Source organism: Kitasatospora sp. NPDC001225, assembly GCF_053597855.1.
Map to the genome: position 1 here is coordinate 1 of NZ_JBSFJC010000072.1, position 45,030 is coordinate 45,030.

Annotated in this window: 36 protein-coding genes; 12 read left to right on the top strand and 24 right to left on the bottom strand. The window is 73.6% G+C overall.

Annotated features, from left to right (window positions below):
• Positions 1-228 precede the first annotated feature (228 nt).
• Genes ACWDCZ_RS23780 through ACWDCZ_RS23800 form a run of 5 tightly spaced genes read left to right on the top strand, consistent with a single transcriptional unit; the run spans position 229 to position 4,561 of the window.
• Positions 229-534, top strand: coding sequence for a type VII secretion target (locus ACWDCZ_RS23780; RefSeq protein WP_107418945.1), 306 nt, complete (start codon positions 229-231; stop codon positions 532-534).
• A gap of 7 nt (positions 535-541) precedes the next feature.
• Positions 542-1,792 carry a hypothetical protein gene (locus ACWDCZ_RS23785; RefSeq protein ID WP_074005664.1) on the top strand — a complete coding sequence of 417 codons (1,251 nt, stop codon included), beginning with the start codon at positions 542-544 and terminating at the stop codon, positions 1,790-1,792.
• A 12-nt stretch (positions 1,793-1,804) separates the two neighbouring features.
• Entirely contained in the window at positions 1,805-2,863 is a 1,059-nt protein-coding gene (locus ACWDCZ_RS23790) for a hypothetical protein (RefSeq protein ID WP_449816897.1), read from the top strand.
• Between the two features lie 19 nt (positions 2,864-2,882).
• The gene (locus tag ACWDCZ_RS23795) at positions 2,883-3,620 is read left to right on the top strand and encodes a hypothetical protein (RefSeq protein ID WP_375876176.1); all 738 of its coding nucleotides are present in this window, start codon (positions 2,883-2,885) and stop codon (positions 3,618-3,620) included.
• A gap of 38 nt (positions 3,621-3,658) precedes the next feature.
• Positions 3,659-4,561, top strand: a complete 903-nt coding sequence (locus ACWDCZ_RS23800) for a sucrase ferredoxin (RefSeq protein ID WP_049650779.1) — start codon at positions 3,659-3,661, stop codon at positions 4,559-4,561.
• Between the two features lie 57 nt (positions 4,562-4,618).
• On the opposite strand, the gene ACWDCZ_RS23805 is transcribed toward ACWDCZ_RS23800, so the two are convergent.
• The 3 genes from ACWDCZ_RS23805 to ACWDCZ_RS23815 are packed head-to-tail and all read right to left on the bottom strand — an operon-like array spanning position 4,619 to position 7,420.
• Positions 4,619-5,680 (bottom strand): ABC transporter substrate-binding protein, encoded by a 1,062-nt coding sequence (locus ACWDCZ_RS23805; RefSeq protein WP_074005667.1) that lies wholly within the window; start codon positions 5,678-5,680, stop codon positions 4,619-4,621.
• A 35-nt stretch (positions 5,681-5,715) separates the two neighbouring features.
• A complete protein-coding gene (locus ACWDCZ_RS23810; RefSeq protein WP_396276614.1) occupies positions 5,716-6,621 on the bottom strand; it encodes an ABC transporter permease in 906 nt (301 codons plus the stop codon).
• On the bottom strand, positions 6,611-7,420 hold the full coding sequence (locus ACWDCZ_RS23815; RefSeq protein WP_049650781.1) for an ABC transporter ATP-binding protein: 810 nt from the start codon (positions 7,418-7,420) through the stop codon (positions 6,611-6,613). The genes ACWDCZ_RS23810 and ACWDCZ_RS23815 overlap by 11 nt, the downstream gene beginning before the upstream one ends.
• Positions 7,421-7,703: 283 nt before the next feature.
• Here ACWDCZ_RS23815 and ACWDCZ_RS23820 point away from each other — a divergent pair, with 283 nt between their 5' ends.
• Positions 7,704-9,299 (top strand): sensor histidine kinase, encoded by a 1,596-nt coding sequence (locus ACWDCZ_RS23820; protein WP_117489753.1) that lies wholly within the window; start codon positions 7,704-7,706, stop codon positions 9,297-9,299.
• On the top strand, positions 9,299-9,985 hold the full coding sequence (locus tag ACWDCZ_RS23825; protein WP_449816898.1) for a response regulator: 687 nt from the start codon (positions 9,299-9,301) through the stop codon (positions 9,983-9,985). The genes ACWDCZ_RS23820 and ACWDCZ_RS23825 overlap by 1 nt, the downstream gene beginning before the upstream one ends.
• A 95-nt stretch (positions 9,986-10,080) precedes the next feature.
• On the opposite strand, the gene ACWDCZ_RS23830 is transcribed toward ACWDCZ_RS23825, so the two are convergent.
• From ACWDCZ_RS23830 to ACWDCZ_RS23855, 6 genes are all read right to left on the bottom strand, one after another.
• Positions 10,081-11,862 carry a solute symporter family protein gene (locus ACWDCZ_RS23830; protein ID WP_234348313.1) on the bottom strand — a complete coding sequence of 594 codons (1,782 nt, stop codon included), beginning with the start codon at positions 11,860-11,862 and terminating at the stop codon, positions 10,081-10,083.
• Positions 11,859-12,308 (bottom strand): DUF485 domain-containing protein, encoded by a 450-nt coding sequence (locus ACWDCZ_RS23835; RefSeq protein WP_181970691.1) that lies wholly within the window; start codon positions 12,306-12,308, stop codon positions 11,859-11,861. Before ACWDCZ_RS23835 ends, ACWDCZ_RS23830 begins: the two co-directional genes overlap by 4 nt.
• Positions 12,309-12,628: 320 nt before the next feature.
• On the bottom strand, positions 12,629-13,321 hold the full coding sequence (locus ACWDCZ_RS23840) for a response regulator (protein WP_049650785.1): 693 nt from the start codon (positions 13,319-13,321) through the stop codon (positions 12,629-12,631).
• Positions 13,318-14,484, bottom strand: a complete 1,167-nt coding sequence (locus ACWDCZ_RS23845; protein WP_449816899.1) for a sensor histidine kinase — start codon at positions 14,482-14,484, stop codon at positions 13,318-13,320. Before ACWDCZ_RS23845 ends, ACWDCZ_RS23840 begins: the two co-directional genes overlap by 4 nt.
• 30 nt (positions 14,485-14,514) lie before the next feature.
• A complete protein-coding gene (locus ACWDCZ_RS23850; RefSeq protein ID WP_049650786.1) occupies positions 14,515-15,000 on the bottom strand; it encodes a CcdC protein domain-containing protein in 486 nt (161 codons plus the stop codon).
• 156 nt (positions 15,001-15,156) lie between these two features.
• The gene (locus tag ACWDCZ_RS23855; RefSeq protein WP_049650787.1) at positions 15,157-17,268 is read right to left on the bottom strand and encodes a DNA gyrase/topoisomerase IV subunit B; all 2,112 of its coding nucleotides are present in this window, start codon (positions 17,266-17,268) and stop codon (positions 15,157-15,159) included.
• A gap of 538 nt (positions 17,269-17,806) precedes the next feature.
• Between ACWDCZ_RS23855 and ACWDCZ_RS23860 the strand changes: the two genes are divergently transcribed.
• Positions 17,807-18,040: a DUF7455 domain-containing protein gene (locus ACWDCZ_RS23860; RefSeq protein WP_049650788.1), complete on the top strand. Its 234-nt coding sequence runs from the start codon at positions 17,807-17,809 to the stop codon at positions 18,038-18,040.
• Positions 18,041-18,350: 310 nt separating this feature from the next.
• Here ACWDCZ_RS23860 and ACWDCZ_RS23865 read toward each other — a convergent pair whose 3' ends face one another.
• The 8 genes from ACWDCZ_RS23865 to ACWDCZ_RS23900 form a co-directional block, all read right to left on the bottom strand.
• Positions 18,351-19,151 (bottom strand): S1 family peptidase, encoded by an 801-nt coding sequence (locus ACWDCZ_RS23865; protein ID WP_049650795.1) that lies wholly within the window; start codon positions 19,149-19,151, stop codon positions 18,351-18,353.
• A 301-nt stretch (positions 19,152-19,452) separates the two neighbouring features.
• Positions 19,453-21,105, bottom strand: a complete 1,653-nt coding sequence (locus ACWDCZ_RS23870; RefSeq protein ID WP_380778313.1) for an RNA polymerase sigma factor — start codon at positions 21,103-21,105, stop codon at positions 19,453-19,455.
• A gap of 605 nt (positions 21,106-21,710) precedes the next feature.
• On the bottom strand, positions 21,711-22,643 hold the full coding sequence (locus ACWDCZ_RS23875; RefSeq protein WP_049650790.1) for a FadR/GntR family transcriptional regulator: 933 nt from the start codon (positions 22,641-22,643) through the stop codon (positions 21,711-21,713).
• A gap of 189 nt (positions 22,644-22,832) precedes the next feature.
• Positions 22,833-23,738, bottom strand: a complete 906-nt coding sequence (locus ACWDCZ_RS23880; RefSeq protein ID WP_449816901.1) for a hypothetical protein — start codon at positions 23,736-23,738, stop codon at positions 22,833-22,835.
• Between the two features lie 3 nt (positions 23,739-23,741).
• Positions 23,742-25,388 (bottom strand): ATP-binding cassette domain-containing protein, encoded by a 1,647-nt coding sequence (locus ACWDCZ_RS23885; RefSeq protein WP_449816902.1) that lies wholly within the window; start codon positions 25,386-25,388, stop codon positions 23,742-23,744.
• Between the two features lie 328 nt (positions 25,389-25,716).
• Positions 25,717-25,995: a hypothetical protein gene (locus ACWDCZ_RS23890; protein ID WP_117489745.1), complete on the bottom strand. Its 279-nt coding sequence runs from the start codon at positions 25,993-25,995 to the stop codon at positions 25,717-25,719.
• 207 nt (positions 25,996-26,202) lie between these two features.
• Positions 26,203-26,961, bottom strand: a complete 759-nt coding sequence (locus ACWDCZ_RS23895; RefSeq protein ID WP_074005708.1) for an NUDIX hydrolase — start codon at positions 26,959-26,961, stop codon at positions 26,203-26,205.
• A gap of 191 nt (positions 26,962-27,152) precedes the next feature.
• On the bottom strand, positions 27,153-29,279 hold the full coding sequence (locus ACWDCZ_RS23900; protein WP_449816909.1) for an amylo-alpha-1,6-glucosidase: 2,127 nt from the start codon (positions 29,277-29,279) through the stop codon (positions 27,153-27,155).
• A 762-nt stretch (positions 29,280-30,041) separates the two neighbouring features.
• On the opposite strand from ACWDCZ_RS23900, the gene ACWDCZ_RS23905 reads away from it, so the two are divergent.
• The gene (locus tag ACWDCZ_RS23905; protein WP_449816903.1) at positions 30,042-31,355 is read left to right on the top strand and encodes an alpha/beta fold hydrolase; all 1,314 of its coding nucleotides are present in this window, start codon (positions 30,042-30,044) and stop codon (positions 31,353-31,355) included.
• A gap of 34 nt (positions 31,356-31,389) precedes the next feature.
• On the opposite strand, the gene ACWDCZ_RS23910 is transcribed toward ACWDCZ_RS23905, so the two are convergent.
• Complete coding sequence (locus ACWDCZ_RS23910; protein WP_449816904.1) at positions 31,390-32,955, bottom strand: DUF4192 family protein; 1,566 nt, start codon at positions 32,953-32,955, stop codon at positions 31,390-31,392.
• Between the two features lie 229 nt (positions 32,956-33,184).
• Here ACWDCZ_RS23910 and ACWDCZ_RS23915 point away from each other — a divergent pair, with 229 nt between their 5' ends.
• On the top strand, positions 33,185-35,380 hold the full coding sequence (locus tag ACWDCZ_RS23915; protein ID WP_449816905.1) for a RecQ family ATP-dependent DNA helicase: 2,196 nt from the start codon (positions 33,185-33,187) through the stop codon (positions 35,378-35,380).
• Between the two features lie 363 nt (positions 35,381-35,743).
• The gene (locus ACWDCZ_RS23920; RefSeq protein ID WP_375876205.1) at positions 35,744-36,463 is read left to right on the top strand and encodes a hypothetical protein; all 720 of its coding nucleotides are present in this window, start codon (positions 35,744-35,746) and stop codon (positions 36,461-36,463) included.
• Between the two features lie 146 nt (positions 36,464-36,609).
• Here ACWDCZ_RS23920 and ACWDCZ_RS23925 read toward each other — a convergent pair whose 3' ends face one another.
• The 3 genes from ACWDCZ_RS23925 to ACWDCZ_RS23935 all read right to left on the bottom strand — a co-directional run bounded on the left by ACWDCZ_RS23925 (position 36,610) and on the right by ACWDCZ_RS23935 (position 38,862).
• Positions 36,610-37,263: a hypothetical protein gene (locus ACWDCZ_RS23925; protein WP_449816906.1), complete on the bottom strand. Its 654-nt coding sequence runs from the start codon at positions 37,261-37,263 to the stop codon at positions 36,610-36,612.
• A 99-nt stretch (positions 37,264-37,362) separates the two neighbouring features.
• Positions 37,363-38,061 carry a ribonuclease HII gene (locus tag ACWDCZ_RS23930; RefSeq protein ID WP_049653099.1) on the bottom strand — a complete coding sequence of 233 codons (699 nt, stop codon included), beginning with the start codon at positions 38,059-38,061 and terminating at the stop codon, positions 37,363-37,365.
• A gap of 129 nt (positions 38,062-38,190) precedes the next feature.
• Positions 38,191-38,862, bottom strand: coding sequence for a TetR/AcrR family transcriptional regulator (locus tag ACWDCZ_RS23935; protein ID WP_380782488.1), 672 nt, complete (start codon positions 38,860-38,862; stop codon positions 38,191-38,193).
• A 344-nt stretch (positions 38,863-39,206) separates the two neighbouring features.
• Between ACWDCZ_RS23935 and ACWDCZ_RS23940 the strand changes: the two genes are divergently transcribed.
• The gene (locus tag ACWDCZ_RS23940; RefSeq protein ID WP_049653101.1) at positions 39,207-40,754 is read left to right on the top strand and encodes an MFS transporter; all 1,548 of its coding nucleotides are present in this window, start codon (positions 39,207-39,209) and stop codon (positions 40,752-40,754) included.
• Positions 40,755-40,914: 160 nt separating this feature from the next.
• Here the strand turns inward: ACWDCZ_RS23940 and ACWDCZ_RS23945 are convergent, their stop codons facing one another.
• The 3 genes from ACWDCZ_RS23945 to ACWDCZ_RS23955 form a co-directional block, all read right to left on the bottom strand.
• A complete protein-coding gene (locus tag ACWDCZ_RS23945; RefSeq protein WP_449816907.1) occupies positions 40,915-42,600 on the bottom strand; it encodes a DUF4153 domain-containing protein in 1,686 nt (561 codons plus the stop codon).
• 328 nt (positions 42,601-42,928) lie between these two features.
• The gene (locus tag ACWDCZ_RS23950; RefSeq protein WP_449816908.1) at positions 42,929-43,894 is read right to left on the bottom strand and encodes a carbohydrate ABC transporter permease; all 966 of its coding nucleotides are present in this window, start codon (positions 43,892-43,894) and stop codon (positions 42,929-42,931) included.
• The gene (locus ACWDCZ_RS23955) at positions 43,891-44,943 is read right to left on the bottom strand and encodes a carbohydrate ABC transporter permease (protein ID WP_079272796.1); all 1,053 of its coding nucleotides are present in this window, start codon (positions 44,941-44,943) and stop codon (positions 43,891-43,893) included. Before ACWDCZ_RS23955 ends, ACWDCZ_RS23950 begins: the two co-directional genes overlap by 4 nt.
• Positions 44,944-45,030: the final 87 nt, after the last annotated feature.

Consider the following 45,030-nt stretch of genomic DNA (forward strand, 5'->3'; position numbering starts at 1 on the left):
TTGTTTTATTGCTTTTAGCTGTTTTGATATACTAAGCGGGGGCCCCCCCCGGGGGGGAGGGGCACCGGACATCGTCCGGTGCCCCTCCGCTCTTTCGTGCCCGCCCGGCCGGGATTGCGGAACGGCGATCTCCAATTCCCGGTCATGGCCTGAACTTTGCCCTCCCATGGGTTAGGTTCACCGAACAGATGCTCCACACCGCGTCACAATCCTTGGGGGGATGGGGAGTTGACCGATCAATTCAAGATCGACATGGACCGGATGAGAACGGTGTCCAAGCAACTCGACGAATGCGCCAAGCGCATGAAGACGGTCGCCAAGAGCCTGGAGAACGCCGGGATCGCCCGCCAGACCGGCAACGCGTGGCTCGACTCGGCATGCCTGGGCTTCGAACGCCACTGGCACGGAGCGATGGGTCGGATGGGCAAGCTGGCCCACAACCTCCACGAGGGCCTGGACGAATCACTCAAGGCCTACACGGACAACGAACAGGGCGTCGCGAAGGCCTACAGCGCAGCCGGCAGCAGGGACTGACTCCATCATGGGTGACAAGAACTGGCCGGGCCTCGGCTTCTGCCCGGCCCCGGGGGACCTGGCGGGCATCGCCAAGATGTACGCGGACGTCGACGCCGTAGCCCGGGAACTGGAAGAACTGCGGAGCGCGCTCGCCGGCATCGGCTCCGACGGCGGCGCCTGGGAGGGCGAGGCGGCCCGCAAGTTCGCCGACAAGCTGGGCCAACTGCCCAAGTACCTCACCCAGGGCCACGAGTCGATGGCCGCCTGCTCGCGGGCCCTCAAGGCCTGGCACACCCAGCTCTCCGGCATGATCACCACCGGCCGCACGATGGAGGCCGAAGCCGTCGAGCTGCGCACGCGGCTGGCCGACACGGACGGCCAGGTCACCTCCCTCGGCAACACCCTGAAGGGCTACGCGCAGAACGGCGGGCAGACCGCCGACAACGTGATCAACCGCGCCCAGGCGCAGTTCGACGCGGCCCGGGAGGCCAGCACCCGCTGCCACCACCAGCTCGACGAGGTCATCAAGCGCGCCCACAAGCAGTTGGAGGACCACCGGCACAAGGCCGAGGCCGCCGCCAAGGCGATCGTGGAGGCGTCCCGTCACCACCCGCCGGACCCGGGGCTGTTCAAGCGGATGCTGGACAACGTGAAAAAGGCCTGGAACAAGTCGTTGGACTTCCTGTCCGACCATGCCGACATCCTGTCCATGATCTCGGCCGGACTGACGATCGCCGCGCTGTTCACCCCGTTCGGTCCGGTGCTGGTCGCCGGGGCCGTGCTGACGAGCGCGGGCGCGCTGAGCGGGCACGGCATCGCCAAGCTCCGTGGCAAGGACGTGTCGTGGATGACCCTCGGACTGGACTCGTTGGGCTTGATCCCCGGCTACGGGCTGGTCAAGGGCTTCGCCACCGCCGCCAAGGGAACCCGAGCCGCGAACGCCGGCGGCAGCGCGCTCGCCATGGCCAGGCTTCCGATGTCGACCAAGGCCGTCACCACGTGGATACCCAAAGGCGCGAGCTGGCTCAGCCAGTCGGAAAGGGCGCCCAATGTCGCCCGCGTCTTCTCGGACAAGGTCGCGTCCCGCTTGTCGGCGCTCGATCCCGCGAAGGTCACGGCCAGTGCGAAGGCGGCCTCGATCGTCTACGGCGCGTACAAGCAAGTGGACAAAGCGATCGAGAGAAGGGCGGCGGCGCAGCCCGTCGTACTTCCCGGGCCGCTCGCGAGGCCCGCAGTCCGACCGGCGTCCGCCCCGTTCCTGAACGCCGTCGGCTGAGAGGAGAGACCCATGGCCAAGGACCTCCATGCCACGCTCCCCGTCGAGGGCGGACGGATCGCCTCGGTGCCCGAGGTGGCCGAGGCCGCGCGACGGGCCGAAACGCTCTACGGAATCAACCTGCTGCACGACTACGTGGCCCGCGATGTGGTGACCAAGCACCTGCGGATGCGGAACCAGCAGGACTGGTACTCCGAACTGGCCGGCCTGTTCATCATCGGGGGAATCGCGGGTGCCGTGTTCTTCGGCGCGTCGATGAGTTCGCCGGCCGAGGGACGACAGGTGGCCGGCCTGGTGGCGGCCGTCCTTGCGATCCCCGTCGGCATCTGGATCGGGATCCGCGGCATGTCCTGGGAGGCGGAGAAGAAGACCGCCTCCGTGCACTTCACCACGTACGTGGGCCTGTTGAACCGGGCACGGGGAGCCGGTCTGACGGTCACGATCCCCCCCGAGTGGGGAGTCGCCGCCGAGCGGGCCTCGTGGGAGGAAGGCGCGACCGCTCCACCACAGCCGACGGCCGCCCGGGGCACGTCCTCCACCAGTCCGGCTCCCCCGCAGCCGGCCGCGACACAGCCGACCTCGTGGTGGCCGGCCGACGCCGTGATCGACCCGAAGTTCCCGGTACTGCCGACCGCAGCACTCGCGCGCCACTGGGCCCTGGCCGGCCGGGCCCGCGAACTCAGTGCTCAGCACGGCGTCGACTTCCTGGACGAACAGGCGGTCCGGGGACTGCTCACCGCCGTGCAGCGGTCCCGCCGGTGGATCAGCCTCTGGGGCAGGACGTTCCTCCTCACCGTGGTCGCCGGCATGGTCGTCGCTCCCATGGGCATGGACCCCGCCGGTGCCGAGTACCGCCGACAGCTCGTCTCCCTGGGGACGGGCCTGATCGCCATCGGCTTGCTCGCTGCAGTCCCCGCGCTGAAGGAGCTCTGGACCTGGCGCCGCTCCGGCCTGCGCGAGCGTGCCGACGCCTACCTCGACCTGCTGATCGAGGCCCGTACGTACGGCGTCCCGGTCCCCGTCCCGCCGTCCTGGCTGGACATCCGCAACCGCATCCGCAAGCCCGCATGACCTCAGTGGAAGGCTCCCGATGTCCGGCACTCCGACAGCCGACCGCCCCGATCCCGCTGAGGACGCACCACTCCAGATCCGCTTCATCGTCCCGCCCGCCTTCCACCAGGTACCCGTGTTCGGCACCGAGGAACAGGTGGCGGAGGAGCTCTGGGAAATGGTCTGCGAGGTCCTGGCCGCCCGGTCCGAGGAGGACCGGGCCGCCTGGGCCATGATGCTGGCCGGGCTGATCCCGTCGATGGCCGAGGCCGGGGTGATCCACGCCGGGATGTGCCTGGTGGACGTGGACGGCCGTCCGAGCATGGCCACGATCACCGCCTCGCTGTGCCCGTTGGAGGGCACCGACTACCCCGGCGCGGTGGACTTCCTGCTCACCCGGCTGGCCCTGTCCCGTCCGGAGGCGGAGGTGACCGCGGTCGAGCTGCCGGCCGGGCGGGCCGTCGCGGTGATCGACGCGGTGGCGACCGCGGTGGACGACGGGTCGACCCCGCTCGACGGCTTGGCGGTCCCGCTCGTCGACGGGGTGCTGACCACCTCGGTAATCCAGGTGCACCTGCCGCTGCCGAACGAGTCGCAGCTGCTCTCGCTGGAGCTGAGCACCCCGTGCCCGGAGGACTGGGTGCTGTACTCGGAGCTGTTCGCGGACGTCGTCCGCAGCATCCACCTGGAGTTCGCCGACCTCCCGACCGTCTCCGAGCCGATGTACGACACGGTGGACGAGGAGGTCGCGCAGCGGGTGAAGGCCGCCTTCGGGTGATCGAGTGAGGGTGATCAGCTGAGGGTAGCCTTGCCGGCGTGAGCACTTGTGCGACCGTGTCGCGTGAACTTTCGGAGCCGCTGGCCGCGACGGCGGCGGTGGCGAGCACCTGGCTGCTGGTGGAGCAGAACGGGCCGTGGGGCGCGAAGGCGCTGGGCGAGAGCCATCTGGACGCGGCGGTGGGGCGGGCGCTGGAGGCGGCCGCGGCCGGGACGGGCGTGCGGGTGGCGCTGATCCGCCGGCCCGGGCGGCATGCCGACTGCCTGCCGACCCCGCGCCACGAGGTGCTCGTGGCGCACACGGTGCCGGGCCGCGACTGGGTGCGCCGGGCGGCGGTGGCGGATCCGGCGGAGCTGCTGGGCCTGGACTTCGCGGCGCTGGGCGCCGGGGACCACACCGGCTTCGGTGCGGAGCACGTCGGCGGCCCGGTGGCCCTGGTGTGCACCAACGGGCGGCGGGACCGCTGCTGCGCGCTGCTGGGCCGCCCGCTCGCGGCGGAGCTGGCGGCGGCCGGGCACAGCGAGGTGTGGGAGGTCACCCACCTGGGCGGGCACCGCTTCTCCCCCACGATGCTGGTGCTGCCGTACGGCTACGCGTACGGGCGGCTGACGCCGGAGACCGCCAAGGAGGTGCTGGCGGCGACGGCGGCCGGGCACACGGTGCCGGAGTGGTCGCGCGGCTGTTCGGGCTGGGAGCGTCCGGGTCAGGCGGCCGAGCACGCGGTGCGGCTGGCGACCGGCGAGACCGGGGTGGACGCGTTGACGCTCGTCCAGCGGCCGGACGGTGAGCGCCGCTGGCTGGTGACGGTGCTGCACCGGGACGGCCGGTCCTGGGAGGTGGACGTGATCGAGACGGTGAGCGAGCCGGCGCGTCCGGAGAGCTGCGGCAAGGCGGCGGGGACGCCGTCGCGGATGGACGTGCTGTCCGTACGAGGGCTCTGACGCACAGCGGCCCCGCGCCCGTGGGGGTGGGCGCGGGACCGCTGTCGGCGGCGGGGCTCAGCCGGCGGCCTTGGCGACGAACTCCGTGGTGTAGGTCTTCGCCAGGTCGATCGACCCCTCCTTGCCCTTCACGTCCGGGTGGAACGCGGCGAGCACCGAGAGCACCGTCTTCGGCCCGTCGGCCGGCATCACGCCGTCCGTGGTGAACATCGGCAGCGTCGCCTTGATCGCCGCCGCGTACTGCTCGGCGCCGCCCTGGGCGTAGTCGGCGGGCATCTTCGCGGCGATCTCCTCGGGGCTGTGGGTGGACATCCACGTGAGGGTCTTCACGAAGGCGTTGGCGAGCTTCTGGGTGGTGTCCTTGTTCTTCTCCACCCAGTCGGTGTTCATGTACAGCGACGAGGACGGGTAGAGCCCGCCGAGCGCCTCGCGCGAGCCCTCGGGGGTGCGCATGTCGTAGAGGACCTTGCCGAGGCCCTTGTCCAGGACGGCGGCGACGGTCGGGTCGGTGGTCATCCCGGCGTCGATGCTGCCCTGCTGGAGCGCGGCGATGAAGGTCTGGCCGGCGCCGACCGCGATCGGGCTGAACTCGCTGACGGCGGTGCCGTTCTTGACCGCGAGGTACTTGGTGAGGAAGTCGGTCGAGGAGCCGAGGCTGGTGACGCCGAGCTTCTTCCCCTTGAAGTCGGCGCCGGACCTGATCGCGTCGGCCTGCTTGCTGGAGACCACCTCGACCTCGCCGGGCGCCTGGGCGAACTGCACCACGGACTCGACCTTCTTGCCCTTGGCCTGGAGGTCGATGGTGTGGTCGTAGAAGCCGACGGCGCCCTGGACGTCCCCGGCGAGCAGCGCGGTGGTGGCGTTGACGCCGGCCGGTTCGGTCATCAGCTCGACGTTGACGCCGGCCTCGGCGAAGTAGCCGAGCCGCTGGGTGAGCATCGCGGGCAGGTAGATGACCTTGTCCAGGCCACCGACCATGATCTTGACCTTGGGCCCGTCGACCTGCTGCCCGGCGGGGGCGGCGACCGCGCCGTGTCCGGCGGTGGCGGCGTCGTTGGCGCAGGCGGAGAGCGGGAGGAGCAGGAGGGCGGCGAGGGCGGCGGCAGCCGTTCTGCGCATGGGTGGGGGCCTCTCTTCGTACGGGCGGGGGAGGTTCAGCGGCCGTCGCCCGCGTCGGCGGGCTTCCAGCGGAACAGCTTCTTCTCGGCGAAGGTCAGCAGCCCCTCGGTGAGCAGCGCGACGACGGCGAGGATGGTCATGGCCGCGTACACGCCGGCCGCGTTGAAGGTGCCCTGGGCGGCCGCGACGAGCAGGCCGAGGCCCTTGGTGGCGCCGATGTACTCGCCGACGATGGCGCCGATCAGCGCGAAGCCGAAGCTGACGTGCAGGCTGGTGAAGATCCAGGTGGTGGCGGCGGGGATGACCACCTGGAGGGTGACCCTGCGGTTGTCGGCGCCCAGGATGCGGGCGTTGGCGACGAGGTTGCGGTCGACCTCGCGGGCGCCCTGGAAGGCGTTGAAGAACACCGGGAAGAACACCAGCACCACCGCGGAGGCGACCTTGGAGGCCGGGCCGAGGCCGAACCAGATCAGGAAGATCGGCGCGAGCACGATCCGCGGGATCGCGTTGAGCACCTTGATGTACGGCCCGAACACGTCGGCCAGGAAGCGGATCCGGCCGAGCGCGATGCCCAGCAGCACGCCGCCGATGACGCCGATCACCCAGCCGGCGAGGGCCTCGTACAGGGTGTAGCCGATCTGCTCGCCGAGCGAGCCCTGCGCGGTGCCGTGGGTGACCCACTGCCAGATCTGGTCCCAGATCCTCGACGGCTGGGAGAAGTTGAACGGGTCGATGACGTCGGTGCGGGCGCAGACCTCCCAGAGCCCGAGGAAGGCGAGCAGCACCGCGACCCGGGCGCCGTAGACGACCAACCGGCGGTTGCGGGCGGCCCGTTCGCGGGCCTCGGTCCTCGTCGTGACGGCCGGGGGCTTCCCGGCGCCGGCCGGCGCGGCTCCCGACACGGACTCGGGCACGGAATCGGACGCGGTCTCAAGCGGCACGACCCGCTCCTCTCTCCCGGGTGATGCGCACCTCTTCGCCGAGCGAGGCCCAGATCTCGCGGTACAGCTCGACGAACCTCGGCTCCAGCCGGACGGCCTCCACGGTGCGCGGGCGCGGCAGGTCGACGGTGAAGACCTCCTTGACGGTGGCCGGTCCGGCCGTCATGACGACGACCCGGTCGGCGAGCGCGATGGCCTCGTCCAGGTCGTGGGTGACGAAGACGACCGACGAGCCGGTGCCGGCCCACAGCTCCAGCAGCTGGTCCGACATCAGGGCCCGGGTCTGCACGTCCAGGGCCGAGAACGGCTCGTCCATCAGCAGGATCGCCGGGTCGTTGACGAAGGTCTGGGCGAGCGCGACGCGCTTGCGCATGCCGCCGGACAGCTGGTGCGGGTAGCGGTCCTCGAAGGCGGCCAGGCCGACCCGGCCGAGCCAGTCCCGGGCCCGTTCCCTGGCCTCGGCGGCGGGCACGCCGCGGAAGCGCGGGCCGGCCATCACGTTGGACAGGACGGTGCGCCAGGGGAAGACGGCGTCCTGCTGGAAGACGAACCCGACCTTGGGGTCGATCCCGCGCACGGGCTCGCCGTACACCCGGACCTCGCCCTCGGTGGGCTCCTCCAGGCCGCTGACCAGGGTCAGCGTGGTGGACTTGCCGCAGCCGGTGGGGCCGACGACGGCGACGAACTCGCCCTGGGCGACGGTCAGATCGAGATCGCGGACGGCGGTGTGCAACGCCCCCGAGGGGGTGCGGAAGCGTTTGGTCGCGCCGGTCAGCTCGATCGCCGGGGTCTCGGTCATGCATTCCTCCCGGTTCTGTGCTTGCCCCGGAAAGGTAGGAGCGGGCCCGGCCCCGGCGGGAGCCTTCTTCGCGTAGTGCGACTTCTCCGCATAGAGGGGTGTTCTGCTCGTTTTGCTTGCGCTACAACTGCGGGGACGCGGCTGACAGAAACAGCGCGGAAACATAGGGTGTCCCGACCCACCCCACCGGAGGCGCCCCCACCCCGCCCCCCCGCTCCCAGCCCCGCTCCCATCCCCGCTCCCGGACATCCGATTCCCCCGCAGCCGCCGAGAGGAGGCCCGGATGAAGCTCGCCCGCCGGCCCCGCCGGGTCTTCGCCCAACTGCTGCTGAGCCAGACCGTCGTCACCGTCGGTGTCACCGCCGTGACCGCCGGGCTGTTCCTGGCCCCGGTCAGCAGCGAGCTGGACCACGACGCGATGCAGCGGGCGCTGTCGATCGCCCAGGCCACCGCCACCGACGAGAACATCGCCCGGGCCGCCGCCGGCCGCGACGTGGTGGCCGCGCAGCGCAACGCCGAGCAGATCCGGCTGGCCACCGGCGCCAGCTTCGTCGTGGTCACCGACCTGGACGGCATCCGGCTCTCGCACACCGACCCGGGCCGGATCGGCCAGCGGGTCAGCACCGACCCGGAGCCCGCCCTCAGCGGCCGCAGCGTCACCGCCATCCAGCAGGGCACCCTGGGCCGCACCGCCCGGGGCAAGGTGCCGCTGCGGATGGCGGACGGCCGGATCGTCGGCGAGGTCTCGGTCGGCATCAGCGACGACTCGATCCGCCGCCGGCTGCTGAAGATGCTCACGGGGATCCTGCTGTGCGCGGGCGCCGGCCTCGCCGCCGGGACGCTCGCCACCCTCCTCCTGGCCCGCCGCCTCAAGCGCCGCACCCACAACATCGCGCTGGCCGACATCTCCGCGCTGCTGGTGGAGCGGGAGGCGATGCTGCACGGCATCCGCGAGGGCATGGTGGCGCTGGACGAGCACGGCCGGATCCGGCTGGCCAACGACGAGGCGTTCCGGCTGCTCGGCCTGCCCGAGGACTGCGCCGGCCGCCCGATCGGCGCGGTGCTGCCGCCGGGCCGGCTGGCGGACGTGCTCGCCGGGCGGATCGCCGGCGCCGACCTGCCGGCCGTACGGGACGACCGGGTGCTGGTGGTCAACCGGACGGCCACGCCCGAGGGCGGCGCCGTGGTGACCCTGCGGGACCGCACCGAGCTGGAGTCGCTGGTCCGCGAGCTGGACACCACCCGCAGCCTGACCGAGGCGCTGCGGGCCCAGGACCACGAGCACGCCAACCGGATGCACACCCTGCTGGGCCTGCTGGAACTGGGCCGTCACGAGCAGGCGGTGGCGTTCATCTCGGAGCAGTCCGGCTCGCACGCGGTGGTCGCGGCGCGGATCGCCGAGCAGGTGCAGGACCCGCACGTGGCGGCGCTGCTGGCGGGCAAGAGCGCGGTGGCGGGCGAGCGCGGGGTGCGGCTGGCGCTGGCCCCGGCAGCGCACCTGCCGGACGCGGTGGTGGACGCCCGGGCGCTGGTGACGGTGCTCGGCAACCTGATCGACAACGCGGTGGACGCGCTGGCCGCGGGCGGCGGGGGCCGGGTGGAGGTGAGCCTGGCGGCGGCCGGCCCGACGCTGCTGCTGCAGGTCGCGGACAGCGGCCCGGGCGTGCCGGAGGAGCTGCGCGAGCAGGTCTTCGAAGAGGGGTGGAGCAGCAAGGACGCGCCCGCGCACCGTCCGCGCGGGCTGGGGCTGGCGATGGTGCGGCGGCTGGTCGAACGGACCGGTGGCCGGATCGTGCTCGACACCGGGCCGCTCGGCGGCGCCCGGTTCACCGTCGAGCTGCCCGAGGCCCTGCTCACCACCCAGCTCGTGGAGGCGTGATGATCGACGTACTCGTGGTGGACGACGACTTCCGGGTCGCGGACGTGCACGCCGCCTACGTGGCCAAGGTCCCCGGCTTCCGGGTGACCGGCACCGCGCACTCGGCCGGGGAGGCACTGGCCGCCCTGGAGCGCCGACCGGTGGACCTGCTGCTGCTCGACCACCACCTGCCGGACGAGACCGGCCTGGCCCTGGTGCTCCGGCTGCGGGAACGCCAGGTGGCCTGCGACGTGATGATGGTGACGGCCGCCCGGGACGTGTCGACGGTGCACGCCGCGATGCAGCACGGCGCGCTCCAGTACCTGGTCAAGCCGTTCACCTTCGCCGGGCTGCGGGAGAAGCTGGTGGCGTACGCGCAGCTGCGGCACGCGCTCGCCGCGCCGGCCCGGGAGGCCGGCCAGGACGAGGTGGACCGGCTGTTCGCGACCCTGCGCAGCGCCGCCGCCCCGGCCGGGCCGCTCCCCAAGGGCCACTCGGCGCCCACCACCGACCTGGTGATGGGCGTCCTGCGCCGGGCCGGCCGGCCGCTCTCCGCCCAGGAGGTCGCCGACGCCACCGGGCTGAGCCGCTCCACCGCGCAGCGCTACCTCAAGCAGCTGGAACGGGACAGCCGGCTGCGGCTGACCCTGCGGTACGGCGACACCGGCCGCCCGGAGCACCGCTACGGCCTGGCGGCCCGGGCGTAGCCGTTCCGGTCAGGGCCGATGACCGCCGGACCGGGCCCGGACAGGGGGGAACCCCGGCGGCCCCAGGCCCGCCGGGGTTCCCCGGGCGCGACGGCTCAGGCCGCGCCCGCACCGGTGAGAGCACGTACCTCCAGCTCGGCGAACCGGTCCGGGTCGGCGGGCTCGGACGAGGTGACCGTCCCGAGCCACCCGGCGAGGAAGCCGAGCGGGATGGAGACGAGGCCCGGGTTCTCCAGCGGGAACCAGTGGAAGTCGAGGCCGGGGAAGAGCGCCTCGTGGGAGCCGGACACCACCGGCGAGAAGAACACCAGCACGATCGCCGGGACCAGCCCGCCGTACACCGCCCAGACCGCGCCGCGGGCGGTGAACCGCGACCAGAACAGGCTGTACAGCAGCACCGGCAGGTTCGAGGAAGCGGCGACGGCGAAGGCCAGGCCGACCAGGAAGGCGACGTTCAGCTGCTGGGCGAAGAGGCTGATCACGATCGCCGTCGCACCGATCCCGGCGGCGGCGAACCGGGCGACCACCACCTCCTGCTGCTCGCTGATCCCGGACACCGACTCCTCCGACCGGGAGGCCGGGACGGTCTCGCCCCGACGACGGCGGCCGCGACCGTTCTTCGCCTGCTCGCGGGCGGGCCGGGCGCGCCAGGCGCCGGCCCAGACGTCGTGGGCGAAGGCCGCCGAGGAGGCCAGGGTGAGCCCGGCGACCACGGCGAGGATGGTGGCGAAGGCGATCGCCGAGATCAGGGCGAACAGCACCACCCCGCCGGTGCTGCCGTTGCCGCCGCCGAGCACCAGGGCGAGCAGCGGAACGGCGGTGTTCCCGGCCGAGTTGGCGTGCCGCACCTCGGCCGAGCCGATCAGCGCGGTGGCGCCGAGGCCGAGCACGATGGCCATCAGGTAGAAGCTGCCGACCAGGCCGATCGCCCACATCGTGGAGCGGCGGGCGGCCCGCGCGGTGGGCACGGTGTAGAAGCGGGACAGGATGTGCGGCAGGCCCGCGGTGCCGAGCACCAGGGCGAGGCCGAGGCTGACGAAGTCCAGCCGGCTGGTGAGGCTGCCGCCGTACTTGAGCCCGGGCTCCAGGTAACGGTGCCCGGCACCGCTGTGGTCGGCGGCCTGGCGCATCAGCTCGCCGAGGTCCCCGTGGAAGCGGACCACCAGCAGCACCGTCAGCAGCACCGAACCGCCGGTCAGCAGGAAGGCCTTGATGATCTGGATCCAGGTGGTGGCCCGCATCCCGCCGATGGTGACGTAGACGATCATCAGGGCGCCGACCGCGATGATGGTCCAGGTGCGGGCGTGCGGGCTGCCGGTGCCGAGCAGCAGGGCGACCAGCGAACCGGCGCCGACCATCTGGGCCACCAGGTAGAGCAGGGTGACCACGACGCTGGCGCCGCCGGCCGCGGCGCGCACCTTGCGGCGGCGCAGCCGCAGCGCGAGCACGTCGGCGAGGGTGTACCGGCCGGCGTTGCGGACGAGTTCGGCGACCAGCATCAGCACGACCAGCCAGGCGACCAGGAAGCCGATGCTGTAGAGCACGCCGTCGTAGCCGTAGAGCGCGATCAGCCCGGCGACGCCCAGGAAGGAGGCCGCGGACAGGTAGTCGCCGGAGAGCGCGAAGCCGTTCTGCAGCGGGGTGAAGTCGCGGCCGCCGGCGAAGAAGTCCTCGGCGGCGTTGCCCTGGCGGCCGACCCAGAGGGTGACCCCCAGGGTGACCAGGACGACGACGGCGAACAGCGCGATGGCGAGCGAGTGGTGGTCGCCGGTGGGGGCGACCGGGGGCGGGGTGGCGGTCGACACCACGGTCCGCGCGGCGGTCCTCACGGCGGCCACGGCCGCGTCGGTGGGCACGGTGGCCATCAGGGTCGTCATCGCAGCTGGTCCTGGGTGTCCCAGCGCAGGCCCAGGGCGGCGCGGTCGCGCTTGGTCCGGGCGTTGCGGGCGTAGAGCCAGGCGAGCAGGAAGGTCGAGGCGAACTGCAGAAGTCCCAGCAGCCAGGCCACGTTGAGCGGGCCGGCCACCGCGCGGCGCATCAGGTCGGGGGCACCGGCCTGGGCGGCGACGTACAGCAGGTACCAGGCGAGGAAGCCGCCGGTGATGGGGAAGACGAAGGTCCGGTAGCTGCGGCGGATCTGCCGGAAGGCCGCGCTGGCCTGGACCTCCCGGTAGACCTCGGTCCGGTCGGCGACCGGTTCCTCGTCCCGTGGCGCGAGGGACCCGAGGGGTGCGTGCGGTGCGGCCGGGGCCGCTTGGTCGACGGGGGTGCTCTGGGCGAACGGCTCGACGGCGGGCCCGTGGATCGGTGCGCCGACGGCCACAGGCTCGCCGACTGCCTCTGCCGACCGGTCCGGACGGGTGTGCTCCGTACGGATGGGGCCCGACTGCGCCGGTACCGCCGACCGGCGGTGCGCAGCCGATGGCTCGGCGGGCTCAACGGGGGTGCCGGCGGCCGGAGCGGCCCACCAGTCGAATCGCTGCCCCTGGCCGGGGCTGCTCGTCTGCTGCTGTGGCACTGATGCTCCTGGACGGCCGGATGTTCTGACCCGAACCATGATGGCGGCCCTAGGACAACGCCTCTGACCATCGCAGATACGTTCACTCGATGAGGTGATCGATCATCCGACAGACACTCATCGGACTACTGCTGCGTCCCGGTGATTCCGTGTCGGAAGGCGTAGGCGACCGCCTGAGCCCGGTCCCGTACCGCGGTCTTGGCGAACAGATTGTTGATGTGGGTCTTCACGGTGGCCTGGCTGACGAACAGCCGTTGGGCGATCTCCGCATTGGACAGCCCCTGGGCGATCAGCGCCAGCACCTCGGCCTCCCGGACGGTCAGCCCGTCGGGCAGCTCCCCCGGCCGGCCGACCGGCGGCCCGGCGGCCGGCCCGGAGCCGCCGGGCTGCTCCGAAAGCCTTTCCAGCAACCGGAGTTGGATCTGCGGGGAGAGCCCGGCGGCGCCCGAGCGAACGTCCGCGATGGCCCGGGCGATCTCCTCGCCGCCGGCGTCCTTGGTGAGGTAGCCGCGCGCCCCGGCCTGGAGCGCCGGGAACAGCGATTCGTCGTCGGCGTAGGTGGTGAGCACCACCACCTCGGTCTCCGGGTGCGCCGTGCGGATCCGCCTCGTCGCCTCGACGCCGTCGCAGCGCGGCATCCGCAGATCCATCAGCACCACGTCCGGGTGATGACGCTCCACCAGGGCGACGGCCTCCTCCCCGTCCCCCGCCGCACCGACCACCTCGATGCCGGGCAGCAGCCCCAGCAGCATCACGATGCCCTCGCGCACCACCGTCTGGTCGTCCGCGACCAGCACCCTGATCGCCGGCTCCGTCATGCCGGCACCCGCAGCAGCACGCGCCACCCTCCGTCCTCCGGGCCCGCCAGCAGCGTGCCGCCGAGCAGTTCCGCGCGTTCGCGCATCCCCAGCAGACCGTACCCGCTGCCGCTGGCCGCCAGCTCCCCCGACGCCGGCTCGGCCGCGGACGGGCCGCGCGGCGGCCGGGTGTTGCGCACCTCCAGCTCCACCGCGCCGTCCAGGTAGCGCAGTTCGACGGCGCAGCGGGCGCCGGACGCGTGCTTGCGGACGTTGGTCACCGCCTCCTGCGCGGTGCGCCGCACCGCGAGGGCGGCCTCGGCGGCGAGCGGCCGGGGCGTGCCGGTGACGGTGAGGGCGGCCCGCTCCCGTCCGGTCAGCTCCACCAGGAACTCCCCGACCGGGGTGAACTCCCCGCGCAGCGCGGACAGCGCCTGCCGGGTCTCGGCCAGCCCGTCCTGCGCCATCCGCCGGGCGGCGACGACCCGTTCGCGGACCTGCTCGCGGTCCGTCCCGGCGTCCAGCATCAGCCGGGCCGCCTCCAGGTGGACGAGCTGCGCGGAGAGGCTGTGGGCGAGCACGTCGTGGATCTCCCGGGCGATCCTGGCCCGTTCGGCGAGCGCCGCGCTCTCCGCCTCGGCGGCCCGGGCGGCCCGCTCCTGGGCGAGCAGCAGGCGGGCGGTGCCGCGCGCCTCGATGTCCAGCCGCAGCAGGAAGCCGACCAGGACGGACCCTCCGATGGTGGCGGCGATGCTGAGCCAGCTCGCCGGGGAGGCCGCCGTGTACGAGCCCAGCGCGACCGCCGCGGCGCACAGCGCGGGCGCGGGCGGCAGCCGGATCAGGGCCGTCACGGCCAGCCCGATCCAGAGGAAGTCGGCCAGCGTGTAGGCCAGCCCCTGGTTGGCGAGCCAGCCCGCGCCGACCAGGCCTGCGGCCAGCAGGTACGAGGCCGCCGGGCGCTGCTCCCGGGTGACCCGCAGGTACCCCGCGCTGAGGGCGAAGGCCGCGGCCAGCCCGGCCGCCGCGGCCCAGCCGGCGTACCGGCCCCCGGAGAAGGTCCCCCAGCCGACGACGACCACCAGGACGGTCCGGCCGAACACGGTGAGGACCCGCCGCGGCCGGCTCTCGCCCTCGCGGCCGATCCCTTCCCGGGACGGCCAGCGGGTCCAGTACCACCCGGCCACGGGGGCCTCCTCGATGCTCACGGCGGCGGGTCAGCGCAGTCCGGCGGCGGTCCGCGCGGGCTCCAGCGTGCGGGCCCTCCAGTTCACCACGACGGAGCGGACCAGCAGCAGGACCGCCATGCCCAGCAGCAGCGTGCTGCCCGCCTGGTGGACGTGCAGGGCCGAGCCGACCGCGTACAGGCCGATCCGGATGGCGATCATCCCGCACCAGGCGGCCACGGTGGCCTTGGTGCCCTTGACCAGGACGCCGCCGTCGGGGGCCCGCCAGATCCGTACGGTCCAGCCCCAGACCGTGCCCATCGCGAGCACGGCGACGAGGCCGGCGACCAGCAGCGTGGCGGAGACCGCGGTGTGCTGGTGGTCGACGAGCTGCGGGTCGCGCAGCGCGAGCGCGCCCAGGACCAGCGGCAGCAGCCAGAACCGGCGCTCGGTGTCCAGCCGCTGGACGCGCATCTGGCGCTGGACCACCAGGACCACCACCGCGATGACCACGAGGATGTTGGCGATGGAACTCATCGGATTCTCCGTCCCGAGGAGAGGCTTCTTGCTGACCTCTCCGACGCTACGGATCCGGCGCCTCCGGCTGATCGGAGCCGGGGTGGAGCACGGGTGGAACCGGCGGCGCGAGGGCCCTCCACCCGTGGGTGGAGGGCCCTCGCGTACGGCCGGGAATCAGGCGTCGATGCGGGAGCGGTCCAGGGTGGCCGCCGAGTCCACGATGAACTCCTTGCGCGGGGCGACGTCGTTGCCCATCAGCAGGTCGAAGATCCGCTCGGCCTGCTCCAGGTCGCCCAGGTTGATCCGGCGCAGCGTGCGGTGGCGCGGGTCCATGGTGGTCTCGGCCAGCTGGTCGGCGTCCATCTCGCCGAGGCCCTTGTAGCGCTGCACCGGCTCCTTCCAGCGCTGGTTCTTGCGCTGGAACTCCAGCAGCGTGGAGCGCAGTTCGGCGTCGGAGTAGGTGTAGTGGTACTTCTCCTGGCCGCGCTTGGGACTGGTGAGCTCGATCCGGTGCAGCGGCGGCACGGCGGCGAAGACCCGGCCCTGCTCGACCATCGGCCGCATGTAGCGGTGGAACAGGGTGAGCAGCAGGGTGCGGATGTGCGAGCCGTCGACGTCGGCGTCGGCCATGAAGATGACCCGGCCGTAGCGGGCCTGGTCGATGTCGAAGGTGCGGCCGGAGCCGGCCCCTATCACCTGGATGATCGCGGCGCACTCGGCGTTCTTGAGCATGTCGCTCACGGACGCCTTCTGCACGTTGAGGATCTTGCCGCGGATCGGCAGCAGCGCCTGGAACTCGGAGTTGCGGGCGAGCTTGGCGGTGCCGAGCGCGGAGTCCCCCTCGACGATGAACAGTTCGCTGCGGTCGACGTCGTCGCTGCGGCAGTCGGCCAGCTTGGCGGGCAGCGAGCTGGTCTCCAGCGCGGTCTTGCGGCGCTGGGCCTCCTTGTGCTGCCGGGCGGCGACCCGGGTGCGGGCGGCCGCGACGACCTTGTCCAGCACGGCCCGGGCCTGGAGCTTCTGGTCCTTCTTGGCCGAGGTGAGGAAGGCCTTGAGCTCCTTGGCGACGACGGCGGCGACGATCCGGTTGGCCGCCGAAGTGCCGAGCACCTCCTTGGTCTGGCCCTCGAACTGCGGCTCGGCGAGCCGGACGGTGACGACGGCGGTGAGGCCCTCGGTGGCGTCGTCCTTGGTGATGTCGTCCTCGGCGACGCGCAGCAGCTTGCTCGCGCGCAGCGCCTCGTTGACCGTCTTGGCCAGCGAGCGCTCGAAGCCGGTGATGTGGGTACCGCCCTTGGGGGTGGCGATGATGTTGACGAAGGAGCGCAGGGTGGTGTCGTAGCCGGCGCCCCAGCGCAGCGCGATGTCCACGCCGAGGTGGCGGGTGACCTCGGTGGGGGTCATGTGGCCGAGGTCGTCCAGGACCGGCACGGTCTCCTTGAAGGTGCCCTCGCCGCGCAGCCGCAGCACGTCGCAGACCGGCTTGTCGGGGGCCAGGAACTCGCAGAACTCGGCGATGCCGCCGTCGTAGCGGAAGACCGTCTCGTCGATCTGCTCGCTCTCGGTGAGCCGCTCGTCACGCACCACGATGGTCAGGCCGGGGACCAGGAAGGCGGTCTGCCGGGCGCGGCTGTGCAGCGTCTCCAGGGAGAGCTTGGCGTCCTTGAGGAAGATCTGCCGGTCGGCCCAGTAGCGGATCCGGGTGCCGGTGCGGGTCTTCGGCACCTTGCGGGTCCTGGTCAGGCCGTTGCCGGCCTCGAAGGGCGCGTCCGGGCTGGTCTCGGTGAAGATGCCGGGGGTGCCGCGGCGGAAGCTGATCGCGTGGGTGTGCCCGCTGCGGTCGACCTCGACGTCGAGGCGGGCGGAGAGCGCGTTGACGACCGAGGCGCCGACGCCGTGCAGACCGCCGGAGGCCGCGTAGGAGCCGCCGCCGAACTTGCCGCCGGCGTGCAGCTTGGTCATCACGACCTCGACGCCGGACAGCCCGGTCTTGGGCTCGACGTCGACCGGGATGCCGCGCCCGTTGTCCCGGACCTCGACCGAGGAGTCGGGGTGCAGCACGACGTCGATGCGGTCGCAGTAGCCGCCGAGCGCCTCGTCGACGGAGTTGTCGATGATCTCCCACAGGCAGTGCATCAGACCGCGGCTGTCGGTCGAGCCGATGTACATGCCGGGGCGCTTGCGGACCGCCTCCAGGCCCTCCAGGACGAGCAGGTGCCGCGCGGTGTAGTTGGAACCGTCATCGCCGGCCAGCAGCGCGGACGGCACGGTCGTTTCGGCACTCACGCGGCACTCTCCTCGGTGAAGATCTGTCTCATCGGTCACATCCGGACGCATCCGGACCAAACGCCAGTGCAGCACGCCGCACCGACACCCGTCGCCCTGCGTGCCCGAACCCGTGCGCCGGGTGCACAGCACGACGGACCGGCCCCGCGCAGCTTGTACGCGCTGCGCGAACAAGCACCGCACCCGGGTGTGGGCCCCGGGGGCGCCATCTCCTCCCGGTACCACCGGTCCTGGCGGATCGTGGGGCCCGGCGCAGGCTCCGGAACTGCCGTTATGCAGGCTACCGGGGCCCGGGACGGGGCTTATGCTCCAACCCGGCAGAGGATTATGCTACGCGGACCTCGCACCCGATCCCGATCGGGCGTTCGAGCGAAGGGCGGATCCCGGAATCCGGCACGCATGAACCACCGGCGCCCGGGGCACGTCCTCATCAACACAGCAGAATCCTCAGAGAAGAAAAGCCACGAGCGGGAACGTTTTCGGCCTGGTTGGATGTTGACCCTGGTACGACAGCTCGTCGAGCTAGAGAAGAGGCGACGTGACTACTGTTCTGACCCCTGCGAGCCCGCTCACCGCGGCTGACCGCTGCGACCGCTGCGGCGCCCAGGCCTACCTGCGCGTCGTACTCGCCAGCGGCGGAGAGCTGCTCTTCTGCGCCCACCACGGCCGGAAGTTCGAGCCCGAGCTCAAGAAGATCGCCGTGGAGATACAGGACGAGAGCGGCCGTCTCACCACCGCGACCACCGTGACGGCCACCGACGACGAGCGCTGATACAGGGCGCCACCAACAGCAGCCGGCCTCGAGCTGTGTCCGGTCGCGCACCACGCGCGACCGGTGAGCCGGGCGACGGACCCCTTCGGGGCCGGTCGCCCGGCTCTGCTGTACCCCGGGCCGCCCTCCTGACCCCCGCCGTTGCCCCAGGCCGTGGCCCCGGCGGCGTCCGACGCGGCGTCAGAACCCGGTGCCGGCACGTGACCAGCCGCTCACCCGCCGCGACGTCCGCGGCACCGGAGGCGCCTCGCCCGCGGCTGCCCCGGACGTTCGCGGGCGTTCACCGGTGGTCGCGGGTGGTCGCGGGTGGTCACAGCACCGAGCGCACCGCGTCCGCGACCGAGGACACCCTGGTGTAGACGCCCGGGTGGGCCGCCTCGGCACAGCCCGTCCCCCAGGAGACCAGGCCCACCAGCCGGCCGTCGACGATCATCGGGCCGCCGCTGTCGCCCTGGCAGGCATCCTTGCCGCCCCTCTCCTCGCCCGCGCAGACCATGCCCCGGGCGTCGAACCTCCCGTCCTGCCCGCCCGGATAGGCCTGCGCACAGACCTGGTCCGGCACGACCGGCACGGACACCCCGCGCAGCACGGGCGAGTAGTCGCCCCGCCCCGTGGTGTCACCCCAGCCGTACACCTGGGTCGTGGTCCCGGCCGCGTACGGTTCGGTCTCGCCCTGGCCGACCAGCTCGACCACCGGCAGGGCCCCCTGGGACTCGGCGAGGGTGAGCACCGCGACATCGTTCATGTTGGCGGCGAAGGAGTAGTCGGGGTGGATCCAGACCGACCGCACCGCCACCTCCCGGCCGGACGTACCGCGCATGTCGTCCCGGCCGACGATCACCTTCAGGCCCGGCCGGTCCACCCGGCCCCTGGCCTCGTCGTAGAAGCAGTGCGCGGCCGTCACCACCTTGGTCGGGGTGACCAGCGCACCCCCGCAGAACTGGCCGGAACGGCCGCTGCCGAACTGCTGGCGGCTGGACAGCGCCACGATCCACGGGTGGTCCGCGGTGCTCACCGCGCTACCGCCGACCACCCGGCGCTGCGCCTCGGCCGGCGCCGCGGTGCCGAGGGCGACCAGCGGGACGGGAACGGCGGCGAGCAGCGCCAGCACGGCGGCCCTGCGGCGGCGGCCCGCCCGGTCGGCGGCCGGGTCGGCGGGGTCCGCCGGGAACGGGGCGGGCGTCGGCAGGTCTGTGCGGTCCGGCTCGGTCGGCACCGTGACTCCAGGAGGCTCGGAAGCGGGCAACCGGCACAGCGTAGGTGACCGGCTACACGGTGCGACCGCTTCCCGCCGCGCCGCCACCCGGACGAGGGACAACCACCACCCGTACGCTGACGCGCCCGGGCCCGGACAGCCGCGAAGGCCCGGAGCCGTGCGGCTCCGGGCCTTCGCGTGGAACGACTGCCGTCGATCAGTCCAGGTAGTCGCGCAGCACCTGGGAGCGCGACGGGTGGCGCAGCTTCGACATGGTCTTCGACTCGATCTGGCGGATGCGCTCACGGGTGACCCCGTACACCTTGCCGATCTCGTCCAGCGTCTTCGGCTGGCCGTCGGTCAGGCCGAAGCGCATCGAGACCACGCCCGCCTCGCGCTCGGACAGGGTGTCCAGCACCGAGTGCAGCTGCTCCTGGAGCAGGGTGAAGGAGACCGCGTCGGCCGGGACGACCGCCTCGGAGTCCTCGATCAGGTCACCGAACTCGCTGTCGCCGTCCTCGCCCAGCGGGGTGTGCAGCGAGATCGGCTCACGACCGTACTTCTGGACCTCGATGACCTTCTCGGGGGTCATGTCGAGTTCCTTGGCCAGCTCCTCCGGGGTGGGCTCGCGGCCCAGGTCCTGGAGCATCTGGCGCTGGACGCGGGCCAGCTTGTTGATGACCTCGACCATGTGCACCGGGATGCGGATGGTGCGGGCCTGGTCGGCCATGGCGCGGGTGATCGCCTGGCGGATCCACCAGGTGGCGTAGGTCGAGAACTTGTAGCCCTTGGTGTAGTCGAACTTCTCGACCGCACGGATCAGACCGAGGTTGCCCTCCTGGATCAGGTCCAGGAAGAGCATGCCGCGACCGGTGTAGCGCTTGGCCAGCGAGACCACGAGGCGGAGGTTGGCCTCCAGCAGGTGGTTCTTGGCCCGGCGGCCGTCCTCGGCGATGATCTCCAGCTCGCGCTTGAGCTTCGGGGCGAGCTTGTCGGCGGCCGAGAGCTTGTCCTCGGCGAACAGGCCGGCCTCGATGCGCTTGGCGAGCTCGACCTCCTGCTCGGCGTTGAGCAGCGGGACCTTGCCGATCTGCTTCAGGTAGTCCTTGACCGGGTCGGCGGTGGCACCGGCGACGGCGACCTGCTGGGCCGGCGCGTCGTCCTCGTCGTCGTCGGAGAGGACGAAGCCCTCCGACTCCTCCTCCGGAGCGGTGCCCTCGGCCTCGGTCTTGTCGCCGGGCAGCGCGACGTCCTCGAGCAGCTCCTCCTCGCCGAGCAGCTCCTCGTCGCCCTTGGCGGTCTTGCCGGCGGCGGTCTTCTTGGCGGCGGTCTTCTTGGCCGGCGCGGCGGTCTTCTTGGCCGCGGCCTTCTTGGCCGGCGCGGCCTTCTTCGCGGGAGCCGCCTTCAGCTCGGAGCCGACCGCGGTCCTCCCCTCGGCGGTGATCTCGGCGGAGACGGTGGGAGCCGGGGCCGTGGCGGCCGCGACGGCCGGAGCCGCGACGGGAGCGCCGGGGGCGATCCGCACGGGCGGCTTGGTCGGGGCCGACGGGGCGGCCGGGGTCCGGGTGGTGACAGCCTTGGTGGCGGTGCGCTTGGTGGGGCTCTTGGCAGCAACGCTCTTGCGCTTGGCGCCGGCCGGTTCGGCCGCGCTGACCATGAGGTCCACCCCCTCCTCAATCAGCACCTGGTTGAGGCTGCGCATGACGTTCTTCCACTTGGTGACCGGGATCTGGTCCGCCTCGAACGCCTGGCGCACGTCGTCACCGGCGATCTGCCCCTGGGCCTTGCCCCGCTCGATGAGCGCCAGCAGAGCCGCGGACTCGGCGATCTCGGGGGGAAGCGAACGGGATGTGCTGGCCGACACGAACAACCTCTCGGACGATGAGTGGATCTCGAACCCGTACCGGCCGCCCGAGCGGGCGGGGAAGGAGATCGCGCGTCGGACGCGCGGTGTCGATTCCGACCGACTCGGGCTTGAGGACTGGGTTTGCAGGACGGCAGCAGCGCCGCGGACCAACACAGCATTCTGACATGTTGGAGTATTCCGGAGCTGCTTCCGCTCAGGACACATCGCTGCTACTCGTCAAGTGTTACGCATGGCCTTCGTGTCGCGGGTCACACCGACCCGGCGCCCGCAACCCGGGGCCGCTTCCATCATCGCGCACTCGCGGGGTGAACTGTTGTCATGGACAAGCTGTGAAATGGGCTCGCCTTTCGCCGGGCCGCCTTCCCAGGCCCGGTGACCCCTCCCGGGCGCGGCCGGCTCGCCCGGCTTCTCCCCGGCTCCCCCGGCTCCGGCTTCCCCCGACTTCCCCGTCCTTCTCCCGCCCCCGGCGTTCCCCACGTTCTCCCGGCTCCGGTCGACCCGAGGGTGACGACATGCGGAGGCCCCCCGGCTGCGCCGCGATGCGACCGGAGGGCCCTGGCGGAGCGGACCGCCGCCAGCCGGCGCCTCCGCTCGTGGAAACAGCCCGTTCAGTGCTCCCTGGGCGCGGGGACGGACGGCTCGACCTCGGGATGGACGGTGAGCAGCGCCCGCATCGCGACCTCGCCCGCGGTGCCGTCGCCGGCGCCCAGCGCGTCCACCAGCCGGGCGTGCAGGCCGACCGAGGACTCGGAGGGCCGCTCGCAGGAGATCGCCGGGCCGCCCGAGACCTGCAGCGCGCAGGCGACGATCCCGGACAGGTGCTCCAGCATCCGGTTGCCGGCCATCTGGAGGATCAGGCCGTGCAGCTCGGCGTCGGCCCGGGTGTACGTGGAGAGGTCGGCCTGCGAGGCGGCGTGGCCCATGATCTCGACCAGCTCGACCAGGCGCTGCTGGACGTCCTCCCGGCCGTGGCCGGCGGCGAGCCGGGCGGCCAGCGGCTCGATCGCCCAGCGGAGCTCGAACAGCTCCCGGCGCTGCTCGTCCCGCTGCGGACCGAAGGCGCGCCACTCGATGATGTCCGGGTCCAGCAGGTTCCAGTCGCCGACCGGACGGACCCGGGTGCCGACGTTCGGCCGGGCGCTGACCAGGCCCTTGGCCTCCAGCACGCGCAGCGACTCGCGGACGACGGTCCGGGAGACCTCGAACCGCTGGCCGATCTCCTCGGGCACCAGCGGGCGGTCGGCACCGAGATCGCCGGAGACGATCATCTGGCCGAGCTGCTGGACCAGCTGGCCGTGCAGACCGCGGCCGCGGCTGCTGGTGGTCTTGCGGCCGACCCGGCCGATGTCGGACTCGGCGCCCTCCCAGCGGGGCGCCGGCGGGGTCGGCCGGTCGGCGTACGAGAAGCGGTCCAGGTCGCCGGGACCGTGGATGGGCCCATCGGCGGAACGGGCGGGGGTCATGGTGGGGTGCGCAAGGGTACTCACGCCTCCTTTGTCGGCGATCCGCAGGCGTGGCTTGAGAATTCTCGTGAAAAGCACACGAAAGGGTGATCGACCGTGACTGGATAATTGACTTCTTATCAGGAAGAACCGCGCATTACGGTCACTGCTGGTCGACCTTGGTAACCACGGGCAGGACCGCACCCCGGGGGCTTCCGCAGGACCGGACAGGGCCGCCCACGGGTGCGGCGCCGCGCGGGAGGCCCTGCGCGATGCGCAGCCACGGGCCTACAGGGCGCGGCGGCGGGCCTGGACCAGCAGGGCGGCGAGCAGCAGCAGCCCCGCGGGGGCCGCGACCGCGGCGAGCAGCGCCGGATCGGTCAGCGCCGCGCTCCCGGCCACCACCTCGTGCGCACCGCCGTACACCCAGCCGTAGGCCCACTCGATCCCGGACTGGAACGGCAGCAGCTCGGCCGCCCGGGCCGGCCACGGCCTGCCGGTGTGACGCAGCAGCAGGGCGACGCCGGACTCCAGCAGCGGCGGCAGCGCGCACAGCAGCAGCACCCCGGCCGCGGCGCTGCGGGTCAGCGAGGCCGTCAGCACCCCGGTCCAGGCCGCCACCACGGTGAGCAGGACGAAGGCCAGCAGGGCGGCGGGCACCCCGTGACCGGCCGTCAGACCGAGCGGGGAGAACACGCCCGGCAGGTCGGACAGCCCGGACAGCCCGGCGCCGGTCACCGCCGCGGACACCCGGTCCGACAGCGCGGCCGGGTCCGCCCAGGCCGCCACGGTGACGCCGTCCGGCAGCGCGAGGTGCACGGCCAGCGTGTCGAGCAGCAGGGTGGCCAGCGCCAGCAGGGCCGCCACCGGCCCGATCACCAGCAGCTTGGCCAGCAGCAGTCGCACCCGGCGCGGGTACGACACCTGCGAGGCCGGCAGCCCCGGGTGGCGCACCTCGTGCCCGTACGAGAGCGCGCCCAGCACCCCGGCGCCGAGCGCCGCGAAGGGCAGCGGGACCAACGGGACGGCGGCGGTCAGCAGCCGCACCCCGGCCGGGGCGGCCAGCGGGCCGTCCGGGGCCTGGTCCGCCAGGACGGCGGCCACGACGGCGTCGCCGAGCAGCACGGCGGCGAGCAGCAGCCAGGTGGAACGCAGGCCGCGCAGGCGGCGCAGCTCGTAGGCCAGGACACGCACGGTTCACTCGCTCCGGTGGTCGTCGGGGGTGGCGGGGGCAGGGGCTGCGGGGATGGCGGGGGCCGTGGGGGCGGCGGGGGGCTGGGCGGTGGAGACCCGGACGGCGCTCGTGCCCGAGACGGGGCGACGAAGGCGGACGGTGTCGTCGGTGAGCAGGTCGTCGGCGCTCAACCGGCGGCCCGGCGGCCGGACCCGGGCGGGCGGATGCGGCAGGACCGGGGCCGGGTCGTCGCGGAAGAGCCGGTCGACGGCGACGGTGGGCGCGGGGGCGGGCTTGGCGGGGGCGTCGGACCCGGCCTCCGCGGTCGGCTCCGGGCGACGGCCGACGGGCCCGGGGCAGCGGCCCGCCGAACCGAGGACGGGGAGCGCGGCGGCGGGGAGCGCGGCGGCGATTGCCACGGCGGGCAGGGCGCGGGTGGGCAGGGAGCCGTCCTCTCGGCGGCGGGGGGCGTTGTGCTTCGGGGCGGTGGCGGCACGGGGGACGGAGGCGGTGGCTTCGGGCGCGGTGGCTTCGGGGACGGAGGCTTCGGGGGCGGAGACGGTGGCCGGTTCGGGCGGAGTCGTCACGGCTCCGACCGGGGTGGGCTCGGCGGCCGGTTCGGGGATCCGCTCGGCGGCCGACTGCGGGCCTGGCTCCGACTTCGGTTCCAGGTTCGGTGCCGGGTCCGGTTCCGGGTTCGGTTGCTCGGCCGGCTCCGGGCTCGGCCCCGCCCCGGGTTCCGGGTGGAGGCGGAGGTGGCCGGAGCGGCCCGAGCCGGCCGGCAGGACGACCCGCGGCGCCGGCTGCTCGACCACCCGGTCCGCCAACTCGTGCAACAGGATCCCGTGGCGGTAGGCGAGTTCGCCGATCTCGGTGCGGTCGATGCCGGCCACCGCGAGGCCCACGCTGCCGTCCCGTCGGACGTCCGCGCCCTGGCTGACCAGCAGGTCCGCCAGCCGCGCCATCTGCGGCCCCCGGACGGCCACTTCGGGGCTGAGCCTGGTCCGCCGGAACTCCGCGACCGGCTGGTCGGCCACCAGTCGACCGCGGTCCAGGGTGACCACCCGGTCCGCGAGCTGCGAGGCCTCCTGCGGCGTGCGGGTGGTCACCAGGACCGTTCCGCCGGCGGCCCCGAAGGAGCGCAGGAAGGAGTGGAACCACTCGACGTTGCGCGGTGACAGGCCGTCGGCGGGCCCGTCCAGCAGCAGCGCGCCGGGGTCGCCGAGCAGGGCGGCGGCCAGGGCCAGGCGGCGGTGCATGCCGGGCGAGAAGGTGCGCAGCCGCTGCCCGGCGACGGCGGCCAGCCGGGTCTGCTCCAGCAGTTCGTCGGCCCGCCGGGCCGGGACGCCGACGGCCGCGGCGAGCATCCGCAGGTGGCTGCGCGCCTTGCGGCCCGGATGTCCGGCCACCGCAGCCTCCCCGGTGCCGGGCAGCAGCACCCCCACCTCGCGCTCGGGGTGGCGCAGCCGACGGTAGCGGCGGCCGTCGAAGAGCGTGACGCCCTGGCCGCGTTCGAGTTCGAGCATCAGCCGCAGGGCGGTGGACTTGCCCGCCCCCTCGGCGCCGAGCAGCGCGGTCACCGTGCCGGGCCGGGCGTCGAAGGTCAGGTCGAGCACTGCGGGCGGAGCGCCCTTGCGGTAGACCTTGGTCAGTCCGGTGATCTGGATCATCGCTGGCTGCTCCCGTGCCCTCGGCCGAGCTGTTCGACGCGGAGCACCCCTGACGGGCGGGCATGCACCCGCGCGGCTCCGCGCCAGCACATTAGGGGGCGGCGACGGCTATTCCGGGCATTACGGGAACGGCACGGGCCCGCCGGCTGCCCACCTCACCCGATCAGGGGACAATCCGATCCTGCGATTCACGGTCGACCGGTCCGTTCCGGGTCCCGGCGGAGTCGGTTGCTTCGGTGACTTCGGCGGCTCCGGTGGTGTCGGCGGCTTCGGCAGCTTCGGCGGTGCCGGACGGGCGGGGCTCCGTGTCCGATGAGGGGTGCGGCTCCTACCGGGAAGGCCAGGGCGGTGGCGGGAGCTGCTCACCGCCGCACTCCGCGTGGAAGTCGTCGACGGCGGCCTGGCCCTCGACCACGATCTCGCCCAACCGCTCCCGCTCGGCGGCCAGCCGTTCCTCGACGGCGGCGATCGCCTCGGGCGCCGCGTGCTCGGCCTGCAGCTCGGCCAGTTCCTTCTCCGTTGCGGTGGTGGTCCTGTCCAGGCTCCGGTAGTCCGCCGCCAGCCCCTCGATGAGGATTCGCTGGTTGGCGCAGTCCTTGATGGCCATCGCGGGACTCCCTGGGCCGGAGGCCTCCGGCCCGGGCGGTCGGAGCGTCCACCGACACTCTGCGCCGACGCCTCCGGGTCCGCAGCCAGGCCAGGCCATTCGGCTGCCCGGTACCGCAGAACGGCGGGTCGGTACCGGGTTCGGGCGGGCCGAACGCAGGGCTTGGCGGAGGGCTGGGGACAGGACCGGGCACAGGGCCCGCGGGGGTCAGGACTCCGGGCGGAGCATGGGCGGGTTGAGGACGGTCGCACCGCCGGCGGTGAACAGCTGGGCCGGGCGACCGCCCTGACGGGTCGTCGTGCCGCCCGAGGGCAGCAGGAAGCCGGGGGTGCCGGTGACCTTGCGGTGGAAATTTCGCGGGTCCAGCACCACTCCCCAGACCGCCTCGTAGACCCGGCGCAGCTCACCGACGGTGAACTCGGCCGGGCAGAAAGCGGTGGCGAGGGAGGAGTACTCGATCTTGGAGCGGGCGCGTTCCACACCGTCGGCGAGGATCAGGCCGTGGTCGAAGGCGAGCGGGACGCCGTCGGCCGGGTTCTCCCCGAGGAGTTCGCCGACCGGGGCCCAGCGGGCGCCGCTGGCGTCGCCGCCGGCCCGGGGCGTCGGCAGGTCGGGGGCGAGCACCAGGTAGGCGACGCTGACCACGCGCATCCGGGGGTCGCGCTGCGGGTGGCCGTAGGTGGCGAGCTGCTCGAGGTGGGCGCCGGCCGCACCGGGGCCGACCGCGTCCTGGCCGGGGGCTGTGTGGGCGCGCAGGCCGGTCTCCTCGGCCAGCTCACGGGAGGCGGCCTCGGCCAGGCCCTCGTCCGGGCGGACGAAGCCGCCGGGCAGCGCCCAGTACCCCTGGAACGGCGGCTCGCCTCGTCTGACCAGCAGGGCGCAGAGCGAGTGGTCGCGCACCGTCAGCACCACGAGGTCAACCGTGACAGCGAACGGGGGGAAGGCCGACGGATCGTAGCGCGACATGGCGACGATCATAGTCGTCTCTCTGACGATAAGCACAGGCCCGTGCGTGGCCGCTCCTGGCCGGTGGCCCCCGCCCGACCCGGCGCGGTTCGTGTACGGGCCGCGCCGGGCCGGGAGCGGACGGGCCCGGTGCCGGTGACCCGGTGTCACCGGCGCCGGGCCCGGACGGGCGGTGGCGGGCGGCGGCGGGCTCAGCGGGCGACGAGTTGCAGATCCTCGGACGCCTCCTCCACCATCGCCACGCCGATCCTGCTCACCCGGACGGAGAAGGGCTCGCCCGCCACCCGCAGACCGGTCAGCTCCAGCTCGCCGAGCGGTGCGGTGCTGGCCGGGCGGACCAGCACCCGGCCGCCCGGGACGTCGGGCCGGACCCCGGCGAGGGCGAACACCGCGTGCACGGCACCGGCTGCGGAGACCGCCGCCGGGCGGCAGGCGGCCGGGTGCGGCACCGGCGGGCAGCCGGGGGTGCGCTGCTCCCCCGCGTACATCTCCGGCAGGCGCCCCTCGAAGTGGGCGCTCGCGGCGAGCAGGCCCTCCAGCAGGGTGCCGGCCTCGTTCTCGTGACCGGCCTCGGCCAGGCCGGCGACCGCCAGCGCCGTCTCGTGGACCCGCACCGCGCCGCCGCGGTGGCCCAGCGGGTTGAAGCGGAGGGACTTGGCGCTCAGAGTGCGCAGGCCCCAGCCGCTGTCCAGCTCCGGCGCGACCAGGCGCTGGGCGAGCAGCCGGGTCTGCTCGCGGTCCAGCAGGCTCTCGTGCCGGCCGCCGTCGACGGCGAGCCCGGTGTCCAGCAGGTGCACCAGGGAGGAGGCGACGGCGGGCAGCGGCTGGCCGCCCGGGGCCAGCCCGGCCGCGGGGCGGCCGCCGGAGAGGTCGTCTACCCAGAACCGCTCGCGGAAGCGCCGGCGCAGCCCGGCGGCCCAGCCGCGCCAGTCCTCGGCGCCCGGTCGACCGAAGGCCTCCAGCAGCTCGGCCCCATGCAGGGCGGCGCGGTGGGCCTGCGCCTGGACCTCGGCGCGGGCGGCGACCGGGTGGGCGGAGCGCTCCTCGGCCGGGCGGCTCAGGTCGGTGACGAAGCCGTCGACCAGACCCTCCCGCAGGGCGGCCAGGGCCCGCTCGGCGGTCGGCAGCAGCTCGGCGACCTCGGCCGGGGGCAGGCCCCAGCGCCAGGCCTCGGCCAGCACGGTGACGAACAGCAGGGTGGCCTCGGTGGCCGTGCAGGTGGGCGGCAGCTCGGGACCGCCGTGGCGCAGGGCGCCGGGCAGCAGGCCCTCGGTGCGGCCCGGGGCGGGGGCGAGCTGCTGGCGGCGGGCCAGCGCCCGGAGGGTGCCAGCCGCCAGCCGGGTGCCGAGCGGCAGGGTCAGCCGGGCGGCCCAGAGCGCGTCGGCCGGGGCGAGGCCGAAGCGCCAGGGCGCTCCGGAGGCCGGGTAGAGGTCGGTCGGGCGGTCCGGGTCGGCGAACAGCAGCCCGCCGAGGGCGTCCAGCGAGCGGGAGACCAGTGGGGCGGCCCGGGTGTCGTCGCTGCGGACCTCCGGCTCGGACCAGGGCAGTGGCGCGCCGGTGCCGCGGCCGCCCGGCGGGCGCGGGCCGCCGGCGGCGGTCTCCAGCTCGGTGTGCAGCTCGACCGACCAGCGGGCGCCCGGCTGGACCTCCAGGTCCCAGCGGAGCACGCCGGCGCCGGCCAGGACGGCGTGCGGGGAGGGCTGAGCGCTGACCACGGCGCTGTGCACCGGGCCCGTCCAGCGCATTCCGGCGGACTGCACCTGCCCCGGCAGGTCGGGCTGGCGGTGCCCGGCCGCGATCTCGGCGACCGGGCCGAGGTCGGTGCCGAGGGCTATCTCCAGTGGCAGCCGGGCGGGCCGGGGACCGGTGTTGCGCACGACCACGGTCTCCACGCCGTCCGCGTGCCGCAGCCGCTCGACGGTGACTGCCGGATCCGGGTCGAGGTCGCCGGGGATGCGGACGGCGCCGAGGAAGCGGGCCTGGGCGGTGCTGGTCAGAGTGCCCTGGAGCGGCAGCGGCTCCATGCCGCCCAGCCGCAGCTCCATCCGGGCGAGCACCCGGACGCCGTTGCGGTAGAAGCCGTGCAGGCCGTGGCCGCGCAGCTGGCCATCGGGGCCGGAGGCGGCCATCGCCGGGGCGTTGACGCAGATCACCGCGTGGTGGACGGCGGGCGGCTGCGGCCGCGGCGGGGCCGCGGCTCGGCCCGGGCCGAGCGGTGCGCCCGCGGGCCCGGCTGCCGGGGCCTGGTCGTGGCGGCCCACCGGCCTGGGCGGCGCGCCGACCACGCTCTCGGCCGGCATGGCCTGTGGTGGCCTCATGGCGGTCACCGGACTCTCCTCCCCTCGGCGGTCCGGTGGCCGGGTCAGGCCGGTGGGCCGCGAGCATGCTCGATCGCGTGCTGATGATGCCGGGCCGGCGGGGCCGTCCCGTCGGCGGGTGTGCCGTTTCTGGCCGTACCCGGTGACGGGTCGTGCCATGCGGTGCTCGGTACCGGGCCGGTACCGGCGCGCCGCGCCTTCGTTCCCGGGGCCCCTCGCCGTGGCCCGGCACGCCGTCAGGTCCGGCGGCCCGGTCGGCCAGTGACGCCCTTCCCCCGCGGCCCGCACCCGCCGTGACGCTCGGCCCCCTGGTGGCCACCGGTCATGGTGCCGCACGCGGCCGCCGACGGCTGCCGGTGTCCGGGCGCTCTGGTCCGCACCGCCCGGTGATCGGCCCGCCCGAACCGGGCGGAGACCCCCGGAGTGAACGCCGCGCACCGCCACCAGGTCACGCCCCGCCGCTGCGCCGCTGGTCGGGACGGTTCTGCCGGGCGGCCGTACAGCTTCCGTCGGAACGTCACCGGGGCCTCGGCGCGGGCGCGTCACCGTCCGCGATCCGGGGCCGGCGCTCGTCTTGCGGGCCTCCGTCGGGCCCGCTCGGGGCGGTCGTCGGCCGGGGTCGGCCGACCGGTCGGACGGACGGGGCGGTCGAACCGGTGCTCGACCGCCGCCAGGATACGGTGCGGGGGTCGCGGCCCCCGCACCCGGTGACCCCGTGAACCGCGACGCCATCGCTGTGACCAGCAGAGACCGAGGAGTTGCATGTCCACCATCAGCCGGCTGCCCGGGATTGTCACGACCGACCACGTGTTCCAGCTGCCGCTCGACCACGCCGCCCCGCAGGGCGAGCAGATCGAGGTGTACGCCCGCGAGGTGGTCGCCGCCGGCCGCGAGCGGGCCGACCTCCCCTGGCTGGTCTACCTCCAGGGTGGGCCGGGCGGCAAGGCCGCCCGGCCGCTCGGCCGGGACTCCTGGCTGGAGCGCGCCCTGGACGACTACCGGGTGCTCCTGCTCGACCAGCGCGGCACCGGGCGGTCCACCCCCGCGACCCGGCAGACCCTCGCCCGGCGCGGTGGTCCGCAGGAGCAGGCGGACTACCTGGCCCACTTCCGCGCGGACTCGATCGTCCGGGACGCCGAGCTGATCCGCGAGCGGCTGCTCGGCGCCGACCGGCGCTGGAGCGTGCTGGGCCAGAGCTTCGGCGGCTTCTGCACCCTCACCTACCTCTCCATCGCCCCCGAGGGCCTGACCGAGGCCTTCATCACCGGTGGCCTCTCCGGTCTCGGCAGCTCGGCCGACGACGTCTACCGCGCCGCCTACCCGCGGGTGGTCGGCAAGAACGAGGGCCACTACGCCCGGTTCCCGCAGGACGTCCAGGCGGTGCGCCGGATCGCGGCCCACCTCGCCGACTTCCCCGCGACCCTGCCGGACGGCGGGCTGCTCACCGTCGAGGCGTTCCAGGCGCTCGGCATGCTGCTCGGCGGCGGCAACGGCTCCGGCACGCTGCACTACCTGCTGGAGGAGGCCTGGGTGGAGGGCGCGGCCGGGGTCGAGCTTTCCGACACCTTCCTGGCCGGCGCCCAGGCCCAGCTCTCCTTCGCGGGCGGCCCGCTCTACGCGGTGCTGCACGAGTCGATCTACGGCCAGCGGTCGGTGGACCAGGGCGGCACCGCCTGGGCGGCCGAGCGGGTCCGCAAGGAGTTCCCGCAGTTCGACGCCCGGGCCGCGCTGGAGTCCGACGCGCCGGTGCTGTTCACCGGGGAGATGATCTACCCCTGGATGTTCGACACCGACCCGGCGCTGCGCCCGCTGAAGGAGACCGCGGACCTGCTCGCCGCCCGCACCGACTGGCCCGACCTGTACGACCGGGTGCGACTGGCCACCAACACCGTGCCGGTCGTGGCGGCCGTGTACCACGACGACATGTACGTGGACACCGCCGACTCGCTGGAGACCGCCCGCGCGGTGCGCGGCCTGCGGACCTGGATCACCAACGAGTGGGAGCACGACGGCCTTCGGATGAGCGGCGGCACGGTGCTGGACCGCCTGATCAAGATGGCGCACGGCGAGGCGTAGCGGCCCTCGGGCCGGCGCCGCGGCGCGGAGCGGCTCAGTGCGCACGGTGGCCTCCTCCCGCCGCCCGCCGGACGCCCCGGCAGCGGTGGTGGCCGGTCCGGGCGGCGGGCACGCAGGCCGCCGCCCGGCCGAGCCGCAGGCCCCGGGCGAACCGCTCCCCGGCCACCCTGGCGTGCCCGGGCGCCACAGCCCGTCCGGGCGCCGACAGCAGGGCGACCGCCCCGGCGCCACCGCCGTCCGGCTCCGGGCCTCCCGAGCCGTCCGGGGCGCCCTGACCCGGATCCGTCGGTACCGACGCCGTGGACGAGCCCTTCCGGCGACCGCCACGCCGGTGCCGCCGCGCGCCGGCCGACCGCCCGGGCCGCTCACCGGGGGCCTCGCCGGCGCCCGGGGCGGCGGGCCCGGGACCCGCGTCGTCGCGGAGGGGCGCCCCCTGGGCGGGCGGCGGCACCTCGGCGTTCGGCGCTCCGCCCGCCGGAGGCCGCGGCTCCTCGCCCGGGACCGTGGCGTCCCCGGGCTCCTCGCGCCGCCGGCGCTGGGCCTCGACGGCGGCCAGCAGCCCTTGGGGCGTCATGCCGTCGTTGAGCGACTCGTAGAGCAGCTCGGCCAGCAGGTAGCCCGGGGCGAGCCGCAGGACGTGCCCGAGCACGACCCGGGCCGTCGCCGTGTCCCCGGCGACCCAGGACGTCCAGGCCAGCAGGGTGAGCGGGGCCACCGCACAGCCCTCGTACGGCGGCACGGCCCGCCGGGCGAGGAAGCGCCAGAGCCGCTCGGCCGGGGCCAGCTCGTCGGGCCTGGCGTACTCGACGCCGCGGTCCCGCACCAGGCGGTCCCGCAGGGCGAGCAGCAGCTGGGCCGTCCGGTCCGCGTCGAGTTCCCTGGCTCCGGCCCGGAACTCGGCGAAGGCCTGGTCGAGCAGGGCGAGGCGCTGCTCCCTGGCGAGGGCGTCCACGGCCTCGGCCCGGGCGAGCGCCTCGCGCTGGGCGGCGTCCGCCGGCGGACCGACCGGGTCCAGCCCGCCGATGATGGCCTTGCGGCTGCCGCGCGGCACCAGGCCGGCCACCGTCGCGGCGGCGGCCGCCGGACCGGGCTCCGGGCTGCGCCGCACCGGATTGCCCGCCGCGTCGCAGCACCCGTCGCCGCGGCAGAGGAAGGACCACCAGCGGCCGTCCGAGACGCACAGCGCCTCCTTGACGGCCACGCCCCGGCGCCCGAAGGCCGCCCGGAGGGCCTCCGCCAGCGGCCGCAGCCCGTCCACCACCGGCGGGGCGTGGGCCGTACCGCGGTCCTGGCAGAGGTAGAGGAGCACCTGGAGCGGCCGGGCGCCGTGCCGCTCGGAGAGGGCGACCAGCAGGGCGGCCGTCTCCTCCGCCGCGGCCGGCCACTGCGCGGGCGACCGCGGCAGGTCCGCCCGGATCACCCCGCCCTGGTGCAGGCCAGGGCCGTGGAGCCCCACCGCGACGATGCTGTCGTCGGGGTAGAAGCCCAGGAAGTACGGAAGCAGCTCGGCCATGTCGGCCGGGCCGCGCATGACGACCTGCCGGTGGTCGGAGGCCGGTCCGAGGGACAGAATGACGTGTTCGTTGTTCATCGCGTTCATGGCCGCAAGAGTGGACGCAATCCGCGAACGATGTCGGAACCGACTTTTTTCCTGTGGATAACTCCGCCCCCGAATTTTCCCTCACTCATTCGGAGCAGGCGACACTCCCTCCCGCGAGTGGATTTTGACCGCCGTTCAGCGGATCAGCTGATGAAATACATCCCACCTTCCCCCGTCTCCGCTCCCCGGCATTCGTCGCTTGTCGGCGGTACGGGGTTACATGGACGCCATGCAGCAGCCCGACATCCACACCACCGCCACCGCCGACCGCGCCGAGGTCCGGGCGCGGGCCGAGGCCGTCCTGCGCGAGCTCGCCGGCCCCGGAGCCACCCTGCGCGAGGACCAGTGGACGGCCATCGAGGCCCTCGTGGTCGACCACCGCCGCGCCCTGGTCGTCCAGCGCACCGGCTGGGGGAAGTCCGCCGTCTACTTCATCGCCACCGCCCTGCTCCGGGCCCGCGGCGCCGGGCCGACGGTGATCGTCTCGCCGCTGCTCGCCCTGATGCGCAACCAGGTCGAGTCGGCCGGCCGGGCCGGCATCCAGGCCCGCACGATCAACTCGGCCAACACCGACGAGTGGACCGCGATCCAGGAGGAGGTCGCCGACGGGAAGGTCGACATCCTGCTGGTCAGCCCCGAGCGGCTGAACAACCCGGACTTCCGCGACCAGGTGCTGCCCGAGCTCGCCGCCTCCACCGGCCTGCTCGTGGTCGACGAGGCCCACTGCATCTCGGACTGGGGGCACGACTTCCGCCCCGACTACCGCCGGCTGCGCACCATGCTCGCGGACCTGCCGCCCGGCGTCCCGGTGCTGGCCACCACCGCCACCGCCAACGCCCGGGTCACCGCGGACGTCGCCGAGCAACTCGGCACCGGCACCACCGACGAGCACGCCCTGGTGCTGCGCGGGCCGCTCGACCGGGAGAGCCTCACCCTGGGCGTGCTCTCCCTGCCCGACCCGGCGCACCGCCTCGCCTGGCTGGCCGACCACCTAGACCGGCTCCCCGGCTCGGGCATCGTCTACACCCTGACGGTGGCCGCCGCCGAGGAGGTGACGGCCTTCCTGCGCGAACGCGGCTTCCCGGTGGCCTCCTACTCCGGCCGCACCGAGGACGCCGAGCGCCGCACCGCCGAGGCCGACCTGCTGGCGAACCGGGTCAAGGCGCTGGTCGCCACCTCCGCGCTCGGCATGGGCTTCGACAAGCCCGACCTCGGCTTCGTGGTGCACCTCGGCTCGCCCAGCTCGCCGATCGCCTACTACCAGCAGGTCGGCCGGGCCGGGCGCGGAGTGGACCGGGCCGAGGTGCTGCTGCTGCCCGGGCGCGAGGACGAGGCGATCTGGCGCTACTTCGCCTCGCTGGCCTTCCCCCCGGAGGATCAGGTGCGCCGCACCATCGACGCGCTGACCGAGGCCGGCCGGCCGCTCTCCACCGCCGCCCTGGAACCCCGGGTGGACCTGCGCCGGGCCCGGCTGGAGACCATGCTCAAGGTGCTCGACGTGGACGGCGCCGTCCGCCGGGTCAAGGGCGGCTGGACGGCCACCGGCCAGAGCTGGGAGTACGACACCGCCCGCTACGCCAAGGTCGCCGCCTCCCGGGAGGCGGAGCAGCGGGCGATGCGCGACTATGCGGCGGGCACCGGCTGCCGGATGGAGTTCCTGCGCCGCCAGCTGGACGACGAGGAGGCCGCGCCGTGCGGCCGGTGCGACAACTGCGCGGGGCCGCTGCACACCCCGGACGTCTCCGCCGAGGCGCTGGCCGCCGCCCGGGCCGCGCTCGGCCGCCCGGGCGTGAGCTTCGAGCCCCGACGGCTCTGGCCGACCGGGATGGACGCGCTCGGGGTGCCGCTCAAGGGCCGGATCCCGGCGGGCGAGCAGGCGGAGACCGGCCGTGCGCTCGGCCGACTGTCCGACATCGGCTGGGGCAATCGGCTGCGCGCCCTGCTCGCCGAGCAGGCGCCGGACGTGCCGGTGCCCGGCGAGGCGGTGGACGCCCTGGTGGCGGTGCTCGCCGACTGGGCCCGCGGTCCGGGCGGTTGGGCCGGGCCCGCGACCACGGAGGGAGCTCGGCTGGACCGGCCGGTCGGCGTGGTGACGATGGCCTCCTCCGCCAGGCCCCGGCTGGTCGGCAGCCTGGGCGCGCGGATCGCCGAGATCGGGCGGCTGCCGCTGCTCGGCCGGATCGAGTACGCCGGCGGGCTGCCCCCGCACGGCGCCCGCAGCAACAGCGCCCAGCGGCTGCACTCGCTGGCCGGCGCGCTGGTCCTGCCACCGGAGGTCGAGCAGGCGGTGGCGGCCGCCGGTGGGCCGGTGCTGCTGGTGGACGACCTCGTCGACTCGGGGTGGACGGTCACCGTGGCCGCCCGGCTGCTGCGCCGGGCGGGGGCGAGCGCGGTGCTGCCGCTGGTGCTGGCCGTGCAGGGGTGACCCGACGCCGGAAAACCGGCGAAGGAGCCCTCTCGTTCACTCGAATGGCCCAACAGAAAGGATCAAGCGAAGCGATTTCGATCACACCGGTCGAACGGCCCGAGAAAGGAGTGACCACCGTGCCGATGACGGCTCACCCTGCCCTCCGAGCGTTGTGGATCAAGGCTTGGCGGCACCTCCACGGCGTTCGGGCGACCGTGGAACATATCCGGCAGACCATGGGCTATCGGATGGCGTTCATCATTTCATCGTTGCCGCTCCGCCCCCGATGCCCCGAGAATTGGGGGGTACCCGAAATCCGGTCCGCTGGACCCGCCCTTCGGCGTACCCAGGCACCCGCCTGCCCACGGGCCAGGAAGGAGGATCGTGATCAACGGTATCGGCCGAGGTCAGAATCCCTTCTCCGGGAGCCCGGAACCCAGACGGGTGCTGGACCTGGAGACCTGGACCGCCTCGGGGATCCCGTTGCTGCGCGACCCGCGCGAGTTCGTCGTGGAACTGCACCAGCGCCACCTGCCCCAGCCGGGCACCGTCGTGGTCGCCGTCCTGGACGCGCTCCACCACCTCGCCGCCTCGGCCTCGTTCACCCCCTGGCCGCACGACACCGACGGATGGCAGCACCGCAACGCGCTGCTGGCGAACCTGCGCCGGATCATCCCGCACGACCTGCGACTGCCCGAGCCGACCCGGACGGCCCTACTGCTGCGCTGCCGCGACGGCGCACCCGGCTGGACGGCGCAGGACGGCGCCTGGATGTGGGCGCTGCGGGACGCGTCCGCACTGCACGGACTGCGCTGCGGGGCGTACATCGGACTCACCCCGGCGGGCTGGCAGGTCCTCGGGGACGGTCGGGGCGGGCGCAAGCCGCACTCGGGCTCCTGGGCCGAGGGGCCGGTGCACACCGTGACGGAACTGCCGCCGCGTTCGGCGCTGGAGGCCCCGCGCGGCCAGCGGACCCGCCTGCTGGCGGCCGACCAGGCCAAGCGCGGCGAGGACACGGCGCGCTCCCCGCAGTCCGAGCCCCCGTGGGCCGCGACGCGGGCCGCGGCGGCCGAACCGACCCGCCGTACCGGCACGCGCTGAGTCCGCGGCAGCCCTCGGCCGTCGGGCCGTCAACACCGGCCTTCGACAACGGCCGTCGGCACCGGCCGTCAGCCACCGGGGGCCGCGGGACGGACCTCGGGCCCGGCACCGTACAGCGGCGCCGGGCCCGAAGTGGACGGCTGTGGTCAGGCCTTGCCCGGGCGGCCCGGCGTGGTTCCGGCCGCGCCCTTCGCGGCCGGGCCGGCGTCGCCGCAGACCACCAGCAGCGCGGTCGCGTGGTCGAGCGCCCTGGCGTACGCCTCGGCGGCCCGGGCGGACGGTCCGCCGTTGACCACCAGGACGACCACCTCGCGACGGACCGGACGGGTCAGCGCGGCGTCCGCGTAGAACACGTCCCCGCCCTCGGCGAGCTGCGCCCAGTAGCGCTCCTCGCCGAAGGACAGCTCGTGCTGCTGCCAGGGGTGCGCTTCGCCGACCGTCAGCACCAGGATGTCGCCCGGAGTGCGGCCGGACTCCAGCAGCAGGTCGACCGCGTCGTCGGCGCGCTCAACCGCCTGTGCCGGGGTGGCGGCGATCCGCTGGACCTCCACCCGCGGTTCGGCGGGGGCCGGGCGGCGCGGTGCCGGCCCGGGCTTGGGGACCAGTTGCGGCGGGCCCGGACGGGCGGCGCGCGGCGGGGCCGGGCGCGGGGGCGCCTGACGGGGTCCGGGCACCGGAGCCGGGGCGACGACGGTGGTGGGTGCGGTGGCGGGGGCTTGTGCGTCCGACTCGCGGAGGAAGGGAACGCCGGGGCCCGGGAGGCTCTCGTGAATCTCCGGCTCCTCGGGGAAGACAGGCATACCCGGATATCTATCAAATGCCGGTCGGACGCGCACGGGCACCCCACCCCTTGGGCGCCGGCCTCCTGCCGCCCCCCCGGGGCAATTCCAGACGGACCGTCAGAAACCGAGCGTCAACTGTTCGTCGGCGGACCCCTGGCCGTCGCCCGCACCCTCCCGAACGCGCTTGAGATGGCGCCACTTCGGCAGTCCGTCCATGTACGCCCAGGAGAGCCGGTGGTGCTCGGTGGGGCCGAACTCCTCCAGCGCGGCACGGTGCACCGGGGACGGGTAGCCGGCGTTGTCGGCGAAGCCGTAGTCCGGGCACCCCTCGCCCAGTTCGGCCATCAGGCCGTCACGGTGGACCTTGGCGAGCACCGAGGCGGCGGAGACGCAGATGCAGGACTGGTCGCCCTTGATCACCGTGCGCACCCGCCAGGGTCCGCCGAGATAGTCGTGCTTGCCGTCCAGGATCACCGCGTCGGGTTCGACCGGCAGCGCCTCCAGCGCGCGGACGGCGGCCAGCCGCAGCGCCGCCGTCATGCCGAGCTCGTCGCACTCCTGCGGGGTGGCCTGCCCGAGCGCGTACGCGGTGACCCAGTCGGCGAGGACGGGTGCGAGCGCGCGACGGCGCAGCTCGGTGAGCAGCTTGGAGTCGGTCAGCCCTTCCGGCGCCTTGCGCAGACCGGTGACGGCCGCGCCCACGGTGACCGGCCCGGCCCAGGCGCCGCGCCCGACCTCGTCGAGACCGACGACGATCTTGGCGCCGGCCCGGCGGAGCGAGCGTTCGACGGAGTGCGTCGGGGGGACGATGGGCATGGCGTAATCCGTTCAGCGGGGGCAGCCTCCAGCCTAAGCCCGCTCATGACCGCCGAATCCGCCTCCCGGGAGGGAGGGGTCCGGGGGAGGCACCGGGTCCGGCAGTGCCCGGGCCCGGCACCGACCGCCTCAGGCCCGGATCATCGGCTCCAGCACCTCGTCCACCAGCCGACCGGCGAACCCCGGCCCCATGTTCTCCAGCCCGCGGATCTTGACCTGGTAGAGCAGCACCGCCGGAATGACGTCGGCCACCAGCGGGGTGGCCGCACCGGGCCGGACGTCGCCGCGCTCGGCACCGCGACGCAGGATCTCCAGGATGGTCCGCGCGGTCGGCTCGATGACCCGGTCGGTGATGAAGGCCTTGAAGACCTCGGCCCGCTCCTGGTCGATCTCGCCCATCAGCGCGTTGAGCGCGGAGCCCGTCCGGGAGGCCATCGCCTGCGTGAACCCCTCGATGAGCCGGTGGAGTTCGTCACGCGCGGACCCGAGGTCGGGGGTGTCGTAAGGGCGTGGAAGAGTGGCGTCCAGGGCGTCGATGACGAGTTCGTCCTTGGATGCCCAGCGCCGGTAGAGCGCGGCCTTCCCGGTCCGCGCCGCGCCGGCGACCCCTTCCATGGTGAGCCGCGCGTATCCGCCGGAGGTGAGCTGGTCGAGGGCGGCCTCGAAGATCGCGTTCTCCAGTTCCTTCCCCCGGCGCCGCGCCGGTCGCGTCAGCGCCTGGCGGGCGGCCCGCACCGGACAGAAGCCCGGTTCGCCACCCGGCACCGAGCCCGACCCGGCGCCCGACCCCCCTGGCGCCACCCCGACGCCCTCCTCCCCCGGTCGAACGGCCCCGGACCGGACAGCCCCGGACCGCACGGCCTCAGGCCGGAGGACCTCGGGCCGAACAGCCGCCTCTCCGGGCGCCGGCCCCGCCGAACCACCCGGCGACCGACCGGACCGGTCCGCCACCAGGCGTCGCACCAACCGCTCCATCGCCACCACCCTTAAGGAACGCTTGCGTTCACAATCACGGCCAGGATATCGTCCCGCTTAGTGAACGATCCCGTTCCTTCTCGGCCTGCGCAAGGGCGCAGTGCCATGCCCGGACCGGCGACTCCGCCGGCCCCGCACCACCGAGCACATAGCCAGCAGGGGGCACATTCGTGGCTATCTCCGACACGCTCAGCAAGAACCCGCCACCGCGGACGAACCAGGGGCGGGGCAAGGGCATCACCCTGACCGTCATCGCCGCCACCCAGCTCATGGTGGTCCTCGACGCGACCATCGTGAACATCGCACTGCCGCACATCAGGGACGCCCTGGGCTTCTCGACCACCGACCTGTCGTGGGTCATCAACGCCTACACCCTGACCTTCGGCGGGCTGCTGCTGCTCGGCGGTCGAGCGGGTGACATCCTCGGCCGCCGAAGGGTGTTCATCTTCGGCACCCTGCTGTTCGGCCTGGCCTCACTGCTCGGTGGTTTCGCGCAGGACAGCAGCCTGCTGCTGGCCGCCCGCGCGCTCCAGGGCATCGGCGGCGCGATCTGTTCCCCGACCGCCTTCGCCCTGATCGCCACCAACTTCGACGAGGGACCGGAACGCAACCGCGCGTTCGGCGTGTTCTCGGCGGTGGCGGGTTCCGGCGCCGCGATCGGCCTGCTGGCCGGCGGTCTGCTCACCGAGTACCTGAACTGGCGCTGGGTGTTCTTCGTCAACGTGCCGATCGCGATCCTGATCGCGATCGCCGCGCCGCGCCACATCGCCGAGTCCGAGCGCCACCCGGGCCGCTTCGACCTCCCCGGCGCCCTCACCTCGACGCTCGGCCTGGTCGGCCTGGTCTACGGGTTCATCCGGGCCGCCTCGGACGGCTGGTCGGACGGCATCACACTCGGCTCCTTCGCGGCCGGCGCGATCCTGCTCGCCGCCTTCCTCGTGGTCGAGAGCCGCACCGACCAGCCGATCACCCCGATGCACCTGTTCGCCAACCGCAACCGCACCGGCGGCCTGGTGATGATGCTCTGCCTGGCGGCGGCCATGTTCGGCATCTTCTTCTACGTCGTGCTGTTCGTGCAGGGTCCGCTCGGCTACAGCCCGCTGAAGGCCGGCGTCTCCTTCCTCCCGATCAGCGTCGCGATCATCATCGCCGCGCAGATCGCCTCCAACCTCCAGGCCAAGTACGGCCCGAAGCCCTTCATGGCGGGCGGCGCACTGCTGGTCACCGTAGGCCTCACCTGGCTGACCCAGATGAGCAAGGACAGCGGCTACCTGGACGGGGTCCTCGGCCCCACGGTGGTGTTCGGCTTCGGCATGGGTCTGATCTTCGTCCCGGTGATGCTGCTCGCGGTCGCGGGCGTCCCGGGCGAGGAGACCGGCGCCGCCTCCGGCCTGCTCAACTCGATGCAGCAGATCGGCGGTTCGCTCGGCCTGTCGATCCTGACCACGGTCTTCGCGCACTACGCCACGGCCGAAGCCGCCGTGCAGCTGCCGAAGTTCATGGAGAGCGCGAAGCCTGAGCAGCTGGCCTACCTCCAGCAGCACCACGAGTTCCCGCAGGGCACCGACGCCGCGAACACCGTGCTCACCCAGGGCATTTCGCACGGCTTCATCGTGGGCGCCGCGCTCGCGGCGGTCGCCCTGCTCGTCGCGGTCTTCGTGATCAAGGCCAAGGCCAGCGACCTGCCGAGCGGCTCCTCCGCCGTCGCGATGCACTGACACCGTCACCGTCACCGTCACCGTGTGCCGACACCGCCACCGCGCGCCGACGCCGTAGGTGACGGACCGGCGCCGCACGACGCCCAGGGCCGGTCGGGAGCAGCACGCTCCCGGCCGGCCCTACCGCTGTCCGCGGCCCCCGCCTCCACCCTCGGGCGGCCTACCAGGCCTCGTACGCCAGCCCCGCCTGATCGCAGGCCGTACGGCCGACCGTCGTCGAGTCGACCCGCGGCCGCTCCGCCAGGATCTCCCGGGCCCGGGTGGCCGCGAGGTTGGTCGCGTACCAGGGCTTCGACTCCGCCCCCAGGCCCTGCCCGATCAGCTGCAGCGCACAGCTCCGCTGCGGCTCGGGGAGCCGGTCCAGGGCGGGTACCGCGTCCGCCGAGAGCCCGCGGACGTTGCGCAGGTCGATGGCCGCGGCGCGCGGGTCGTCCCGCAGGGCCTGCTCGTACCGGGTGACGTTCTGCTCGGCGACGATCGCGTCCGGGCCCATCAGGCCGTAGACCGCGACGGTGAGCATCCCGCTGAGGACGACGACGCGCGGCAGCCAACCGGCACGGCGGGTCAGCCCGGCGGCGATCAGCAGCAGGAAGACGGCGCCCAGCCAGACCTCGACCACCAGTACCCAGAGCCGCAGCCGGGTGAGCCCGGAGGCGTCCACGTAGAACCACATCCGGCCGAGCGCCGAGGCCACCACGGCCAGCGCCAGCAGGCAGAGCAGCCCGAGCAGGATCCGCGCCACCCGGCGGTCGGCCACGGTGGTGCGCGGCGCCCAACGGTTGGCGACCGCCACCACGACCAGCGTCAGCACGGTGATCACGCTCAGCTGCCAGAAGCCCTGCCGGGCGTACTCGGAGCGGCTCATCCCCGTGTTGCTCAGCACGGCGTCCGCGCCACCGAGCACCACCACGGCCTGGATCACCGCGAAGACACCGAACATCAGGTTCAGCGCGACCAGCGGAAGCGCCCACTCCAGCCGCCGCCGCTCCCGGCCCGGCCGGATCACCGTACGGTCCCAGCGGCGCGGGCCGGCGGCCATGTGCGCGAAGCCCAGCACGGTCACCGTCCCGAGCACGAACAACGCGCCGCGCCCCGGGAGCTGGTCGAGGTCGAGATCCGGGCTGAGACCGCCCAGCAGATCCGCCATGGCGGCGTCGGCGCTGGCGAACAGCAGGCCGAAGACGGTCAGCAGGGCGGCGGCGACCCCGAGCGCCTTGAGCACCGGGACGATCCGGTCGCGGCCGGGCAGCGGCCGCCGGTCCATGCTCTCCCAGACCCAGACCACCGAGGACACCAGCTGCCACACGATGCCGGGCAGCGGGAACAGCACACCCGGCCAGCGACGGCCGCCGTGCAGCGCCAGCGAGGCCAGCGCCAGCGCACCGACCACGGCCGGCACCGCGGGCCAGCCGGCGTCCCACCGGGCCGGGACGGCGAGCAGGGCGAGGGCGAGCAGGCTCCACACCGCCGTCCAGGGTCGGATCCGGCGCCCGGCCGTCCGGGCTGCGATCCCCGCCCCGACAGCGGTGGCGGCGCCGAGCAGCAGCAGGTTGGGCCCCAGGCCGTCGTAGAGCAGCCAGGCCGTCAGCAGGCCGGCGAGCAGGGCCGCCAGGAGGATCTTGGGGGTGGCCCCCGCCCGGCGCTCGGGGGCGCTGGGGCCCAGCCACGCGGGGGGCGAGGGCACGGCCACGCCGGGCGCCCGGCCCGGACCCGGCCTGCTCTGCGGGCGGGTGCCCGTCGGGCGGTACGGACCGTACGGGTCGAACGCGTCGTACGGGTTGGACGACTCGGTCGGACCCGGCGCGACTGGATCGGGCGACCTGGTCGGGTCGGGTGACTCAGTCAAGTCGGACGACCCAGCCGCCCCCGGCGCGATCAGGTCGGGCGACCCAGTCGAGTCAGGTGACCCAGTCGGATCGAGCGACTCAGTCGACCCCGGCGAGGTCGAGTCGGCCGACTCGGTCGGACCGGGCGAATCGGACGGGGCAGGCGTGGACGGGCCTGGCATGAGTCCCCCTCAGTGGTCGGCAGGCATGCGGACGGCACCCATCGGGCGGTCCGCGGACCGGCGCGCTCAACGCCCGGCCGCTGCCGACTGTAGACCATTCTGAACAAGTTCAAAAATCAGTTTCGAACGTGTTCAGAATGCCCTCACCACCACAGGACTCCCCTGGCTACCCCTTCACCGATCCGGCCAGCAGCCCCCGGACGAAGTAGCGCTGGAGGCTGAAGAAGACGATCAACGGAACGATGATCGACAGGAACGCCCCGGCCGTGAGCAGCTCCCAGCGCCCGCCGAGGGAGCCGGACAGCTGCGCCAGCCGCACCGTCATCGGCGCCACCTCCGGTGTGCCGCCCGCGAAGGTCAGCGCCACCAGCAGGTCGTTCCAGACCCACAGGAACTGGAAGATCGCGAACGAGGCCAGCGCCGGGGTGCACAGCGGCAGCACGATCGAGCGGAAGATCTTGAAGTGCGAGGCGCCGTCCACCACCGCGGCCTCCATCAGGTCGCGCGGCAGCTGGGCGATGAAGTTGTGCAGCAGGAACACCGCCAGCGGCAGCGCGAACATGGTGTGCGCCAGCCAGACCGGCGCGTAGCTGCCCTTGAGGTCCACCGCCGGGATCAGCGTCAGCGAGCCCAGGTGCGCACCGCCGGCGAACAGCCGGAGCAGCGGGATGAGCGCCATCTGGAGCGGCACCACCTGGAGCGCGAACACCGTGAAGAAGACCGCGTCGCTCCCCCGGAACCGCACCCAGGCCAGCGCGTACGCCGCCATCGCCGCCAGTGCCAGCGGGAAGACCGTCGCCGGGACGCTGATCGCCAGCGAGTTGACCAGGAAGGGCATCAGGCCGGTGGAGGCGCCGGACCCGCCCTCGAACAGCACCGAGTGGTAGTTGCCGAGGCCGAGGTCCGGATGGAGGAGGGCATTCCACCACCCGCTGGCCGTCACGTCCTGCTTGGGGCGCAGAGAAGTCACCAGCAGGCCCAGCGTCGGGATCGTCCAGAGGACCGTCATCGCGATCACGAACACCGAGGCCAGCGGACTGCTGAAGGCCTTCCGCACCGGCGGCACCGACCGCGCCGCCTTCACCGACCGCACCGACTCCGCCGGCTGCTCCCGGCCGCCCGTCCCGGTCACCGGACCTCACGCTCCTTCCGCAGCTGCACGATGTTGTAGGCCACCAGCGGCAGCACCGCGAGGAAGAGGAGCACCGCGAGGGCACTGCCCCGGCCGGAGTTGAACTGCACGAAGGACTGCGAGTACATCTCGTTGGCCAGCACCTGGGTGCCGAAGTTGCCGCCGGTCATGGTGCGGACGATGTCGAAGGCCTTCAGAGTGATGATCATGACGGTGGTCAGCACGACCATCACCGTGGTGCGGATCATCGGCACGGTGACGTACCAGAACAGCCGCACCCCGCTCGCGCCGTCCAGCCGGGCCGCCTCCACCACCTCGTCCGGGATCGCCTTGATCGCCGCCGACAGCACCACCATCGCGAAGCCGGTCTGCACCCAGACCATCACCGCCATCAGCAGGAAGGTGTTCAGCGGCTGCGAGAGCAGCCAGTTCGGCGGATCGTCCCAGCCCACGGCGACGGCGAGTTGGCTGAGCAGGCCGATCTGCGGCTGGCCCGGCCCGCGCGACTCGTAGACGAACTTGAAGATGATCGACGCGCCGACCAGCGAGATCGCCATCGGCATGAAGATCAGCGACTTGTACACCGACTGGCCGCGCATCCGGTCGACCAGCAGCGCCAGCACCAGCCCCAGCCCGGTCGCCACGAGCGGCGCGACCACCAGCCAGAGCAGCGTGTTGACCAGCACCTTCTGCACCGAGTCGGAGGTGAGGGCCCAGCCGAAGTTCTCACCGCCGACGAACCGGGTGCCGTCGTCGTTCTGGAGGCTGAGGTAGACCGTGCGGACCAGCGGCACGACCAGGCCGACGGCCAGCAGCAGCACCGCCGGGCCGAGGAACACCGCGACCGCCAGCGGTCGGGCCAGGCGGCCCCGGGCCCGACCGGCGGCCAGGAAGACCACCAGCAGGATGCCCAGGAAGCCCGCGACGGCGCCGAAGGTGTTGCCGAACTTGACCGCCGCGTCGTTCCAGGAGCCGGCCGCCAGGTTCTCGGCGACCAGCCTCCCGGCGGCCGATTCGGCGACGGGTGACGGGAATCCGGTTACGGACATGGCTGCGCTTCCCTTCGGGTGTGGTGGGAAGGGGGCGGGCGGGGGGGGGGGGTGGGCCCCCACCGCCCGCCGCCGGTGGGCCGTGGT

Bases quoted from the DNA above. Each gene is read 5' to 3' on its own strand.
- ACWDCZ_RS23825 (WP_449816898.1), top strand. From the start codon at position 9,299: ATGATCGACGTACTCGTGGTGGACGACGACTTCCGGGTCGCGGACGTG.
- ACWDCZ_RS23915 (WP_449816905.1), top strand. From the start codon at position 33,185: ATGCAGCAGCCCGACATCCACACCACCGCCACCGCCGACCGCGCCGAG.
- ACWDCZ_RS23955 (WP_079272796.1), bottom strand. From the start codon at position 44,943: ATGTCCGTAACCGGATTCCCGTCACCCGTCGCCGAATCGGCCGCCGGG.
- ACWDCZ_RS23805 (WP_074005667.1), bottom strand. From the start codon at position 5,680: ATGCGCAGAACGGCTGCCGCCGCCCTCGCCGCCCTCCTGCTCCTCCCG.
- ACWDCZ_RS23785 (WP_074005664.1), top strand. From the start codon at position 542: ATGGGTGACAAGAACTGGCCGGGCCTCGGCTTCTGCCCGGCCCCGGGG.
- ACWDCZ_RS23890 (WP_117489745.1), bottom strand. From the start codon at position 25,995: ATGGCCATCAAGGACTGCGCCAACCAGCGAATCCTCATCGAGGGGCTG.
- ACWDCZ_RS23830 (WP_234348313.1), bottom strand. From the start codon at position 11,862: ATGACGACCCTGATGGCCACCGTGCCCACCGACGCGGCCGTGGCCGCC.
- ACWDCZ_RS23885 (WP_449816902.1), bottom strand. From the start codon at position 25,388: ATGATCCAGATCACCGGACTGACCAAGGTCTACCGCAAGGGCGCTCCG.
- ACWDCZ_RS23850 (WP_049650786.1), bottom strand. From the start codon at position 15,000: ATGAGTTCCATCGCCAACATCCTCGTGGTCATCGCGGTGGTGGTCCTG.
- ACWDCZ_RS23930 (WP_049653099.1), bottom strand. From the start codon at position 38,061: ATGCCCATCGTCCCCCCGACGCACTCCGTCGAACGCTCGCTCCGCCGG.
- ACWDCZ_RS23905 (WP_449816903.1), top strand. From the start codon at position 30,042: ATGTCCACCATCAGCCGGCTGCCCGGGATTGTCACGACCGACCACGTG.
- ACWDCZ_RS23895 (WP_074005708.1), bottom strand. From the start codon at position 26,961: ATGTCGCGCTACGATCCGTCGGCCTTCCCCCCGTTCGCTGTCACGGTT.
- ACWDCZ_RS23820 (WP_117489753.1), top strand. From the start codon at position 7,704: ATGAAGCTCGCCCGCCGGCCCCGCCGGGTCTTCGCCCAACTGCTGCTG.
- ACWDCZ_RS23790 (WP_449816897.1), top strand. From the start codon at position 1,805: ATGGCCAAGGACCTCCATGCCACGCTCCCCGTCGAGGGCGGACGGATC.
- ACWDCZ_RS23815 (WP_049650781.1), bottom strand. From the start codon at position 7,420: ATGACCGAGACCCCGGCGATCGAGCTGACCGGCGCGACCAAACGCTTC.
- ACWDCZ_RS23900 (WP_449816909.1), bottom strand. From the start codon at position 29,279: ATGAGGCCACCACAGGCCATGCCGGCCGAGAGCGTGGTCGGCGCGCCG.
- ACWDCZ_RS23910 (WP_449816904.1), bottom strand. From the start codon at position 32,955: ATGAACGCGATGAACAACGAACACGTCATTCTGTCCCTCGGACCGGCC.
- ACWDCZ_RS23925 (WP_449816906.1), bottom strand. From the start codon at position 37,263: ATGCCTGTCTTCCCCGAGGAGCCGGAGATTCACGAGAGCCTCCCGGGC.
- ACWDCZ_RS23795 (WP_375876176.1), top strand. From the start codon at position 2,883: ATGTCCGGCACTCCGACAGCCGACCGCCCCGATCCCGCTGAGGACGCA.
- ACWDCZ_RS23840 (WP_049650785.1), bottom strand. From the start codon at position 13,321: ATGACGGAGCCGGCGATCAGGGTGCTGGTCGCGGACGACCAGACGGTG.